General features: G+C 68.0%; 51 protein-coding genes, 1 tRNA gene and 1 other RNA gene. 22 read left to right on the top strand and 31 right to left on the bottom strand.

All coding sequences use genetic code 11. The features are described from left to right. Both F3H32_RS13440 and F3H32_RS13435 read right to left on the bottom strand, forming a co-directional pair. On the bottom strand, nt 1-240 hold a 240-nt coding region (locus F3H32_RS13440), incomplete at its 3' end, for an IS5 family transposase (protein ID WP_149765926.1). Nucleotides 241-310: 70 nt separating this feature from the next. Next, the gene (locus F3H32_RS13435) at nt 311-493 is read right to left on the bottom strand and encodes a hypothetical protein (RefSeq protein WP_149766304.1); all 183 of its coding nucleotides are present in this window, start codon (nt 491-493) and stop codon (nt 311-313) included. 295 nt (nt 494-788) lie between these two features. Between F3H32_RS13435 and F3H32_RS13430 the strand changes: the two genes are divergently transcribed. Beyond that, nucleotides 789-2,285, top strand: coding sequence for a hypothetical protein (locus F3H32_RS13430; protein ID WP_149766303.1), 1,497 nt, complete (start codon nt 789-791; stop codon nt 2,283-2,285). A gap of 125 nt (nt 2,286-2,410) precedes the next feature. Here F3H32_RS13430 and F3H32_RS13425 read toward each other — a convergent pair whose 3' ends face one another. The 4 genes from F3H32_RS13425 to F3H32_RS17740 all read right to left on the bottom strand — a co-directional run bounded on the left by F3H32_RS13425 (nt 2,411) and on the right by F3H32_RS17740 (nt 4,539). Beyond that, entirely contained in the window at nt 2,411-3,160 is a 750-nt protein-coding gene (locus tag F3H32_RS13425) for an RNA polymerase sigma factor (protein ID WP_149766302.1), read from the bottom strand. Between the two features lie 37 nt (nt 3,161-3,197). Then, nucleotides 3,198-3,452, bottom strand: a complete 255-nt coding sequence (locus F3H32_RS13420) for a hypothetical protein (RefSeq protein WP_149766301.1) — start codon at nt 3,450-3,452, stop codon at nt 3,198-3,200. 87 nt (nt 3,453-3,539) lie between these two features. Further along, nucleotides 3,540-4,151: a cysteine hydrolase family protein gene (locus F3H32_RS13415; protein WP_149766300.1), complete on the bottom strand. Its 612-nt coding sequence runs from the start codon at nt 4,149-4,151 to the stop codon at nt 3,540-3,542. 115 nt (nt 4,152-4,266) lie between these two features. Next, nucleotides 4,267-4,539, bottom strand: coding sequence for a hypothetical protein (locus F3H32_RS17740; RefSeq protein WP_223191452.1), 273 nt, complete (start codon nt 4,537-4,539; stop codon nt 4,267-4,269). Nucleotides 4,540-4,657: 118 nt separating this feature from the next. On the opposite strand from F3H32_RS17740, the gene F3H32_RS13405 reads away from it, so the two are divergent. After that, nucleotides 4,658-5,758, top strand: coding sequence for a sensor histidine kinase (locus tag F3H32_RS13405; RefSeq protein ID WP_223191451.1), 1,101 nt, complete (start codon nt 4,658-4,660; stop codon nt 5,756-5,758). Between the two features lie 27 nt (nt 5,759-5,785). On the opposite strand, the gene F3H32_RS13400 is transcribed toward F3H32_RS13405, so the two are convergent. Both F3H32_RS13400 and F3H32_RS13395 read right to left on the bottom strand, forming a co-directional pair. Continuing rightward, nucleotides 5,786-6,388 carry a superoxide dismutase family protein gene (locus F3H32_RS13400; RefSeq protein WP_223191450.1) on the bottom strand — a complete coding sequence of 201 codons (603 nt, stop codon included), beginning with the start codon at nt 6,386-6,388 and terminating at the stop codon, nt 5,786-5,788. Between the two features lie 69 nt (nt 6,389-6,457). Further along, nucleotides 6,458-7,591, bottom strand: coding sequence for a carboxylate-amine ligase (locus tag F3H32_RS13395; RefSeq protein ID WP_149766298.1), 1,134 nt, complete (start codon nt 7,589-7,591; stop codon nt 6,458-6,460). A 150-nt stretch (nt 7,592-7,741) separates the two neighbouring features. Here F3H32_RS13395 and F3H32_RS13390 point away from each other — a divergent pair, with 150 nt between their 5' ends. Both F3H32_RS13390 and F3H32_RS13385 read left to right on the top strand, forming a co-directional pair. Next, nucleotides 7,742-9,136: a cytochrome B6 gene (locus tag F3H32_RS13390; RefSeq protein WP_149766297.1), complete on the top strand. Its 1,395-nt coding sequence runs from the start codon at nt 7,742-7,744 to the stop codon at nt 9,134-9,136. 11 nt (nt 9,137-9,147) lie between these two features. Further along, on the top strand, nt 9,148-9,738 hold the full coding sequence (locus F3H32_RS13385; protein ID WP_149766296.1) for a DUF4142 domain-containing protein: 591 nt from the start codon (nt 9,148-9,150) through the stop codon (nt 9,736-9,738). A gap of 82 nt (nt 9,739-9,820) precedes the next feature. Here F3H32_RS13385 and F3H32_RS13380 read toward each other — a convergent pair whose 3' ends face one another. Beyond that, nucleotides 9,821-10,018 carry a hypothetical protein gene (locus F3H32_RS13380; RefSeq protein WP_149766295.1) on the bottom strand — a complete coding sequence of 66 codons (198 nt, stop codon included), beginning with the start codon at nt 10,016-10,018 and terminating at the stop codon, nt 9,821-9,823. Nucleotides 10,019-10,188: 170 nt separating this feature from the next. Here F3H32_RS13380 and F3H32_RS17940 point away from each other — a divergent pair, with 170 nt between their 5' ends. Next, nucleotides 10,189-10,326, top strand: a complete 138-nt coding sequence (locus F3H32_RS17940) for a hypothetical protein (protein ID WP_223191449.1) — start codon at nt 10,189-10,191, stop codon at nt 10,324-10,326. A gap of 87 nt (nt 10,327-10,413) precedes the next feature. On the opposite strand, the gene F3H32_RS13375 is transcribed toward F3H32_RS17940, so the two are convergent. From F3H32_RS13375 to dsbD, 5 genes are read right to left on the bottom strand one after another with little or no spacing between them, the layout of a single operon-like run. After that, the gene (locus tag F3H32_RS13375; RefSeq protein WP_149766294.1) at nt 10,414-11,061 is read right to left on the bottom strand and encodes a DsbA family protein; all 648 of its coding nucleotides are present in this window, start codon (nt 11,059-11,061) and stop codon (nt 10,414-10,416) included. A 33-nt stretch (nt 11,062-11,094) separates the two neighbouring features. Continuing rightward, on the bottom strand, nt 11,095-11,736 hold the full coding sequence (locus F3H32_RS13370; RefSeq protein ID WP_149766293.1) for a DsbA family protein: 642 nt from the start codon (nt 11,734-11,736) through the stop codon (nt 11,095-11,097). Further along, nucleotides 11,733-12,494, bottom strand: coding sequence for a L,D-transpeptidase (locus F3H32_RS13365; protein ID WP_149766292.1), 762 nt, complete (start codon nt 12,492-12,494; stop codon nt 11,733-11,735). The genes F3H32_RS13370 and F3H32_RS13365 overlap by 4 nt, the downstream gene beginning before the upstream one ends. Next, nucleotides 12,491-13,309, bottom strand: coding sequence for a TlpA disulfide reductase family protein (locus tag F3H32_RS13360; RefSeq protein WP_149766291.1), 819 nt, complete (start codon nt 13,307-13,309; stop codon nt 12,491-12,493). The genes F3H32_RS13365 and F3H32_RS13360 overlap by 4 nt, the downstream gene beginning before the upstream one ends. After that, entirely contained in the window at nt 13,306-15,120 is a 1,815-nt protein-coding gene (gene dsbD / locus F3H32_RS13355; RefSeq protein ID WP_149766290.1) for a protein-disulfide reductase DsbD, read from the bottom strand. Before dsbD ends, F3H32_RS13360 begins: the two co-directional genes overlap by 4 nt. Before the next feature lie 90 nt (nt 15,121-15,210). Here dsbD and F3H32_RS13350 point away from each other — a divergent pair, with 90 nt between their 5' ends. From F3H32_RS13350 to rpmG, 5 genes are all read left to right on the top strand, one after another. Continuing rightward, a complete protein-coding gene (locus F3H32_RS13350; RefSeq protein ID WP_149766289.1) occupies nt 15,211-15,891 on the top strand; it encodes a response regulator in 681 nt (226 codons plus the stop codon). After that, nucleotides 15,888-17,273, top strand: a complete 1,386-nt coding sequence (locus tag F3H32_RS13345) for an ATP-binding protein (RefSeq protein ID WP_149766288.1) — start codon at nt 15,888-15,890, stop codon at nt 17,271-17,273. The genes F3H32_RS13350 and F3H32_RS13345 overlap by 4 nt, the downstream gene beginning before the upstream one ends. A gap of 168 nt (nt 17,274-17,441) precedes the next feature. After that, nucleotides 17,442-19,835, top strand: coding sequence for an ATP-dependent helicase (locus F3H32_RS13340; RefSeq protein ID WP_149766287.1), 2,394 nt, complete (start codon nt 17,442-17,444; stop codon nt 19,833-19,835). A gap of 141 nt (nt 19,836-19,976) precedes the next feature. Continuing rightward, nucleotides 19,977-20,356, top strand: an RNA gene (gene rnpB / locus F3H32_RS13335) — RNase P RNA component class A. A gap of 186 nt (nt 20,357-20,542) precedes the next feature. Continuing rightward, nucleotides 20,543-20,710, top strand: coding sequence for a 50S ribosomal protein L33 (gene rpmG / locus F3H32_RS13330; protein WP_011750518.1), 168 nt, complete (start codon nt 20,543-20,545; stop codon nt 20,708-20,710). A 199-nt stretch (nt 20,711-20,909) separates the two neighbouring features. Here the strand turns inward: rpmG and F3H32_RS13325 are convergent, their stop codons facing one another. From F3H32_RS13325 to ssb, 6 genes are all read right to left on the bottom strand, one after another. Then, nucleotides 20,910-24,143: an error-prone DNA polymerase gene (locus F3H32_RS13325; RefSeq protein WP_149766286.1), complete on the bottom strand. Its 3,234-nt coding sequence runs from the start codon at nt 24,141-24,143 to the stop codon at nt 20,910-20,912. Further along, a complete protein-coding gene (locus tag F3H32_RS13320; protein ID WP_149766285.1) occupies nt 24,143-25,663 on the bottom strand; it encodes a Y-family DNA polymerase in 1,521 nt (506 codons plus the stop codon). Before F3H32_RS13320 ends, F3H32_RS13325 begins: the two co-directional genes overlap by 1 nt. Next, complete coding sequence (locus tag F3H32_RS13315) at nt 25,569-26,246, bottom strand: hypothetical protein (protein ID WP_149766284.1); 678 nt, start codon at nt 26,244-26,246, stop codon at nt 25,569-25,571. Before F3H32_RS13315 ends, F3H32_RS13320 begins: the two co-directional genes overlap by 95 nt. Nucleotides 26,247-26,321: 75 nt before the next feature. Continuing rightward, the gene (gene pdxR / locus F3H32_RS13310; protein ID WP_149766283.1) at nt 26,322-27,806 is read right to left on the bottom strand and encodes a MocR-like pyridoxine biosynthesis transcription factor PdxR; all 1,485 of its coding nucleotides are present in this window, start codon (nt 27,804-27,806) and stop codon (nt 26,322-26,324) included. 62 nt (nt 27,807-27,868) lie between these two features. Further along, nucleotides 27,869-29,245 (bottom strand): hypotaurine--pyruvate aminotransferase Tpa, encoded by a 1,377-nt coding sequence (tpa, locus tag F3H32_RS13305; protein WP_149766282.1) that lies wholly within the window; start codon nt 29,243-29,245, stop codon nt 27,869-27,871. A gap of 158 nt (nt 29,246-29,403) precedes the next feature. After that, complete coding sequence (ssb, locus tag F3H32_RS13300) at nt 29,404-29,910, bottom strand: single-stranded DNA-binding protein (RefSeq protein WP_149766281.1); 507 nt, start codon at nt 29,908-29,910, stop codon at nt 29,404-29,406. Nucleotides 29,911-30,119: 209 nt separating this feature from the next. Here ssb and F3H32_RS13295 point away from each other — a divergent pair, with 209 nt between their 5' ends. After that, entirely contained in the window at nt 30,120-30,767 is a 648-nt protein-coding gene (locus F3H32_RS13295; RefSeq protein ID WP_149766280.1) for a lytic transglycosylase domain-containing protein, read from the top strand. 44 nt (nt 30,768-30,811) lie between these two features. On the opposite strand, the gene F3H32_RS13290 is transcribed toward F3H32_RS13295, so the two are convergent. Both F3H32_RS13290 and hemB read right to left on the bottom strand, forming a co-directional pair. After that, nucleotides 30,812-31,384 carry a lipid-binding SYLF domain-containing protein gene (locus tag F3H32_RS13290; protein WP_115756857.1) on the bottom strand — a complete coding sequence of 191 codons (573 nt, stop codon included), beginning with the start codon at nt 31,382-31,384 and terminating at the stop codon, nt 30,812-30,814. A gap of 70 nt (nt 31,385-31,454) precedes the next feature. Next, nucleotides 31,455-32,453, bottom strand: coding sequence for a porphobilinogen synthase (gene hemB / locus F3H32_RS13285; protein ID WP_149766279.1), 999 nt, complete (start codon nt 32,451-32,453; stop codon nt 31,455-31,457). A 153-nt stretch (nt 32,454-32,606) separates the two neighbouring features. On the opposite strand from hemB, the gene F3H32_RS13280 reads away from it, so the two are divergent. Beyond that, nucleotides 32,607-33,173, top strand: coding sequence for a hypothetical protein (locus tag F3H32_RS13280; RefSeq protein ID WP_149766278.1), 567 nt, complete (start codon nt 32,607-32,609; stop codon nt 33,171-33,173). A gap of 42 nt (nt 33,174-33,215) precedes the next feature. Next, the gene (mfd, locus tag F3H32_RS13275) at nt 33,216-36,680 is read left to right on the top strand and encodes a transcription-repair coupling factor (protein WP_149766277.1); all 3,465 of its coding nucleotides are present in this window, start codon (nt 33,216-33,218) and stop codon (nt 36,678-36,680) included. A gap of 301 nt (nt 36,681-36,981) precedes the next feature. Here mfd and clpA read toward each other — a convergent pair whose 3' ends face one another. Together clpA and gloB are read right to left on the bottom strand one after the other, a co-directional pair. Beyond that, nucleotides 36,982-39,300 (bottom strand): ATP-dependent Clp protease ATP-binding subunit ClpA, encoded by a 2,319-nt coding sequence (gene clpA / locus F3H32_RS13270; RefSeq protein ID WP_115756890.1) that lies wholly within the window; start codon nt 39,298-39,300, stop codon nt 36,982-36,984. Nucleotides 39,301-39,519: 219 nt separating this feature from the next. Next, a complete protein-coding gene (gloB, locus tag F3H32_RS13265; RefSeq protein ID WP_149766276.1) occupies nt 39,520-40,266 on the bottom strand; it encodes a hydroxyacylglutathione hydrolase in 747 nt (248 codons plus the stop codon). A gap of 51 nt (nt 40,267-40,317) precedes the next feature. Between gloB and F3H32_RS13260 the strand changes: the two genes are divergently transcribed. The 7 genes from F3H32_RS13260 to F3H32_RS13230 all read left to right on the top strand — a co-directional run bounded on the left by F3H32_RS13260 (nt 40,318) and on the right by F3H32_RS13230 (nt 46,805). Next, nucleotides 40,318-41,100, top strand: a complete 783-nt coding sequence (locus tag F3H32_RS13260; RefSeq protein ID WP_149766275.1) for a class I SAM-dependent methyltransferase — start codon at nt 40,318-40,320, stop codon at nt 41,098-41,100. A 379-nt stretch (nt 41,101-41,479) separates the two neighbouring features. Then, nucleotides 41,480-42,040, top strand: a complete 561-nt coding sequence (locus F3H32_RS13255) for a F0F1 ATP synthase subunit delta (RefSeq protein WP_188128667.1) — start codon at nt 41,480-41,482, stop codon at nt 42,038-42,040. Then, entirely contained in the window at nt 42,040-43,575 is a 1,536-nt protein-coding gene (gene atpA / locus F3H32_RS13250; protein WP_149766273.1) for a F0F1 ATP synthase subunit alpha, read from the top strand. The genes F3H32_RS13255 and atpA overlap by 1 nt, the downstream gene beginning before the upstream one ends. Nucleotides 43,576-43,587: 12 nt before the next feature. Continuing rightward, nucleotides 43,588-44,460 carry a F0F1 ATP synthase subunit gamma gene (locus F3H32_RS13245; RefSeq protein ID WP_149766272.1) on the top strand — a complete coding sequence of 291 codons (873 nt, stop codon included), beginning with the start codon at nt 43,588-43,590 and terminating at the stop codon, nt 44,458-44,460. 17 nt (nt 44,461-44,477) lie between these two features. Further along, a complete protein-coding gene (atpD, locus tag F3H32_RS13240) occupies nt 44,478-45,902 on the top strand; it encodes a F0F1 ATP synthase subunit beta (protein WP_149766271.1) in 1,425 nt (474 codons plus the stop codon). 9 nt (nt 45,903-45,911) lie between these two features. After that, nucleotides 45,912-46,358: a F0F1 ATP synthase subunit epsilon gene (locus F3H32_RS13235; RefSeq protein ID WP_149766270.1), complete on the top strand. Its 447-nt coding sequence runs from the start codon at nt 45,912-45,914 to the stop codon at nt 46,356-46,358. Between the two features lie 96 nt (nt 46,359-46,454). Beyond that, nucleotides 46,455-46,805 (top strand): H-type lectin domain-containing protein, encoded by a 351-nt coding sequence (locus F3H32_RS13230; protein WP_149766269.1) that lies wholly within the window; start codon nt 46,455-46,457, stop codon nt 46,803-46,805. Nucleotides 46,806-46,813: 8 nt separating this feature from the next. Here the strand turns inward: F3H32_RS13230 and F3H32_RS13225 are convergent, their stop codons facing one another. Continuing rightward, the gene (locus F3H32_RS13225; RefSeq protein ID WP_149766268.1) at nt 46,814-47,584 is read right to left on the bottom strand and encodes an alpha/beta fold hydrolase; all 771 of its coding nucleotides are present in this window, start codon (nt 47,582-47,584) and stop codon (nt 46,814-46,816) included. Beyond that, on the bottom strand, nt 47,581-48,180 hold the full coding sequence (locus tag F3H32_RS13220) for a 2-hydroxychromene-2-carboxylate isomerase (protein WP_149766267.1): 600 nt from the start codon (nt 48,178-48,180) through the stop codon (nt 47,581-47,583). Before F3H32_RS13220 ends, F3H32_RS13225 begins: the two co-directional genes overlap by 4 nt. 81 nt (nt 48,181-48,261) lie before the next feature. Between F3H32_RS13220 and F3H32_RS13215 the strand changes: the two genes are divergently transcribed. Beyond that, nucleotides 48,262-49,281 carry a ribose-phosphate pyrophosphokinase gene (locus F3H32_RS13215; RefSeq protein ID WP_149766266.1) on the top strand — a complete coding sequence of 340 codons (1,020 nt, stop codon included), beginning with the start codon at nt 48,262-48,264 and terminating at the stop codon, nt 49,279-49,281. Nucleotides 49,282-49,348: 67 nt separating this feature from the next. On the opposite strand, the gene F3H32_RS13210 is transcribed toward F3H32_RS13215, so the two are convergent. The 3 genes from F3H32_RS13210 to rlmB form a co-directional block, all read right to left on the bottom strand. Continuing rightward, the gene (locus F3H32_RS13210; protein ID WP_149766265.1) at nt 49,349-49,801 is read right to left on the bottom strand and encodes a CoA-binding protein; all 453 of its coding nucleotides are present in this window, start codon (nt 49,799-49,801) and stop codon (nt 49,349-49,351) included. A gap of 183 nt (nt 49,802-49,984) precedes the next feature. Beyond that, complete coding sequence (locus tag F3H32_RS13205; RefSeq protein WP_149766264.1) at nt 49,985-50,398, bottom strand: YHS domain-containing (seleno)protein; 414 nt, start codon at nt 50,396-50,398, stop codon at nt 49,985-49,987. Nucleotides 50,399-50,495: 97 nt separating this feature from the next. Then, the gene (rlmB, locus tag F3H32_RS13200; RefSeq protein ID WP_149766263.1) at nt 50,496-51,293 is read right to left on the bottom strand and encodes a 23S rRNA (guanosine(2251)-2'-O)-methyltransferase RlmB; all 798 of its coding nucleotides are present in this window, start codon (nt 51,291-51,293) and stop codon (nt 50,496-50,498) included. 156 nt (nt 51,294-51,449) lie between these two features. Between rlmB and F3H32_RS13195 the strand changes: the two genes are divergently transcribed. After that, nucleotides 51,450-51,533 (top strand) — tRNA-Tyr (locus F3H32_RS13195). A 192-nt stretch (nt 51,534-51,725) separates the two neighbouring features. Here F3H32_RS13195 and F3H32_RS13190 read toward each other — a convergent pair. Then, nucleotides 51,726-53,708, bottom strand: a complete 1,983-nt coding sequence (locus tag F3H32_RS13190; protein WP_149766262.1) for a PhoX family protein — start codon at nt 53,706-53,708, stop codon at nt 51,726-51,728. 53 nt (nt 53,709-53,761) lie between these two features. Continuing rightward, on the bottom strand, nt 53,762-54,094 hold a 333-nt coding region (locus F3H32_RS13185), incomplete at its 5' end, for a transposase (protein WP_149764913.1).

The raw sequence follows: 54,094 nt of genomic DNA, 5'->3' as shown, positions 1-54,094 counted from the left end.
CAGAGCCTCGAACACCCGCAGCCAGACCCCGGATTTCGCCCATCGGTTGAACCGGTTGTAGATCGTGGTCGAAGGACCGTAGCGTTCCGGCAGGTCCCGCCAGGGCGAGCCGGTCCTGAGTACCCAGAAGATACCGTTCAGCACCCGCCGGTCATCCACCCGCGCCACCCCACGCGGCTTGTTCGGCAGAAGCGGGCGGATCAGTTCCCATTCAAAGTCCGTCAGATCGAAACGCGCCATCCTGAACCCTCCATAGGTCCAGTGAATCACGCCGGCCATCATAACGGAATCCCGTTTATGAGTTCACAGCCTAGCGCGGCTCGCCTGCCTTGTCGCGCTGGCGATGGCGCGCGTCATCCAGCGCGGTTTCCAGCCGCTTGGCCAGTTCGCGCAGCCGGGGCGAGATCGGCTCTCTTTCCGTCTGCGCCAGCAGCTCGGACAGGGCCTTGTCGAGCTCGGGATCGACAACCGGGCCGCTTTCGCTGTGGGCCATCAGGGACTCCTTGCTTCTTCATAAGTTGACATATCTTAATCGAACGCCGCCGGTTGGCGACCCCATGCAACCTGAATATTCCGACAGTGTTGCAGCAAGAAACCGCTTTGCACGGGCAAATCGGGGCGATTGCGCCGATTGCCGTCTGCGTTCAGCCACTTGCCGCCCGCTGTCGAAACACCTGCCGCCGGCCCGGTCGCAACCCCGCCCGCGCCTTGTCGCCGGGCCGGGCTGTGACGCTGGAACATTTCCCCCACGGGTTTGTTCAAGGCGCCCACAGCATGGAGGCGATCACATGGCGCGTGAAACAGAGTCATCCAGAAAGAAGACCGAGGAGGATCAGTCCGAGGACGCATCCCCCCAGACTGGGCAGCCCGCCACCCCGCTAGGCGGCCAGCAGCAGGGCCAGCAAGGCGGCCAGCAGCAGGGCCAGCAAGCCAGCCCGCAATCAGGCCAGCCAAGCGGCCAGGGCGGCCAGGGCGGGCAGGCCGGCGCCGCTGACGAAAACCGCCAGCAGTCCCAGTCCGACAGCCAGGGCGACGGCTTTGCGCAACTGCGCGAACATCACCGGACCCTGCGCGCCCTTTTGGGGGAATGCGCCAATATCACCGATGCCGACGACGCCGAAGGCGTGCTGCCGCGCCTGTCGGATGCCTGGGCAAAGCAGGCCGAGGCGTATCGGGTGCTTTACGACGCCTCGACCCAGGCGGGGTTGCAGGAATTTCCCCTGCTGACGGAAATCGCGGTCGAGACGGACCTGGTTTCCTTTCTGCTGGGCCGGGCGCGGCGCGACCTGGAAGGTCCACTGGAACTGGCCGGGCTGCGCGTCGCCGTGCGGCTGATCGGTGAAATCATGGAACGCGAGGAGAAGCCGCGCAACGGCCTTCTTGCCAAGGCCAAGGCGGCGGGTGTCGATTCCGCCGCCCTGGGCAGGCGCATCCGCGCCTGCATGACGGCGCTGTCCGACCGGGACGGCGAAATGAGGCCGCAACTGCGGCATCTTACGGCAAATCAGGAGGATATCATGCCAAGGAACTCGAACATGCCCGAGCGGGATGATCGCGGGCGTTTCGTCAGCGACGACGACAATGGCGGCCGGGGCGGATCCGGCGGCCGTGGGTCCAGCCGCAGTGACGACCGCGACCGCGACAGCCGCGGCCGCTTCATGAGCGATCGCGACGACGACCGTTATTCCTCGCGTGGGCGTTCCTCGCGCCGCGATGACGACGACCGCCGCAGCTATTCGTCGCGGGGCCGTGACGATGACGACCGCGGCTATTCCCGCGACCGTGGCCAGGGCGGCTGGTTCGGCGATTACGAAGGTCATTCCGAAGCCTCGCGCCGCGGCTGGGATCACCGCCGCGACGATGACGACGACCGCTATTCCTCGCGCGGGCGTTCCTCGCGCCGCGACGACGACGACCGCCGCAGCTATTCGTCGCGGGGCCGTGACGATGACGACCGCGGCTATTCGCGCGACCGTGGCCAGGGCGGCTGGTTCGGCGACTCGGAAGGTCATTCCGAAGCCTCGCGCCGCGGCTGGGATCACCGCCGCGACGATGACGACGACCGCTATTCCTCGCGCGGGCGTTCCTCGCGGCGCGACGACGACGACCGCCGCAGCTATTCGTCGCGCGGCCGTGATGATGACGACCGCGGCTATTCGCGCGACCGCGGCCAGGGCGGCTGGTTCGGGGACCCGGAAGGGCATTCCGAAGCCTCGCGCCGTGGCTGGGATCACCGTCGCGACGACGATGACGACGACCGCCGCTCCTCGCGCGGGCGGCGCTGACCGGCAAAAGAGGGGGCCGAAAGGCCCCCTTTTCCCGTCGCGGCTGGGTGGTCGCGACCCCATGAAGCAAGGCCGCCTCCTTGGGGAAGCGGCCTTGTCCCGTATCGGGCGGCAAGGGCAGCCGGTCAGTTCGGGCGCGACATCTTTTGCTGATGCCAGATCCGCTCGATCAGCGTCACCAGAAGGGCGCCGATCTCGCGGTCCGAGGCCAGGTGGGGCAACAGCCCCAGCGCCTGTTCCAGCGCGTCGGCCACCAGATCGTCGGCCAGCGCGCCATCCTGGACCAGATAGCGCGCCATGGCCCGCAGCCGCGGCATCATCTCCATCACCGTCATTTCGGGGGTGCATTGCAGCCCGGCCCCGTAAAGCGCGGTATGCAGCAGCACGGCCGAGGCCAGCGCCTCGGGGCCGTTATGGCTGGGGACATAGCAGGCATGGGCATAGTCCGCCAGCAAGGGCGAAAGCCCCTGGGTGAACATGACAAACGGAATGCCCGCCGATTGCAGGCTTGCCGCCAGCGGCGCCGGATCGCGCAGGTTCAGCACCGCCACGTCGACATGCAGCAGCTCGCGCGCATCGGCCACCACCCCCGCCAGCCCGGCACCGGGCAGGCGAATGCCGCTTTCCTCGGACCAGAACGGCGTCAGCCGATGGCGGGCGATCATCGGCGGCAGCGCCACCGGCCAGGCGCAATCCGCGCCGGGGATCAGCACCTCGACCGAGGCGCCGGCCTCTCGCAGGTAGTTGGCGACCGAGGGGGCGTCGGGGCCGTCATCCTCCCACAGCGCCAGGCGCAGCCCGTGCAGGTCGGCATTGCGATAGAAATGCCTTATCCCCGCCGGAGAAACGCATGAGGGGGGTTTGCGATGGGGCATCGTCTTGGATCCTTGGCCGGGGCAGGTCCGGCGCCCTTTACTGCGTCCCGGCCGGCGCGGTCGGCGCGCCGCCTGCGGGCGCATCGGCGGGCGGGGCAGGGGCAGGGGCCGTAGGCTCGGGCACCTCGCCCACCGGGCCGGGCACCTCGCCCGGCATTTCGGGATCGCTGGTTTCGTCGTCGAACCACCACAAAAAGCCCGCCAGGGCGATCAGCACCACGGCGATGATCCCGATGATCGGGCCAATGTGGCGGCGTCTTTGCTTGTCCAGATCGGTGCGTGGTGCGGACATTGGAACCTCCTTCGGGTTATGTCGAACGGCCGTCCTTGGTCTGCGGACAAGAAGGCAACTTGCCCGGTGGCCGGGTTGTTCCCTGCTCTATCCCGCGGGCCAGGCCTCCAGGATCTCGGCCAGGGGGGCGGTTTCGATCTGCTGCGAGAACCGTTCGCGATAAAGGGTCATGGCGGAATCGTGCCCCCGGTCGGTCGAGGAACAGATCGCATCGCTGACCAGCACCACCCGATAGCCCAGGTCCACCGCGCCCAGGACGGTTGCCAGGACGCAGACATCGGTCTCGCCCCCGGTCACGACCAGGGTCGTCACCCCCGCGCCGCGCAGCAGCCGGTGCAGGCTGCCGTCATGCCAGGGGGAATAGACCGCCTTGTCGATCACCTTGGCGGGCGGCACATGCCTGGCCAGTTCGGGCAGCAGTTCCAGCCATTCCCCGTCCAGCCGCTCGCGCAGCATCTGGGGCCATTGGGCGTAATAGCGCATCCAGGTGCCCGCCGCCGCGTCCAGCCGCGGCGGCGGGATGAAACGGGTGAACAGCGTCCGGTCGGGCCGGGCCGCGACCAGGGTCGCGACCATGGGGCGCACCTGTTCGATCCACGGCACCGCCCAGACCGAACCGGGGCCGAACAGCCTTTGCATGTCGATGCAAAGATGCAGCGTGTCGCGGCCCAGGGGGCCAAATCTTAGCGTCTGCGCCATGATGCCTGCTGAAACTTGCCGGTGGTTGCACAGAAAACCGGCCAGCCGGCGGAATCGTTCCGCGCTATCCTGCCGGCGGGTGGATTTTTCCGGGAACAACCCCGCCCCCACCCGGTTAGGAGCCGGCACCAGATCCGGTGCCAGGAGGAGAGCGATGAACCAGCAGAACCAGAACCAGCAAGGCGGCGGCCAGCAGGGCGGCGGCCAAGGTGGCGGCCAGGGCGGCGGTGGCGGCCAGGGCGGCGGCCAGCGCCAGGGCGATGACAACCGTCCGGGCCAAGGCGGCCAGCAGGGCGGCGGCGGCCAGCAAGGCGGCGGCGGCCAGCAAGGTGGCGGCCAGCAAGGACGCTGACGCCCGCGCTGCCATGCGATGACCGGCTTCGGTCATCGCAGCCAAAGGGCCGGCCGGCGACGCAAATCTTCCGGCCGGCGCGAAACCGAACTGATCCGTTCTGCGTTGCGACCGGGCAGCGCCGCGACTGGCGCGGCGCGGCGGAGGGGGCAGCGTGGACATAGCGACGGGCGGATCGGTGCATTTCCTGGATGGCGGCGGGGAAATGGCCCAGGCCATCCGCGCCCATGATTGGACCACCAGCGAGCTTGGCACCCCCGACACCTGGCCCTCGGCGCTCAAGATCGCGCTGGGCATGGCGCTGAATTCGAAATTCCCGAAATCCATCATCTGGGGGCCGGGGCTGACGACATTCTACAATGACGCCTTCCGGCCGATCCTGGGCGACAAGGGCCATGTGCTGGGCCGCTCCTTTGCCGAGATCTGGCACGAGGTCTGGGACCAGATCGGCCCCATCGCCGAGCGCGCCTATGCCGGCGAGGCCACCTTCATCGAGGATTTTCCGCTGGTGATCGACCGCTACGGCTATCCCGAGCAATGCCATTTCACCTTTTGCTACAGTCCGATCCGCGACGAGACCGGCGTGGTGCGCGGCATGATCGACACGGTGATCGAAACCACCGGCAAGGTCGAGGCGAGCCGCCAGTTGCAACTGGTCAACGGCGAGCTGGGCCACCGGATCAAGAACACGCTGACCGTGGTTTCGGCCATCGTGAACCAGACCATGCATCGCCATCCCGGCGCCGAGGCGCGCGACGTCCTGCGCCAGCGCATCGGCGCCCTTGCGCAGGCCCAGACGCTGCTGACCCAGTCGGGCGCGCTGGACGTCGAACTGAATCAGGTGGTCCAGCAGGCCCTGGCGCCCTTTCGCACCGGCGAGCGGCGGTTCCACATCGCGGGTCCGCCGATCAAGCTGTCGGCCAAGCAGGCATTGACCCTGGCGATGGCGATCAACGAACTGGCGACCAATGCGCTGAAATACGGCGCGCTGTCCGTGCCGCTGGGCCGGGTCGAACTGAACTGGACCGGCGGCGCGCCGGGCAGCCGCGACCCGTTCCGGCTATCCTGGGCCGAAATCGGCGGACCGCCGGTTGCGGCCGGCGCAACCAGGGGCTTCGGCTCATTGATCATCGAAGATGTGCTGGCGCAGGATTTCATGGGCGAAACCATCATCTCGCACGATCCCGCCGGGCTGCGCTGCGAGTTGCGCAGCACCATGGAGCGCCTGGGCGCGGGCCCCGGCATGCGGGGCTGACCGCGCCGCGGCGCGCCTGGGTGCGGCCTATTCGATCACCCCGCAGGCCAGCCTTTCGCCCGCATCGCCGCTGGGCTGGCTTTTATAGTCGTCGGCCTTGGCGTGGATCATCAGCGCCCGGCCGGTGATCGCGTTGTCGCCTTCGGCCAGCGAGACCAGCGGGTTGAAGACCTGGGCGCGGGCGGTCCCTTCGGCATCCACCCAGATATTGGGCATGTCGCCCGCATGCGGGCCGCCCTCGACCAGCACGCCATGTTCGGCGTCCGAGGGGTTGAAATGCCCGCCCGCCGATTCATGGCCGGTCTGCGGATCGCAGGTGCCGGTTTCGTGGATATGGAAAGCGACCCAACTGCTTGCCGGCAGGCCGGTCGCCTCGACCTGGATCAGCACCCCGGTGGGCGTGGCGGTCAGGCTGGCCGAACCTGCCTGCTGGCCCTTGGCGTCGACAAAGCTGGCTTGCGCGTCCTGGGCCGGGGCGGCCTCGGCCGGCGCGGTGTCGGCCGGCGCGTCCTGGGCCTGCGCCGCGGGGGCCTGGGCGTCGGGGGCCTGGGCGTCGGGGGCCTGTGCATCCTGGGCCTGCGCCCAGACCGGCATGGCGGCGAAACCCAGTGCCAGAAGATATGTCCGCATCGTCTCTCTCCCGTTTTCTGATGTCGGCGGCGCAACCCTTGGGGCGGGTCTTTGTTCCCGCGGGGCCGGTCAGAACCCCTGCCGGAACTCCTGGATCAGCCACATGACGATGCTGCGGAACGCTTCCTCGGGGGTGGCGCCGGCGGCGATGGCGGCCGCGAACAGCGCCCGCTGCCGCTCGGCCGCGCTGCCGCGGGCGACCATGTCGCGCAGCCCGGCCACCGCCGGCTGGCTGTCCAGCGCATCGGCATCCTCGGCGATGATGGCCAGCCAGTCCTCGGCGATCTGGTCAAAGGGGATCACGCGGCCGCTGCCAAAGTCGATCAACCCCTGGGTGATGCCATAGCGCGTGGCCCGCCAGCGGTTCTCGCCCAGCAGGAAGTTGTCGTATTGCCGCCAGCGCAGGTTCTGCCGCGACAGCCGCCACAGCATCCGCAAGGTCGCCTGGATCAGCGCGACCAGGGTCACGGTGTTGTCAAGCCGCGGGCAGGCGTCGCAAATGCGCGTCTCTAGCGTCGGGAACCGGGCCGAGGGGCGCAGATCCCACCAGATCTTGCTGGCATCGTCGATGATGCCGGTTTCGGTCAAGGCGCCGACCGAGCGTTCGTATTCGTCCCAGCTTCCCATGCGCGGCGGCAGGCCGGTGCGGGGATAGCCGGCAAAGACCGTGGTGCGATAGGATGCCAGCGCGGTATCCTCGCCCAGCCAGAACGGGCTGGAGGCAGAAAGCGCCAACAGATGCGGCAGGAACCAGGAAAACTGGTTCATCAGGTCGATGCGCTGCGCCTTTTGCGCGATGCCGACATGGACATGCATGCCGCAGATCAGCATGCGCCGCGACAGCCCGCCCATTTCCTGCGACAGCTTGTTGTAGCGGTCCTTGTCGGTGTGGTCCTGCCGGCGCCAGTCGGCCAGCGGGTGGCAAGCGACCGAGATCGGCGCCAGACCGAAGTCCGCGGAATGGCGGGCGATGCTTTCGCGCAGCCGGGCCAACTGGGCGCGGGCCTCGGTGACGTTCGCGGCCACGGGGCTGCCGATCTCGATCTGGCAGCGCAGGAATTCGGGGCTGACCTGGTCGGCCAGTTCGGCCTTGCAGGCCGCCATCAGCGCATCGGGCGCTTCGCGCAGCGCGCCGGTCTCGGCGTCGACCAGCAGGTATTCCTCTTCGATCCCCAGCGTGAAGCTGGGCTCTTGCTCGGCCATGGCCGTCCCCTTCCTTCTCGAACACGCGTCTGGGGCCGAACCCCCTTGGGGGCCGGGATGTTCCGCCGCAAGTCCTTGCAGGGGCGGCCGGAACATTTCCCGGCCCACCCGGTTACAGCCCGCGTCCGCCGCAAGCCAAGGAGAACGCCAATGCCGGGACGACGCGCATCCACATTTGCCTGTGTGGCGGGCTTGCTGCTGGCGGGGCCGGCCGGGGCCGATCCGCTGCCGCCGGATACGACCTATCGCCCGCTGCCCACCATGCCCCTTTCCAGGGTCAGGGCCATCGACGAGGCGCAAAAGCCCGAGGTGATGACCCGCCAGCGCACGCTTTTGGAAAGCCGCTACGACCTGGCCGACCGCCCGCGCGACGGCGCGATGATGTCGGGCGGCACCAAGCCGGTGCAGGACGGCGTTCGGGTCAAGCTGCCCCAGGGGGCAAGCTGGGAATCGCTGGGCGCGCTAAGCCCGGCCGAAATCCGCGACCAGGATCTTTTGCCCAAGGGGTTCCTGCCGCTGCCCCATGTCAAGCAGGCCACCGGCGGACAGGTGTTTCCGCAATTCGCCATCGACGAGATCAAGGCCCAGGAACAGCGCGACCTGACGCGTTTCGATGTCGATTTCGACCTGCCCGACCATCTGGTGTCGGAATTTCCGCCGCCGATCTTCCTGACCACGCAGCCGCAGCTTGGCGACGCGTCGCGCGGGGAACTGCTGACGATCTCGAACCACTACGAACTTTTCAACGGCCTGCTGACCCCGGTGCAGATGGAGGGGCTGCGCATCCTGCTGACGCCCTTTCCGCAAGAAGAGTTCAACCAGACCGAGGACCGCAAGACCGTCGAGCAGCACCGCGGCGTCGCCTGCCTGGATTGCCATTCGAATTTCCACGGCAATGCGGGCTTCCATCAAAGCCCCGACATCCGCCCGCAGGCCAACCGCTTCCGGCTGGACACGCCCAGCCTGCGGGGCATGTTCAACCAACAGATCCACGGCTCGAAACGCTCGCTGCGCTCGATCGAGGATTTCACCGAGTTCGAACAGCATACCGCCTATTTCAACGGCGACCATGTCAGCGCGGCCCGCAAGGGCGAACATATTCCCGACCGTTCCCACAAGGTCGCCTTCATGGCGCAGATGCAGAACATCATCGACTTTCCGCCCGCGCCCCAGCTGGACCCGTTCGGCCGGCTGGACCCGGCGCTGGCCAGCGAACAGGAACTGGCCGGCGAGGCGATTTTCCTGGGCAAGGGCCGCTGTGCGGACTGCCACGACCCGATGACCGCCTTCATGGACAACCAGATGCACGACCTGAAGCTGGAACGCTTCTACAAGCCCGGCGAGGTGGTGAACGACATGGTCACGCTGCCGGACGGGCCGATCAAGACCTTTACCCTGCGCGGCATCAAGGATTCGCCGCCCTATCTGCATGACGGCCGGCTGATGACGCTGGCCGACACGGTCGAGTTCTTCAACCTGGTGCTGGGAACCGGGCTGACCGGCGACGAAAAGGAAGACCTGCTCGCCTATCTGCTGACATTGTGATGGAGGACGCCATGATCCGCACCGCAGCCATCCTGCTTGTCGCCGGCCTGGCCACGGGTCCCGCAGCGGCCCAGATGGGCAATCCGGCCGGCATGGGGGCCGATACCCGCATGGCCGAGCCGGGCAAGCCCGCGCCGCATCAGACCAACAACACCGACCGGCTTTTCGCGCAGCTTGCCGCCGCGGGCGGCCTGGCCGAGGTCGATCTGGGCGAAATGGCCCGCGACCGGGCCGATGCCCAGGAGGTGCGCGATTTCGCCGAAATGATGGTCCGCGACCATGGCGATGCCAATGCCCGGCTGGCGGAACTGGCCGAGGCCGCGCATATCCCGCTGCCGCAAGAGCTTGACCCCGACCACCAGGCGCTGCGCGACCGGCTGGAGGGCACCGAGGGCGCGGCCTTCGACCTGGCCTATATCCGCGCGCAGATCGTCGAACACCAGAAGACCGCGCAACTGCTGGCCTGGGAGGTCAATGCGGGCCAGGACGGCGATATCCAGCGCCTTGCCGCGGATCTGCTGCCGGTGGTGCTGGGCCATCTGGAACGGGCGCAGGCGCTGAATGGGGAATTAAGCGGGGCGGGCGTGCGGATCCTGCCCTGACCCGCCCCCGTCGGGGGCTGATCCCGCCATGGCCCGCGCCCGGCTTGCGATGCGGGCCGGGCGGCGGCATGTCCGGCGGCGGCTACTTGTTTTCGCGCCCGCGCTGGTTGGGGTCTATGCCGCCCTGGGGCGTGGTGTCGTTCATCACGTCGCCTTCAAAGGTGTTTTCGCCGCCGATTTCGGGGTCCTTGCGATCGGCCCCCTTGGAACGGCCGATGCCCGGATCGTGGCGCAGGTCGGCATCCGAGGGCGGGCTGGGCTTGGGCTGCTTGTCGGTCATGTCCTTGTCCTTTGCTTTGGGTTGCGACGGATAACCGCCGGTTCCGCCCGATGTTCCCGAACGGCCCCGCGCAGCACCCGCCGCCGCAGGAACGGGCAGCGCAGCGGTTTTCCGCCGAGGGTTTTGCGCCCGCGCGTTGGTCCTTCAGCACAAGAGGGGGCCACCCTAGCATGAAAAAAGGTGAAGCCATGCCACATGAAACCGTTCTTGCATCCGCCCTGCTGTTGGGCGTCCTTGCAAGCGCCACTTTCGCGGCCGCGTCGGTCGTGACCATGCAATCCATGGGGATCTGGGTGAATCGGTCCTGATCCGGCCAGGGGATCGCTACCCAAGACTTAACCCGCCGCCCGGCCGACCGGACGGCGGGTTCTTGTTCTCAGGGACCGGCCGCGCTGCTAGCTGGCCATGTCCTGTCTGGCGCGCTGGACCAGTCCGCGCAGGTCTTCCAGGCTATATTGGCCGAATGCGCCCTCGTCCCCGGCGATGAAGCTTGGGGTGCCCATCAGGCCCATATGCTCGGCCAGCATGAAGCTCATGGAAATGTGGCGCTCGACCGGCTCGGCGGCCATGTCGCGCTCCAGCCGGGCGGTGTCCAGCCCGGTGTCGCGCGCCGCCCGCATCGCGGCATCCGCCGTCACCTTGCCCGGCGTGCGAAACAGCGCCGTGTGCATCTGCCAGTATTTCCCCTGTTGCAGCGAGGCAAGCGAGGCGCGGGCGGCGAAATCCGAATCCTCGCCGAAGACCGGCCATTCGCGGAACACCACCCGCAGCTTCTTGTCCGAAGAGATCAGCCGGTGCATCGGCTCGACCATCTCGCGGCAAAACGGACAGTTGTAGTCGAAGAACTCGGTCAGGGTGATGTCGCCTTGCGGATTGCCCAGCACCGGCGCGGTCGGGTCGCGCTCCAGCGCCTTGCGCAATTCGTCCGGCATCGGGTTGGCGCGGCCGGGGTCCGCCCCGGCGCCCTGGGCCTGGGCCATGCGGGCAAGGCCGGGCAGGGCCATGATGCTGGCTCCGGCAAGAATGAGGCGTCGACGTTGCATGTTCTCTCCTTCGTGTTCCGGGATCGCGGCCGGTCAGGCCCGGCGGGCCTGGTCGATGGCGCGGCGCAGCCGGGTTTCGTCCAGCGCGCCGGGATAGATCGTCGTGCCGATGATAAAGGCCGGGGTGCCCTGCAATCCCAGCGCCGCCGCCTGGGCAGAGTTGCGCGCCAGAAGCCCGTCCCATTTGTCGCGCTCGGCGCGATAGGCGTCCAGCGACTTTTCCGTGTCGATGCCGGCATCGGCAAGCACCTGCCGGATCTGGTCCTCGGAAAGCTTGGCCTGGGTGGCCATCAGGGCGGTATGCGCCGGCTCATAGCTGCCCGTCGACGCCGCGCCAAAGACAAGCTGGCTGGCCAGGACCGAGGGCGCGCCGAAGATCGGCCAGTCCTTCATCACCAGCCGGATGTCGCCGTCTTCCTCTGCCACGCGGGTCAGCATCGGGTGGCCCATCTTGCAATAGGGGCATTGGTAGTCGAAATATTCCACGATGGTCAGCGCACCGTCGGGATTGCCCAGGACCGGGTTGTCGGGGTCGCGCAGCACGTCGTCCATGCCGATCTGTTCGCCGCCGCCGGCGTCGCCCGCATCCCTGCCCAGCAGGATCGCCGCGCCGGCAATGCCGGTCAGGCCGGCCCCGGCGCCGAAGCCCAGGATGTCTCGTCGGGTAATGCTCATGTCGGCTCTCCTGTCTGGTCGGGAATGGCGGCCAGGTCATCGGGCGGCGGCGGCAGGGGCTGGCCCGGCGGCACCGTGCCCTTGCCCGATTCCGCCCTGGTCAGGACGATGACCTTGGTCATGCTGTCGGTCTGTTCGGCCAGGTGGATTATGTCCTGGTTGAACAGCCGGATGCAGCCGGCGGATGTCGCCTGCCCGATCGAGGCAGGGTCCATGGTGCCGTGGATGCGGTAATAGGTGTCGCCCTGGCCGTTGTGCAGGTAAAGCGCGCGGGCACCCATGGGATTGTCGATCCCGCCCTCCAGCCCCTTTTCCACGGGGCCGTAAAGCTCGGGCTGGGTCGCGACCATGTTGTCGGTGGGCTTCCAGCTTGGCCAGTCGCGCTGATAGGGGATATGCGCCTCACCGGTAAAGCCGTAGCCTGCGGCGCCCACGGCGACGGCATAGCGCATCGCCTTGCCGTCGGGCTGGACCTGATACAGGTAGCGGGCATGGGGATCGACGATGATCGTGCCGGGCGCCTCGTCGGTCCAGTAATCCACCAGTTGCCGTGCCTTGTCCTCGGTCAGCAGGGTGGGATCGACGGCGGGGATATGGTGGCCGCTGTCCTGGGTCGCGCCATACAGGGCGGCCAGTTCGGGGCGGACCGCCGGCGGCGGCGGTTCTGCGGCGGCCGGCGGTTCGGCCGGGGCGCAGGCCGACAGCGCCAGCAGGACCAGCAGGGCGGGCGCGGCAAGGCCGGCTCGGGTTCGGGTCATCTCGTCTCTCCTGTCGCTTGCGCGATCATCCGTGTCAGCGCCGCGCGCGAGACCTCGCCGGTCTGCGCCGCCACCAGCCGGCCCCTGGCGTCGAAGACCAGCGTCGAGGGCAGGCCGATCGCGTTCAGCGCCGCCATCAGCCGGCCTTGCGGATCGCGGACCATGCCATCCGGCGGCAGGTTTTCGGCGTCCAGAAAGGCGCGCACCTGCCGGGCCTCTTCGCCCTGGTTGGCGAAGACGAAATCGACGCCGGGCGTATTGGCGGCCAGGTCGGTCATCATCGGCATCTCGCGCCGGCAGGGCGGACACCAGGTCGCCCACAGGTTCAGCACCACCGGCCGGTCGCGCCCGGCCAGTTGCACCCTGCCGCCATCCAGCGCCATCAGCTGCATCTGCGGCAGGGTGACGGCCGGGCTTGGCTGCACCGCCAGCACGGCCAGATGCGCGGCCAGCGCCACCGCCCCGCCCAGGGCCAGCGGCGCCAGCGCCGCCCGCGCCCGGCGCAGCGCCGCCAGCAGAAAGACCGCCACGCCCCCGGCCCAGCCCGCGCCGGACAGGAAACCGCCCTGCCACAGCTTGAGCGCGTCCAAGGGATGCGCGGCAAAGTCGGACCAATGGGCCATGACAAAGCCCAGCCGGGCAGCGCCGATCCAGGCCAGCGCCGCGATCCCGGCCCAGCGTGCCGCATCTCCGGGCAGGTTGCGGCCTTGCAGCCTTGCCACGATCTCGGTCACCAGGAAGAACAGCAGCAGCGCCACGACCGCGGCGAAGCGTCCCCCGTCAAAGACCAGCGGCCCGATCGAGACCGCGTTCATGGGCTGACCTTTCCGATCGAGGCCAGCAGCGCCTGGGCGTCCAGATCGCCGACCAGCCGGCTGCCCGGCGCCTCGGCCCGGTTGGCGTCAAGAAAGACCATCGTGGGCGGGCCGGCAGCGGCCAGGTCCCGCATCAGCGCCTGCGCCTCGGCGTTGAAATCGCTTACGTCCAGCTTGATCGGCGCCAGGCCCGCCAGCGCGGCATGGACCGCCGGATCGGCCAGCGGCCCGCGCTCGATGGCGCGGCAGGTGACGCACCAGTCGGCGGTAACGTAAAGCAGCGCCGGCCTGTCGCCGCCCGAGGCCAGCGCCTGCTTGAGCCCCGCCCGCGTGGTGACGCTGGCGAACTGGGTCGGCGCCTGGGCCGCGGGCGCGGCCGTGCCGCCGGCCAGCGGCGCCAGGGGGCGCAGCGGATCATGCGCGCCAAGCGCCGCGCCAAACCCCTGGATCAGCCCGCCAAACAGCAGCAGGACGCCAAGCGCCGCGCCAAGACGGCGGTTGCGGGTCGCGTCGCCATCCAGCCGGTCCAGGGCGCCCAGGAAAACCGCCGTCCCGACCAGCAGCACCGCCCAAAGCGCCAGCGTCAGCGGCCCCGGCAGCACCCGCCCGGCCAGCCAGATCGCAAAGCCCAGGAAAACCACGCCGAAGGCAAGCTTCGCGCCCTCCATCCAGCCGCCGCCGCGCGGCAGGATGCGCGGGCCGAACAGGCCGATCGCCAGCAGCGGCAGCCCCTGGCCCAGCCCCAGCGCAAACAGCGCCGCCGCGCCCAGCACCACATCGCCGGTCTGGGCGATATAGATCAGCGCCCCGGCCAGCGGCGCGGTCACGCAGGGCCCGACGATCAGCGCCGAGGTAAAGCCAAGCGCCGCCGCCCCGCCGACCGAGCCGCGCCGGCCGGCCACGCGCCCCAGCCGGCTTTGCAGCGCTACCGGCATCTGCAAGTCGTAAAAGCCGAACATCGACAGCGCCAGCGCCACGAACAACACCGCCACCACGGCGATGGCCGCGGGCGATTGCAGCAGCATTTGCAGATTGGCCCCCGACCATGCGGCGGCGATGCCCAAAAGCCCAAAGGCCCCCGCCATCGCCACCACATAGGCGCCCGTCAGCAACAGCCCGCGCCGGGCGGTCAGGCTTTCGCCCTGCCGCGCCAGCATGCCGGCGACGATGGGAAACATCGGAAAGACGCAAGGGGTAAAGGCCAGAAGCAAGCCAAAGCCCAGGAAACCGGCAACCACCAGCACACCGCCGCCGCGCACGGCCAGGCCCTGGACCAGCCCCTGATCCTGCGCCAGGGTCAGCCCCGATCCGGTGGCCGCAGCCGTGTCGGGCGTCGCGGCGGGCGCGGCCTCCTGCGGGCTCCAGCCCGCTGCGGGCTCGGCCGCCGGCGGCAGGACGGTGCCCCCGGCGTCCAGCCGCACGCTTTGGGGCGCATAGCAGATGCCGTCCTGCTGGCAGCCCTGCCAATGCAGGGTGACGGGCTGGCCGGCCGTCTTCAGCCCGGCCGTGACTTCGTCGCGATAGATCTCGCCCTCGCCGAAATAGGGGTCCTCATAGGGTTCGCCCTTGGGCAGGGTCAGCGGCAGGCTTTCCCCCGCCGCGTTTTCGGCAGCAAGTTGGCTGCGATAAAGATAATAGCCCTGGGCGATGCGCCAGGTCAGGGCCAGTTCGCCATCGGCGTCCCGCGTGACGGTCAGCGCAAAGGCGTCCTGCGGTTGCAGGGGGCGGTCATGTGTCTGGGCCGTCGCCCATGTGGCCAGAAAGGCCAGCACCAGCGCCAGGGTCAGGGACAGGGGGAACAATCTTGTCATCATGCACGGCTAGCTAAAGACGACAGCTTAAGTCCAGCTTAAGCTTGAGCGACGAAAGCGTGATCAAGCGGATCAGGGAAAAAGGATGCCATGCGCTTGCTGATTGTCGAGGACGACCCGGTGCTTTCGGACGGGCTTGCCGTCGGGCTTGGCCTGTCGGGCTTTACCGTCGATGCCGTCGGCACCCTGGCCGATGCCCGCGCCGCGCTGGATGGCGGGGGCTTTGCCGGCGTGGTGCTGGATATCATGCTGCCCGACGGCTCGGGCCTGGATCTGCTGGCGGAATTGCGCGCGGCGGGGCAACGCCTGCCGGTCCTGCTGCTGACCGCCCGCGACCAGGTGCGCGACCGGGTCTGCGGCCTTGATGCCGGCGCGGATGACTACCTGGGCAAGCCCTTTGATCTTGACGAACTGGCCGCCCGGCTGCGCGCCATGCTGCGCCGGCAAGAGGGGCGGGCATCGGCCATGATCGAATGGAACGGGCTGGCGCTTGACCCGGCCCGGATGCGCGGCAGGATGGACGGGGCGGAAATCGCGTTCTCGCGCCGCGAATACACCATCCTGCAAGCCCTGATCGAACGCCCCGGCGTCATCCTGGCCAAGTCGGTCCTGGAAGAGCGGCTTTACGGCTGGCAGGAAGAGGTGGAAAGCAACACGGTCGAGGTCCATGTCCACAAGCTGCGCGCCAAGCTGGGCGCGGGCTTTATCGAAACCGTGCGCGGGGCGGGCTATCGGCTGGCCGTCCCGGCCGAGGGGGAAGGCGGGACATGAGTTCGATCCGCGGACGGTTGTTTGTCATCCTGCTGGCGGCGACCGGCCTGATCTGGCTGTCGGCGGTGGGGTGGATCCAGCATTCGACCCGGACCGAGGTCGGCCATGTGCTGGACCGGCGCTTGCAGGAATCGGCGCAGATGGTCGCCTCGCTGATCCGGCGCAGCGGCGGGATCGCCGGCCCCGATTCGGCCGGGCTGGTCGATGAGGCGCCGGCATTGCCCGGCACCGGTGGCCACGACCTGGCCCGCCAGCTTATCTGCCAGGTCTGGGGTTTCGACGGCCGGCTGAAAAGCGAATCCGACGGCGCGCCGTCGCAGCAACTGGCCGAAGCCGAGGGCTTTAGCGAGCGCGAGGTCGATGGCGAGGTCTGGCGCGTCTACAGCCATGTGGACCGGGAAATGGGCATCCGCGTCATGGTCGGCGATGCGCGCGCGGTGCGCGATCGGCTGGTGCATGGCGTGGTGATCGGGCTGCTGGCCCCGGCGTTGCTGATCTTGCCCTTGCTGGCGGCGCTGATCTGGCTGGCGGTGCGGCGCGGGCTTGAGCCATTGGACCGGCTGGCCCAGGCGCTGTCGCGCCGCCCCGCCACCGATCTGGGCGCCTTGCAGGCAAGGCGCGCGCCCGCGGAACTGCGCCCGATGATCGAGGCGCTGAACGGGCTGTTTCGCCGCGTCGAGGGCCTGCGCGAACGCGAGCGCAGCTTTACCGCCTTTGCCGCGCATGAGCTCAAGACCCCGCTGGCCGGGCTCAAGACCCAGGCGCAGGTCGCGGTGCTGGCACCCGACGGCGCGACGCGGGACCGCGCGCTGGCGCAGATCGCGCAGGGCGTCGACCGCACCGACCGCATGGTGCGCCAGCTTCTGGACATGACCGCGGCCGAGAACGCCATCGACGCGGCGCCTGCCTGTGCGCAGGATGGCGCGCGCATCCTGGCCGAAGTGGCCGACGACCTGGCCGGGCTGGCGCAGTTGCGCGCCGTCGCCCTGCAACTGGATACCGGGGGCGCGGCCTGGCGCACCACCCAGGCGGCGCTGCTGGCCCCGGCGCTGCGCAACCTGCTGGAAAACGCCATCCTCGCCTCGCCCGCCGGCGGCATCGTCGAGGCGCGGCTGATGCGCGATGGGGAAACGGTGCGCTTTTGCGTGCTGGACCGCGGCCCCGGCATCAGCAAGGCCGACCGCCCCCATGTCACCGAGCGGTTCTATCGCGGCATGGCGCATCCGTCGGGCGGCGGCAGCGGGCTTGGCCTTTCGATCGTCGCGGCGGCGGTCAAGGCGATGGGCGGCGAATTGCGCCTGTCGCCGCGCGCGCAGGGCGGAGAGCAGGCCGAAATCATCCTTCCCGCCGCCCCGCGCCCCGCGCCGTCGCCCGTCCGATAGGGCCGACATCTGCCGGGCCGGCGCTGTTTGGCGCCGCTAGGGCCATGCCCGACCTGGCCCCTGGCGGCACGGCTGGCCTTGTGCGGCTGGCCGGCCGATTGCCGCTTTCCAGAACGAAATGGGAACCATGGGCTTCCCAGGTCGCCCTGCCCGGACTATGTTCCTGGCATGAGCAATTTCGACGACTCGGATGCCTTCGAGGCCGCTTCCGCCCCCGTGCCGCTGAAAGGCCCGCTGTCGCAGCGTGCCGTGGCGGCGCGCCCGGCGCCCTATCTGGATGGGCTGAACCCCGCGCAGCGCGCGGCGGTCCAGGCGTTGGAGGGGCCGGTCCTGCTGCTGGCCGGCGCCGGCACCGGCAAGACCCGCGCCCTGACCACCCGCATCGCGCATCTGCTGAACCTGGGACTGGCGCGGCCGGGGCAGATCCTGGCCGTCACCTTTACCAACAAGGCCGCGCGCGAGATGAAGAACCGCATCGGCCGGCTTCTGGGCGAGATGGTCGAGGGCATGCCCTGGCTTGGCACCTTCCATTCGATCAGCGTCAAGATCCTGCGCCGGCATGCGGAACTGATCGGCGATGGGACCTTGCACCTGAAGCCCAGCTTCACCATCCTGGACACCGACGACCAGATCCGATTGCTCAAGCAATTGATCCAGGCCGAGAATATCGACGAAAAACGCTGGCCCGCGCGCCAGCTTGCGCATCTGATCGACGGCTGGAAGAACCGCTGCCTGTCCCCCGCCAAGCTGCCCAAGGGCGAGGAGCGCGCCTTTGACGGGCTGGGCGGGCGGCTTTACGCCGCCTATCAGCGCCGGCTGCTGGAACTGAACGCGGTCGATTTCGGCGACCTCTTGATGCATTGCGTGAACCTGTTCCAGGCGCATCCCGACGTGCTGAAAACCTGGCAGGACCGTTTCCGCTATATCCTGGTGGACGAATACCAGGACACCAACGTCGCGCAATACATGTGGCTGCGGCTTCTGGCGTCCGGGCATCGCAACATCTGCTGCGTGGGCGACGACGACCAGTCGATCTATGGCTGGCGCGGCGCCGAGGTCGGCAACATCCTGCGCTTCGAAAGCGATTTCCCCGGCGCGCAGGTGATCCGGCTGGAACAGAACTATCGCTCGACCCCGCATATCCTGGCCGCCGCTTCGGGGCTGATCGCGGCGAACAAGGGGCGGCTTGGCAAGACGCTGTGGACCGAGGCCGAGGGGGGCGAGCCCCTGCGCCTGATCGGCCATTGGGACAGCGAGGCCGAGGCGCGCTGGATCGGCGAGGAGATCGAGGCGTTCCAGGGCGGCCACCGCCACAGCATCGGCCGGCGCAGCCTGAACGACATCGCCATCCTGGTGCGGGCATCCCACCAGATGCGGGCCTTCGAGGACCGCTTCATGACCATCGGCCTGCCTTACCGGGTGATCGGCGGTCCGCGCTTTTACGAGCGGCAGGAAATCCGCGACGCCATGGCCTATTTCCGCCTGGCGGTCAGCCCCACCGACGACCTGGCCTTCGAGCGTATCGTGAACCTGCCCAAGCGGGGCCTGGGCGACAAGGCGGTGCAGAAGATCCAGGCCGAGGCGCGGGACCGCGGCCTGTCGCTGCTGGAGGGCGCGGCCTCGGCCGTCGCCACCGGCGTGCTGGGCGGCAAGGGGGCCGGCGCGCTGCGGCAATTCACCGAAGGCATGGGCCGCTGGCATGCCGATGCGCTGGACGACCGGGTGAACCATGTCGAGCTGGCCGAGCGGATCCTGGACGAATCCGGTTATACCGCCATGTGGCAGAACGACAAGAACCCCGACGCGCCGGGCCGGCTCGACAACCTCAAGGAACTGGTCAAGGCGCTGGAGGAATTCGACAACCTGCAAGGCTTCCTGGAACATGTCGCGCTGGTCATGGACAATGACAAGGGAGAGCAGTCCGAGGAAGTCAGCATCATGACCCTCCACGCCGCCAAGGGGCTGGAATATCCCATCGTCTTCCTGCCGGGATGGGAGGACGGGCTGTTCCCCAGCCAGCGCAGCATGGACGAAAGCGGCATGAAGGGGCTGGAGGAAGAGCGGCGGCTGGCCTATGTCGGCATCACCCGCGGCGAGGAACTGGTGACGATCAGCTTCGCCGGCAACCGCCGCATGTATGGGCAATGGCAGTCCAGCCTGCCCTCGCGCTTCGTCGACGAATTGCCCGAGGACCATGTCGAGGTGCTGACGCCGCCCGGCCTTTACGGCGGCGGCTATGGCGCGGCGGCGCAGCCTTTCGCGCAATCGGGCATGCATGAACGCGCGGCGCGGGCGGATGTCTACAATTCGCCGGGCTGGAAGCGCATGCAGGAACGCTCAGCCCAGCGGGCGCAGCCGGTGCATCGCACGCCGGTGGTGATCGACGCCGAACCGGCGGCGCGGTTTTCGGTGGGCGACCGGGTGTTCCACCAGAAATTCGGCAATGGCACGATCATGGGCATCGCCGAGGATACGCTGACCATCCAGTTCCCCACCGGCTTCAAGACCGTCAAGGCGGGCTATGTCCAGCCGGGCGGGACGATGGACGACGTGCCGTTCTGAAACCCGGCCGTCCTTTCGGCTGCATGGAACCTGTCCAAGCTTGCCGGGCGCCTGGGTTTCTCCGTTGCCCAAATACCCCCGCGGCGGCGCAATCGGTGCGGCGCTTGACCTTGCCCCCGGCCGCGCCTATCTGGGGCTTGCGCGGATGGCCGGATGACCGCGGCAGCAATGTCGAGGAAAGTCCGGACTCCATGAAGGCACGGTGCCGGGTAACGCCCGGCGGGGGCAACCCCAGGGAAAGCGCCACAGAGATGAGACCGCCCGCGGCCAAGAGATTGGCATGGCGGGCAAGGGTGAAACGGTGGGGTAAGAGCCCACCGCGGGGCTGGCAACAGTCCCGGCATGGCAAGCCCCACCGGGAGCAATGCCGAATAGGGACCGCGCGTCGCAAGACAGGGCCGCCTTTGCCCCAGCAGGTCCGGGTTGGCAGCTAGATCCCGTCAGCAATGGCGGGGCCAGAGGAATGGTCATCGAAGGGGGCGACCCCGGAACAAAATCCGGCTTACAGGCCATCCGCGCGTTTCCTTTTCGGCCCGGCCGATGCATTTCCCGCCGGCGGTTGCTGGCGGGTGGATTTTCGCCGGGACGCCGCCGATTTCGCGGCGATTCGCGGTTGACTTCGCCCGGTCTGCCGCTAAAAGGCGGGCTTCAAGAGAATTCCACGGGGTTGGCGAGACGCATTTTGCCCCGCAGCAGGAGCGAAGCAGATGGCGAAGCCGACGACGATCAAGATCCGTCTGAACTCGACGGCCGGGACCGGGCATTTCTATGTCACCAAGAAGAACGCCCGTACGATGACCGAAAAGATGACGGTCAACAAATACGACCCGGTTGTGCGCAAGCATGTCGAATACAAGGAAGGCAAGATCAAGTAAGATCTGCCGCTGACGGAAAGCGTTTGGAACCGCGCCCCCTACAGGCGCGGTTTTCGCATTTGCGGGATTGCGTCTTGCGGCCTGTCGCGCCGCCGGGGGCTGCTGTTTGCGCTTGCGCCTGTGGGACGGGCAGCGGCCTCCGGCGGGGATATTTGGACACGAAAGAATGCCCCGCAAGGGACGGGTTTTGCGCGGTCTTTTAGTGGAAATCGCGGGATTTCGGCAGCATCCTGATCTGGCGCGGATGGCTGGGCCGGGGTTGGGGCAGGTCGGCCGGCGCCTCTCGGGCCAAGCGCAGCAAGGCGTCGGAACGGTCGTCCAGCCAATGCGCGACGATATGGGTCACGCCTGCGGCGCGCTGGACCTGGCCCTGTATTTCGAGCAGGCGAGCGGACATGGCGACCTTGCGGAAACGGCTGAAGGTGTCTGGCCACAGCACCAGGTTTGCCACGCCGGTTTCGTCCTCGAGCGTGATGAAGCAGGTGCCCTTGGCGCTGCCGGGGCGTTGGCGGACCAGCACGATGCCGGCCATCCGCAGCGCCGCGCGGTCGGGCAAATGCGCAAGCTCTGCGGCGGCGACATAGCCCTGGGCCGCCAGGCTGCGGCGCAGGAAGCGCAGGGGGTGGGCCTTCAGCGACAGGCGCAGGGTCTGGTAATCGGCCGTGACCTGTTCGCCCAAGGCCATGGCGGGCAGGGCGACGGCGGGCTCGTTCCCTTCGTCGCGGCGCCCGAACAGCGGCAGGTCCGGCGCGTCGCGCAGCGCGCGCGCCTGCCACAGCCCCGCCCGCCGGTCGAGCCCCATCGAGCGCAGACCGTCAGCGGCCGCGATCAGCCGGATGGCGCGGGCGTCGAGCCCGGCGCGCGCCTTGAGATCGGCCAGGTCGGCATAGGGTCCGTCCCGTGCCGTCGTGATCCTGGCGGCCAGCGTCTTGGACAGCCCGTCGATCTGGCGCAGGCCCAGGCGCAGGGCGAAGGTGCCGTCGCAGGGTTCCAGAGTATTGTCCCATGCGCTGATGTTCACATCCACCGGCAGCACGGCGACGCCGTGGTCGCGCGCGTCGCGCACGATCTGGGCGGGCGCATAAAAGCCCATGGGCTGGCTGTTCAAGAGCGCCGCCGCGAAGGCCGCAGGGTGATGGCATTTCAGCCAGGCCGAAACATAGGCCAGATGCGCAAAGGCCGCCGCATGGCTTTCGGGAAAGCCGTAATCGCCGAAGCCCTTGATCTGGTTGAAGCAGCGCTCGGCGAAATCGCGGTCGTAGCCGCGTTGGACCATGCGGCCGACCATGCGTTCCTGTAACCGGCCGATGGTCCCGCGCGCGCGAAAGGTGGCCATGGCCTTGCGCAGGTCGTCCAGTTCGGCCGGGGTGAATTCGGCGGCGACCATGGCGATCTTCATCGCCTGTTCCTGAAAGATCGGCACGCCTTTGGTGCGAAACAGGATGTTCTTCAACTCGTCCGGGTCGCCATTCGCGGGGCCGGGAAGGTCGACCGCTTCCTGCCCGGCGCGGCGGCGCAGATAGGGATGGACCATATTGCCCTGGATCGGGCCGGGACGGACGATGGCGACCTGGATCACCAGGTCGTAGAACCTTTCGGGCTTCAGCCGCGGCAGCATGGCCATCTGCGCCCGGCTTTCGACCTGGAACGTGCCGATGCTGTCGCCCCTTTGCAGCATCGCATAGGTCGGCGGGTCGTCATGGTCGAAATCCGCAAGCGTCAGCGCCTTGCCGTAATGCGCCTTGACCAGCGCAAAGCATTTGCGGATGCAGGTCAGCATTCCCAGCGCCAGCACATCGACCTTGAGGATGCGCAATTCGTCGATATCGTCCTTGTCCCATTCGATGAAACTGCGCTCGGGCATGGCGGCATTGCCGATGGGCACGGTTTCGGGCAGCGGCCCTTGGGTCAGCACGAAGCCTCCGACATGCTGGGACAGGTGGCGGGGCATGCCGATCATCTCTTCTGCCAGGCGGACGGTGCGCTTGAACAGCGGGTCGTCCAGGTCCAGCCCGGCCTGGTCGGGATGGGCGGCGGACATGTCCTTGCCCCAACTGCCCCAGACCGTGTCGGCCAGTGCCGAGGTCACGTCTTCGGACAGGCCCATGACCTTGCCGACCTCGCGGATGGCGCTGCGCGGGCGGTAATGGATCACCGTGGCGCAAAGCCCGGCGCGGTGGCGGCCATAGGTTTCGTAGATATGCTGGATCACCTCTTCGCGCCGCTCATGTTCGAAATCCACGTCGATATCGGGCGGCTCTTTGCGGTTTTCGCTGATGAAGCGTTCGAACAGCAATTCATGCTTGGCGGGGTCGACCGGGGTGATGCCCAGGACATAGCAGACCGCCGAATTGGCCGCCGAGCCGCGGCCCTGGTGCAGGATCGCCGCATCCTGGGCAAAGCGCACGATCTCGTGGATGGTCAGAAAATATTGCGCATAGTCCTTGCGGGCGATCAGTCCAAGCTCTTTGCCGATGGTGGCTTGAACCTGTGGCGGGATGCCGTGGGGATAGCGCTCTTGGGCGCAGCGCCAGGTCAGGTTTTCCAGGTGCTGTTGCGGGGTCAGGCCGGCGGGCACGGTTTCGCGCGGATATTCGTATTGCAATTCGTCCAGCGAAAAGCGGCAGCTGTCGGCGATCTCGCGCGTGGCGCGGATGGCATGGGGCCAGTCGGCGAACAGGCGCGCCATCTCGGCCGGCGATTTCAGGTGGCGCTCGGCATTCTGCGCCAGCAAAAAGCCGGCCTGGGCAATGGTCGTGCCTTCGCGGATGCAGGTCATCACGTCTTGCAGCGGTCGGCGGTCGGGGGCGTGGTAATGCACGTCGTTCACCGCGACGATAGAGAGCCCCAAGGCCCGCGCCGCCCGGTCCAGCCGGTTGATCCGCGCCCGGTCGTCGCTGCGATAAAGCCGGCTTGCCGCCACATGGGACAGCCCCGGCAAGCGCGCGGAAAGGCCGGGCAGGGGCGACAGGTCGTCGCCGGGCAGCCAGATCAGCCGCAACCCCTGCGCATGGGCGGCCAGGTCATCCAGATCCAGGTCGCAACGGCCCTTTTTCTGCCAGTTCCCGTCCAGATCGTGCCGCCGCCCCTTGGTGATCAGCGCGGTAAGTCGGCCATAGGCGGCGCGGTTGGTCGGATAGGCCAGGAAGGCGGTGCCGTCCGCCAGCACGATCCGCGCCCCGATCACCGGGCGCAGGTACAGCTTTTTCGCCGTGGCATGGAACCGCACCACGCCCGCCAGGCTGTTCAGGTCGGCGATCCCCAGCGCGTCATGGCCCATCAGATGCGCCGCCAGCGCCAGTTCGCGCGGATGCGAGGCGCCGTGCAGAAAGCTGAAGGCGCTGGTCACGGCCAGTTCGACATATTCCGCGGGCGGGTTCGCGGCCTCGACCGGGGGCAGCAGGAACTGGGGGCGTTCGTGACGGTCGGGCATCAGGCGAAGATCCCGTGCAGGAACCAGCGCGGCGTGCCGCCGCGGCCGTCATGGACCAGTCCCTCGCGGTAGATCCACAGGCGCAGGCCGCTGTTGTCCTCGATGCGGAAATAGTCGCGCAGGCGGGTGCCGGGACGGTCGCGCCACCATTCCGGGGCGACGCGTTCCGGCCCGGCATGGCGGGCGACGCGCAGGGTCTGGCGGCGCCAGATGAATTGCGCCGGCGGCCCTTCGGGGATGGCGTAAAGGACGCGGATCTCTTCGGGCGGGTTCAGCAGGCGGATCGGCCGGTCGGGGCGCGCGGGCGGGGCCGGGTCGGCGGCCAGCGGCGGGCCGGGAGTTTCGGCGCGTTCGGGAACATGGCTTTCGCGCGGCAGCGGGCGGCTGATCGCCGCCGTGCCGAAGCGCGCCGCCAGCCGGTCCACCAGCCGCGCCAGCGCCAGCCCCTGGGGCGCGGCGCCGTCCAGGCTGGGCTGGGCTTGGGCCAAGGGCTCGACCGCCTCGGCCGCCAAGCGGATCAGGTCGAAACCATAGCCGGGGTCCAGCCGCCCGAGCCGGCCGTCGAACAGGCGCAGCAGATGGGCGGGATCGCGCGTGGGCGCGGCCATGGCGGCGCGGATGTCGCGGCGTTCGCCATCGACGCGAAAGACCGACAGGCACAGCCGCCGGCAGCCGCGATCCGCCGCCGCCATCTGCGCGCAAAGATCGTCCAGCAGTCCGGGCAGCCAGTCGGATGGGTCCATCACCGGCTCGGCCAGCCGGACCTGGGCTGCGTATTCGGGCGCAGGCTCGGGCGCGTCCAGCGGCTCGGCCGCGCGCCCCAGTGCCTGGTCCAGCCGGATCAGCGGATTGTCCCAGGGCTGGGCGCGGGCAAAGCGGCGCATCAGCGACAGGCGCGGAATCGCGGCCAGGTCGCCGATGGTCCTGAGCCCCAGCCGGCGCAAAAGCAGCAGGGTTTCCCCCGACAGCCGCAGCCCGGCGACCGGCAGCGGCGTCAGCGCGGGCAAGGGATCGGTGCAGATCGCGCGTTCGGGGCCAAGGCGAGCCAGCGCCCAGGCCGCGCCGCGCGTCGGCGCCAGGGCCAGCCCGGCCGTCAGCCCGGCGCGGGCAAAGCCGGCCTGGATCTGGGCCAGCATCGCCGCTTCGCCGCCGAACAGATGCGCGGCGCCGCTGGTGTCCAGGACGATGCCGTCATCGCCGTCCGGCGTGCTGTAGGGCCCCCAGCGCCGCGTCCAGAAGGCCAGCCGCGCCAGCCTTGCCGCATCCTGTTCCGGCTCGGCCGGCTCGATGCGCAGGACGGGACAGATGGCCCGGCTGTCCACGACGCGGGCGCCGATGCGGGTGCCGGCCGTTTCGGCGGCGCGGTTCGTGGCATGGATGACGGGCCCGTGCGGGCCGGGCGCGGCCAGCGCCAGGGGAATGTCTTCAGGCCAGGCGTCGCCCCGGTGCGCGGCGCGGCTCTGCCAGCTTTCGATCGCCAGCCGAGGCAGAGAAATCGAGACGATCCGCCGCCCGGTCATGGCGCGCCACCCAGGTCGAGGGCGGGCCGCCGCGCGCCCGGAACAGTTCCGCCAGCCAGCGCGGATCGCCCGGCGCCTGCGGGTCGTCGGGGTCGGGGGCCGAGGGCAGGGGGTCCAGCCGCCAGCGCATTCGCGCCGCGCTGGCTTCGGGCCGGGCGGCATGGCGGATCAGCCAGCAGGGCAGGCCCGCCGCCTCGGCCCGCAAGGCCAGCCGGCGCGTGGCGGTGAAGTTCAGCGCCGGCGAAAAGCCATGGATTTCGCCCACCACTGCCGCCAGCGCCTGGCCTTGCAGCCCGTCTTCCAGCGCCGCCAGCACATCGACGGGACGGGTCAGGTCCAGCCGCAGCAAGTCGCGGCCCATGCCGGGCAGGAAGGGGGCGCCGAACTCGGCCCGGCTCAGCCGGTCCTGTGCCCAAAGCACAAGCCCCGGCGGCAGGGCGGCCAGCACGAAGCCGGGCGCCGCCCCCGCAAGGGGCCGGGTGCCAAAAGCCTCGGACAGGGTGGGCGCGGCCGGTTCGGGGCGCGCGGGGACTGGCGCCCGTCCGAAAGGCGCCACCCCGATAGGGAAAGGGCGAGCGGACATGGTCTCAGCTATGTGTTCCTGATTTGTTCCTATGCCCCGGCCAGCGATTCGTCAATTGCCGGTTCAGTAGCCGGATCAGGGGCAGGCGGGGCCTGCCGCGGCGATTTCCCCCACCGCCTGGGCAATGCAGGCGATGCCTTGGGGAATGCGCTCGGCGGTGATCGAGGAATAGGCCAGGCGGAAGAACCCCCGCCCCTGCGCGGGATCGGCGAAAAACGCCGCGCCGGGTTCGATCAGCACCCCCCGCGGCCTGAGCCGCGCCGCCAGTTCCGCCGAATCGACCCCGTCGGGCGTGGCCAGCCACAAGCTGGACCCCCCGGATGCCTGCGGCGAGGCAAGCGTCAGCCGGTGATGCGCGATGGCGGCCAGCATCACCGCGCGCCGCCGGGCATAGGCATTGCGCATCCGGTTCGCCTGCGCGTCGTAATGGCCAAGCGAAAGGAAATGCGCCAGGGTGCGCTGCATATGGCCGGGGGGATGGCGCAGCATCATGCCGCGCAGCGCCCGCGCCTCGGCGATGAAGCGCGGATCGGCGACAAGATAGCCCAGCCGCACGCCGGGAAAGACCGATTTCGAAAACGAGCCGATATAGATCACCGCCCCCGCCCGGTCGATGGCCTTGAGCGCGGGCGAGGGGGCGCCGGCGAATGACATCTCGAATTCGTAATCGTCCTCGACCACGGCAAAGCCCTGGTCCTGGGCGCGGGCCAGCAATTCCTTGCGCCGGGGCAGCGGCATGGTGGAATTGGTGGGACATTGGTGGCTGGCGGTGGTGAAGACCGCCGCGACCCCTTGCGGGACGGCCTGGGGCGGCAGGCCGTGCCCATCGACCGCGACCGGCAGGATGCGGGCGCGGCTGGCCAGCAGGATCTCGCGCTGGCCGGGATAAGAGGGGTCTTCGATGGCGCAGGACGTGCCGGGACGCAGCAGCACCTGCGCCACCAGCCACAGCGCGTTCTGCGCCCCCATGGTCAGCACGATCTCGTCGCGCCCGGCGCTGATGCCGCGGCGGGGCAGGATGTGGCGGGCGATGTGATCGACCAGTTCCGGGTCGTCGGCGTCGTAAAGATCGCCGGTCAGGCTGTCGAATTCGCGCCGGCCAAGCGCGCGCATGGCGCAGTCGCGCCAGGCGGCGTGATCGACCAGCGCCGGATCGGCCTGGCCATAGACGAAGGGATAGGCGAAGCCGCGCCAGTCGCGTTCGCGATCCGTACGCTGCGCGCGCGCGAATCGGCCCTCTAACTGGCTGTCCCAGTCGAAGCGCGGCGTGTCGGGGGCCGGGGGGCCGGCCTCCAGCCGCCGCTCGATACTGTCCGAGATGTAATGGCCCGAACGGTCGCGGCTGGCCAGGTAATCGGTCGAGACGAGTTCCGCGAAGGCCTGCGCCACCGTCACCCGCGCCACGCCCAGGTGCCGGGCCAGCGCGCGGGTCGAGGGCAGCTTTTCGCCCGGCCGAAAGCGGCCGGCCGTGACCGCGGCGATGATCTGGCGCCGCAACTGGACCTGGAGCGGCAGGCCGGCGGCAGGGTCCAGGAAAAAGGCGTCGGGGGGAATCGGCATGGGGTGATCCGCGGCGGCTGGCGGGGTCCATCACTCCCCCGAATGCCGCCGCGGATCAAGGGTCAGGCAAAGACCCTGGTCAGCGCATTGTCGATGGCATCGGTGATGCGGTCGATATCGTCCGCCGTGGCGATCAGCGCCGGCGACAGGCAGAGCGTGTTGTTGAATCCCGGCACGGATCGGTTGGTCGCGCCGATGATGACGCCCTGCGCCAGGCAGTCGGCGACCACGGCCTGCACCCGCTTTTCGTCCATCGGCTCTTTGCTGGCGCGGTCGGCGACCAGTTCGGCGCCGCAGAACAGGCCCTTGCCGCGCACGTCGCCGATGACGGCGTGCTTGTCCATCAGCGCGCGCAGGTTCGCAAGCGTGCGCTCGCCCATGGCAAGGGTGTTTTCCAGCAGCCCCTCGTCCTCGATGATGCGCATGTTCTCGATCGCCGCCACCGGCCCCGAGGTGCAGCCGCCAAAGGTCGAGATGTCGCGGAAAAAGCTCATGCCATCCTCGGGTGCGTCCTTGAACATCTCGAAGACGCGCTCGGTGGTGACGGTGCAGGAAATCGCCGCATAGCCCGAGGCGACGCCCTTGGCCATGGTCACGAAATCCGGCTGAATCCCGTATTGCTGATAGCCGAACCAGGTGCCGGTGCGGCCAAGCCCGCAGACCACCTCGTCGATATGCAGCAAGATATCGTATTTGCGGCAGATCTCTTGCACGCGCTGCCAATAGCCCTCGGGCGGGGTGATGACGCCGCCGCCGGCCGTCACGGGTTCCAGCACGATGGCGCCCACGGTATCGGGGCCTTCGCGCAGGATCACCTCTTCGATGGCGTCGGCGGCGCGCTCGCCATAGTTTTCCACGTCCCATTGCTTGCGGTATTCCAGGCAATGCGGCACCCGCACGAAACCGTCGGGGAAGGGGCCATAGGCCGCGGCGCGCTGGTCCTGGCCGCTGGTCGCCAGCGTGGCGATGGTGGTGCCGTGATAATCGCGGTCGCGATACAGGATCTTCCACTTGCGCCCATGGTGGCGCGCCGCGATCTGGCGCACCATCTTGTAGACCTTTTCGTTCGCTTCCGAGCCCGAGTTCGAGTAATAGACCCGGCTCATGCCCGGCATCTTCTCGATCAGCTTCTGGGCGAAGATCGCGCCCGGCACGGTGCCGGCGGCGCCGGCGTAATAGTTCAGCTTGACCAGTTGGTCGCGGATCGCGTCAGCGATGCTTTCGCGGCCATAGCCCACGTTCACGGTCCAGACCCCGCCCGAAACCGCGTCCAGGAATTCGCGCCCGGTGGCATCCCAGAGCTTCATCCCCTTGCCCTCGACATAGACGCGCGGGTCGATGGTCTCGTATTGCTTGTGCTGGCTTAGATGATGCCAGACATGGGCGCGGTCGGCCTCGACCACATGCGACATGTCATTCGGGTTCAGATCAAGCGTCATGGCCGGACTCCTGCGGACAAGGGTGTTCCCCCTGACTGCGCCGGATCGCGGTAAAGGGATAGAGCCAGATCGCACGAATAGATGGGGCCAGTTTGGCGCCGGCCGGAAGATGCGGTCCCTGGAACGAAAAATCCCGGCCGCGGGGGCCGGGATCGGGATCAGAACGGGATGTCGTCGTCGAAATCGGGCCGGTTCTGGCTTTGGCTTTGCGACTGTCCGCCGCCCGAGCCATAGCCGCCGCCCGACGAACTGCCGCCGCCATAGCCGCCGCCGCCATAGCTGTCGTCCCGGCCGCCGCCGCCGCCCGCGCCGCCGCGGCCGTCCAGCATGTGCAATTCGCTGCGAAAGGGGCGCAGCGCGACTTCGGTCGTGTAGCGGTCATTGCCGCTTTGATCCTGCCATTTGCGGGTCTCCAACTGGCCTTCGACATAGACCTTGGAGCCTTTTTTCAGATATTGCTCGGCCACGCGGACCAGCGGCTCGGAATAGATCGCGACCGAGTGCCATTCGGTGCGCTCCTTGCGCTCGCCGGTATTGCGGTCCTTCCAGGATTCAGAGGTGGCGATGCGCAGGTTGGCGACCTTGCCGCCGCTGGGAAAGGTGCGGACTTCGGGGTCTTGGCCCAGGTTGCCGACCAGGATCACCTTGTTCACGCTGCCTGCCATGCTGCGTTCCTTTTTGCCAGAATGCGTCTTGCGGGGGTTTAGCGCGTCCTGCACCAAGGGGGCAAGCGGAATGCGGAACGGGCCCGGCCCGGCGGAACTTCGCCTATGGCCGGCGCGCGGGGCGCGGGCCGAAATCCTCTTGCGGCGCGGGTCGGGCTTTGCGCTATAGTGTCGCCAAAAAGATCGACGAGATGCATGAGGGACCAGCGATGCTTTCACGTGATCGGGCGATGCTGCGCCGGCTTGGCCGGGCCGTGACGGCCTTGGCCGTTTCGGCGGCGCTGACCGCGCCGGCGGCGGCCGAGGGGCTGCGGCTTCAGGTCAAAAGCGGCAAGACGCGCCAGGCGCAATTCGAACGCCAGACCCGGCTGATGGACAGCCGCCTGGCCGGGCAATACCAGCAATCGGCCCGGCTGCGCCCTGGCGGCACCTCGACCAAAAGCGTGGTCGACCTGGACCTGGGCGGCGCGATTCCCGCCTATCGTGGCAACCAGCGCAGCCAATACCTGCCCCATGCCCGCGCCATGGCCCGCAAGCACGGCGTCCCCGAGGACCTGTTCCTGCGCCTTGTGCAGCAGGAATCGGGCTGGAACCCCTCGGCGCGTTCGCACAAGGGGGCACGGGGGCTGGCGCAGCTTATGCCGGGCACGGCCGCCAAGCTGGGCGTCGATCCCAACGACCCGATCCAGAACCTGGAAGGCGGCGCGCGCTATCTGCGCATGATGTACAACACCTTCGGCAATTGGCGGCTGGCGCTGGCCGCCTATAACGCCGGGCCGGCGGCGGTCGCGAAATATCAGGGCGTCCCCCCCTATCGCGAGACGCGCAACTATGTGCGAATCGTCCACGGCAGCTAGGCCCGGCGGCGGGGCCGGGGATGCCCCGGCGTCCGCGCCCGCAGCTAGAAGGTCGAAGGGATGATGCGCGAGTATTTCGTCCCGGCGATCGAGGCGCCGGCCATCAACCCCGACTGGCCAAAGACCATGGCCACCACCGGCTGCTGGGCGGTGATGGTGTCGGTGCCCATCGAGACGCCGCCCGCGGGCAGCGCGTAATAGGCCCCGGCCTCGGCCACCCAGCCGGGCGCGCGGCGGAAATCGGCCAGCGCCGCATCGGTCTGGAAGATCAGCACATGCGCATATTGCTGCGCGCCGATCTGGAACCCGACGCTGGCCTGGGCCGCCGAATAGTAATCCACCGTCACGTCGTTGATGCGCAGCGCGCCCTGGCCATAGGCGCCGCCGACGCCGAAGCCGGCTTCGGTCATCAGCGGCATGTAGAGCACGCCCTTGGCCCCCTGCACCATGGGCGCGACATCGGGATAGCTGCGCAGCAGGTAGTCCCGCGTCGCATCGACCCGCGCGTCCAGCCGCGACGGCGCGTCCTGGCCCACCGCGTTCGAACAACCCGCAAGCCCCAGCGCCGCGCCGCCCAGCAGCACCAGCCGCCGGCTCATCCCCTTGGAATCCATCATCTTCGCCCTCGTTCCATCATCGGCGGTTGCCCCGCCTGTCTGGGCCGCGATGATAAAGGACCCGGCCGGCTCATGCCAGTCTTTCGGCGACCTGGGGCGCGTAATAGGTCAGGATGCCGTCGCATCCGGCGCGGCGGAATGCCAGCAGGCTTTCCACCACCACCTCGGGCGACAGCCAGCCGTTGCGGATCGCGCCCTCGATCATCGCATATTCGCCGCTGACCTGATAGGCAAAGGTCGGGGCGGCGAACTGGTCGCGGACCATGCGGCAGATGTCCAGATAGGGCATTCCCGGCTTGACCATCACCATGTCGGCGCCCTCGGCCAGGTCGCGGGCGACGCAGCGCATCGCCTCTTCGCGGTTGGCCGGGTTCACCTGATAGGTCTTCTTGTCGCCCACCAGCCGACCCGAAGCGCCGACCGCGTCGCGGAACGGCCCATAGAAGCCGCTGGCGAATTTCGCCGCATAGGACAGGATCGCCACGTCCTTGTGGCCGTTATCCTCAAGCAACCCGCGCAAAGCGCCGATGCGCCCGTCCATCATGTCCGAGGGGCCCAGGATGTCCGCCCCCGCCTGGGCCTGGACCAGCGCCATGCGGCCAAGCGCCTCGACCGTTTCGTCGTTCAGGATCACACCGTCGCGCACCAGCCCGTCATGGCCGTTGGCGTTATAGGGGTCCAGCGCGATGTCGGTCATCACCGCCAGTTCCGGCGCGACCTGCTTGATGGCGCGGATGGCGCGGTTGCCGATATTGTCGGGGTCCCAGGCGCGCTCGCAGTTTTCGGTTTTCAGGTCCGGGTCGGAATGCGGGAAGATGCAGATCGCCGGGATGCCCAGCCGCATCGCGGTTTCCGCCGCGCGCTTGGCGCCCTCCAGCGTCAGCCGCTCGACGCCGGGCATCGAAGGGATCTCGCCCTCGCCGCCGGCGATCTCGGTCACGAAGATCGGCCAGATCAGGTTGGCGGGGGTCAGGGTGGTTTCCGTCACCATGGCGCGCAGCGCCGGCGTGCGGCGCAGCCGGCGCAGGCGGCTGGCGGGGAAGGGGGCGGTGATCGGGGTCGGGGACATGGGCGGGGCCTGTGGCTTGCAAAGGGTCTGGCCCGAACCTGCACCCAAGCCCCCGCCCGCGCAACCCCCGACGCCCATCCCTGAAAATCAAGGTTTTCCTTTGCACCCGGCGCGGTTAGTTTGCGACCCGCGCCATTGCCGCAAGGAGAAGACGTGCCCGCAACCGAGCCAATCCTTGCCCTGCTGGACAGCCGGTCATTCGGCTCGATCTGGTTTTGGGTGATCGTGACGGCGGCCTGGACCATGGCCGGGCGGCGCATCCTGGGCGTGCCCGCCGACGTGATCGCCGGCGCGGTCTTCGTCGAGCCGGAGCCCGACGGCGATCCGGCGGCGCTGATGCTGCTTGACTGGCTGTCGCTGACCCTGCCGCGCTGGCGCATGGAGCGGCGCGAAGGCGCGCTTCTGCTGGGGCTGGGCTCGTTCCTGCTGACGGTGCTGGCGGTGCTGGGCTTTGCCTACCGGCTGGAAATGGCGCAGGCGCTGGTGCTGCTGGTGGCGCCCTTCGTGCTGCTTTTCGCACTGGACTTGCGGCTGGCCGGGCGGCTGCGCCCGCTGCTGGCCCAGGCCGGGCGCGACATGCCCGCCAACCTGGCCGCGGCCCAGGCGGCGCGGCTGATGCGCCGTCATCGGCTGGCGGGGATGGCCCTGTCGATCCTGGCCGTGGCGCTGACGGCCGCCTATGGGGCGGTCTGGATGATCCTGCATCCCTTTGGCTATTGAGCGGGCCTTGACTTCGCCGGTGCCGGCTTTACCTCGGGGCGCATGGCAGCGCATCCCGAACACCTGATCCTTTCCGGCGCCCCCGAAGGCATGGACGCCGCGCTGGTCGCGCGCGAACTGTCCCGCGGCCAGCCCGTCATCCACATCGCCCGCGACGACCGGCGCATGGCCGCGATGCGGGCGGCGCTGGGGTTCTTTGCCCCCGCTGCCGTGGTGCTGGAGTTTCCGGCCTGGGACACCACGCCCTATGACCGCGTCTCGCCCGCGCCAGGCGTGATGGCCGCGCGCATGGCAATGCTGGCGGCGCTGGCGCATGGTGCGCTGAAGGGACCCTTCGTGGTGCTGACCACGCTTTCGGCCGCCATGCAGCGCCTGCCGGCGCGCGACGTGCTGCGCGACGCGGGGTTTTCCGCCGCCGTGGGCGATCGCATGGACGAGGGCGCCTTGCGCGCATTCCTGGCCAGGATGGGCTTTTCGCAGGCCCCTACCGTGACCGAGCCCGGCGATTTCGCCGTCCGGGGCGGCATCATCGACATCTTCCCGCCCGGCGAATCCGGGCCGATCCGGCTGGACATGTTTGGCGACGTTCTGGATGGCGCGCGCAGATTCGATGCAGAAACACAGCGTTCCGTCGAAAAGCTCGACCGGATCGAGCTTGCGCCCATGTCCGAGGTGATCCTGGACGAAGCCGCCATCACCCGCTTTCGCCAGAACTATCGCGCCGAATATGGTGCCGCCGCCAATGATCCGCTTTACGAAGGCATCAGCGCCGGCCGCAAGATGGCGGGGATGGAACATTGGCTGCCCTGGTTCCACGACCGGCTGGAAAGCCTGTTCGACTATCTGCCCGGCGCCTCGGTCGTCGCGGATGACCACCTGGACCAGGTCCGCGACGCGCGCTGGCACACCATTGCCGAGCAGTTCGCGGCCCGGCGCGAGGCGCTGGCCCGCAAGGGGGGCACCGACACGGTCTATCGCCCGGTTCCCCCCGCAGCGATGTTCCCGGATGAGGCGGAATGGGCGCGCTGGCTGGCGGCGCATCGGCTGCTGCGCCTGTCGGTGCTGCCGCAGCCGCCCGGTCCGGGGGTGCTGGATGCCGGGGGCCGCGTCGGGCGCAATTTCGCCCCCGAGCGGCAGGCCGAAAAGGGAAATCTTTTCAAATCACTCTCTGATCATATTCGAAATCTTCAAGCTTCGCGCCGCGTGGTGATCGCCAGCTTCTCGGACGGGGCGCGCGAACGGCTGGCCGGGCTGATCGCGGACGAAGGGATCAAGGGCGCCAAGCCCATCGCCGATCTGCGCGAGCTGCCCGACCAGCCCGGCGCGCTGGGTCTGGCGGTCTGGCCGCTGGAGGAAGGCTTCACCTCGGACGGGTCGGCCACCGGGGCGCTGGCGGTGATCTCGGAACAGGACGTGCTGGGCGACCGGCTGATCCGGGGCGCCAAGCGCCGCCGCAAGGCCGAGAATTTCCTGCGCGACACCACGACGCTAAGCCCCGGCGACCTTGTGGTGCATGTCGAACACGGCATCGGCCGCTATACGGGCTTGGAAACCGTCAAGGCGCTTGGCGTGCCGCATGATTGCGTGGCGCTGGAATATGCCGGCGGCGACCGGCTTTTCCTGCCGGTGGAAAACATCGAACTGCTCAGTCGCTACGGGCACGAGCAGGGGTTGCTGGACAAGCTGGGCGGCGGCGCCTGGCAGGCGCGGAAAGCGCGCCTCAAGGAACGCATCAAGCTGATCGCCGACCGGCTGATGCGCGTCGCGGCCGAACGGCTGCTGCGCCCCGCCCCGGTGCTGGAGCCCGAGCATCACGAGACCGAAAGCTTTGCCGCCCGTTTCCCCTATGCCGAGACCGAGGACCAGGCCGCCGCCATCGCCGACGTGGCCGAGGATCTGGCCGCCGGCCGGCCCATGGACCGGCTGGTCGTGGGCGACGTGGGCTTCGGCAAGACCGAGGTCGCCATGCGCGCGGCCTTCATCGCCGCGAGCCAAGGCCGGCAGGTCGCGGTGGTGGCGCCGACCACGCTGCTGGCGCGCCAGCATTTCCGCACCTTTGCCGAGCGGTTCCGCGGCACCGCGATCAACGTGCGGCCGCTGTCGCGCTTCGTCTCGGCCAGGGACGCGACCGAGACCCGCAAGGGCCTGGCCGAGGGGACGGTGGACATCGTCGTCGGCACCCATGCGGTGCTGGCCAAGCAGGTCCGCTTCAAGAACCTGGGCCTGCTGATCGTGGACGAGGAACAGCATTTCGGCGTCGCCCACAAGGAGCGGCTGAAGGAGTTGCGCAGCGATATCCACGTGCTGACCCTGACCGCGACGCCGATCCCGCGCACCTTGCAACTGTCGCTGACGGGCGTGCGGGACCTGTCGATCATCGGCACCCCGCCGGTGGACCGGCTGGCGATCCGCACCTATGTGTCCGAGTTCGACAGCGTCACCATCCGCGAGGCGCTGCTGCGCGAGAAATATCGCGGCGGGCAGAGCTTCTTCGTCGTCCCCCGCCTGTCGGACCTGCCCGAGGTCGAGGAATGGCTGCGCGAGCATGTGCCCGAAGTCAGCACCATCGTCGCCCATGGCCAATTGGCGGCGGGCGACCTGGACCAGCGAATGAACGCCTTTTACGACCGCGGCGCCGATGTCCTGCTGGCGACCAGCATCGTCGAATCGGGGCTGGATATCCCGACCGCCAATACCATGGTGGTTTGGCGCGCCGACATGTTCGGCCTGGCGCAGCTTTACCAGATCCGCGGCCGGGTCGGGCGGTCCAAGATCCGCGCCTATTGCTATCTGACCACCAAGCCGCGGGTGCCCTTGACCCCGCAGGCGCTGCGGCGGCTGAAGTTCCTGGGCACGCTGGACAGCCTCGGCGCCGGCTTCAACCTGGCCTCGCAGGACCTGGACCTGCGGGGTGCGGGCAACCTGCTGGGCGAGGAGCAGTCGGGCCATATCAAGGAGGTTGGCTTCGAGCTTTACCAGCAGATGCTGGAGGAGACGATCGCCAAGCTGAAATCCGGCGAGATCGAGGGCACGCCCGAGGACGAATGGGCGCCGCAGCTGAACCTGGGCGTGCCGGTGACGATCCCGGAAAGCTATGTGCCGGACCTGGACGTGCGGCTGGGGCTTTACCGCCGCCTGGCCGAGTTGACCAGCAAGGTCGATCTTGAAGGCTTTGCCGCCGAGCTGATCGACCGGTTCGGGCCCCTGCCGCGCGAGGTGAACACGCTTTTGCTGGTCATCCGCATCAAGGCCATGGCCAAGCGCGCCAATATCGCCAAGCTGGACGCCGGACCCAAGGGTGCAACCATCCAGTTCCACGGCGACAAGTTCCCGAACCCGGCCGGGCTGGTCGAGTTCATCCACGAGCAGCGCGGCCAGGCCAAGGTGACGGATAACCGTATCGTCATCCTGCGCGACTGGCCGGGCGAGGCCGATCGCATCAAGGGCAGCTTCGCCATCGCCAAGGACCTGGCGGCGAAGATCAAGGCGGGCAAGGCCAAAGGCTAGGGCCGGGCCAGGCCGGCGGGGCCGGGCCGGGGGCGCTGCCCCCGGACCCCCGGGATATTTGGACACGAAAGAAATGCCGGGCGAAGGCCGTGGACGGGCTGGCCGGCACGGGGCGCGTGCCCCGTGGCAGGCGGTTGCCATCGCCGTCCTGCGCGTGCTGGCATGGAGGGACCGGGTGCCGCCCGCGGGGGAGGAGCCTTGGTCGGGTGCAGGGTGTGTCGCCGGGGCGGGTGCTAGTCGGGGCGGACCGCCGCAGCGGAAAAAAGGCGGCGCGAGGGGCGCCGCCTTTGCGAGCAAAGGATCAGTCGGCCGTCAGCAGCGGCGGCTTGGAATTGCTGATCCTGGGCGTCTCGGGGCCGGTGATGTCGAAGACGGGCTTGTCGTCTTCGATCCGCACCCGGACGACGCCGCCCTTGGTCAGCCGGCCGAACAACAGTTCTTCGGCCAGGGGCTTCTTGATGGATTCCTGGATCACCCGGCCCAGGGGGCGCGCGCCCATCTTGTCGTCATAGCCGCGTTCGGCCAGCCAGTCGGCCGCCTCGGCGGTCAGTTCGATATGGACGCCGCGGTCGATCAGCTGCGCTTCGAGTTGCAGCACGAATTTCTCGACCACCTGGACGATCACCTCGCGCGAGAGCGGCGCGAAGCTGATGACCGCATCCAGCCGGTTGCGGAATTCCGGCGTGAAGGTGCGCTCGATGGCGGCGGTATCCTCGCCCTCGCGGCGTTCGCGGCCGAAGCCGAAGGCGGCCTTGGCCTGGTCCGCCGCGCCGGCGTTCGAGGTCATGATCAGGATCACGTTGCGGAAATCCACCTGCCGGCCGTTATGGTCGGTCAGCTTGCCGTGGTCCATGACCTGAAGCAGGATGTTGTAGACATCCGGGTGTGCCTTTTCGATCTCGTCCAGCAGCAGCACGCAATGCGGATGCTGGTCCACCCCGTCGGTCAGAAGCCCGCCCTGGTCGAAGCCGACATAGCCCGGCGGCGCGCCGATCAGCCGGCTGACCGCGTGCTTTTCCATGTATTCCGACATGTCGAAGCGCAGCAGTTCCACCCCCAGGCTGGCGGCCAGTTGCTTGGCGACCTCGGTCTTGCCGACGCCGGTGGGGCCGGCGAACAGGTAGTTGCCGATCGGCTTTTCCGGTTCGCGCAAGCCCGCCCGCGCCAGCTTGATCGACGAGGCCAGCGCGCTGATCGCCGCATCCTGGCCGAAGACCAGCCGCTTCAGCGTCGCCTCCAGGTCTTTCAGCACCGCGGCATCGTCCTTGGAGACGCTTTTGGGCGGAATGCGGGCGATCTTGGCCACCACCGCCTCGATCTCCTTGGGGCCGATGGTCTTGCGGCGCTTGCTTTCCGCGACCAGGTGCTGGGCCGCGCCGGCTTCGTCGATCACGTCGATGGCCTTGTCGGGCAGCTTGCGGTCGTGGATGTAGCGCGCCGAAAGTTCCACCGCCATCTTGATCGCGTCGTTGGTATAGCGCAGGTCGTGGTGCTTTTCGAAGCTGGGCTTCAGCCCCATCAGGATCTTGACGGTATCGGGAACGTTGGGCTCGTTCACGTCGATCTTCTGGAAGCGGCGCGACAGCGCGCGGTCCTTTTCGAAATGCTGGCGGAACTCCTTGTAGGTGGTCGAGCCCATGCAGCGCAGCTTGCCGCCGGCCAGCGCCGGTTTCAGCAGGTTCGACGCGTCCATGGCACCGCCCGAGGTGGCGCCGGCGCCGATCACCGTATGGATTTCGTCGATGAAGAGGATGGCGTCGGGATGGTCTTCAAGTTCCTTGACGACCGCCTTCAGCCGTTCCTCGAAATCGCCGCGATAGCGCGTGCCGGCCAGCAGCGCGCCCATGTCGAGCGAGAAGATGGTCGAGCCGGCCAGCACGTCCGGGGTTTCGCCGCGGGTGATCTTCAGCGCCAGCCCCTCGGCGATGGCGGTCTTGCCGACGCCGGGGTCGCCGACCAGCAGCGGGTTGTTCTTGCGCCGCCGGCACAGCACCTGGATGCAGCGCTCGACCTCGTCGGCGCGGCCGATCAGCGGGTCCACGTCGCCCTTGGCGGCTTTCTTGTTCAGGTCCACGCAATATTTCGCCAGGGCGGATTCGTCCTTGGGCTGGGCGGTTTCGGCCTGAGCCTGTTCGGGCTGGTCCGAGCCCTGGACTGGCCGGTTTTCCGAGAACGACGGATTCTTGGCCACGCCATGGGCGATGAAATTCACCGCGTCATAGCGGGTCATGTCCAGTTCTTGCAGGAAGAAGGCGGCGTTCGATTCCCGCTCGGCGAAGATGGCGACCAGGACATTCGCCCCCGTCACCTCGGTCCGGCCCGAGCTTTGCACATGGATGGCAGCGCGCTGGATCACGCGCTGGAAGGCGGCGGTGGGGACGGCCTCGGAACCCTCGACATCGGTGATGAGGGTGGAAAGGTCGTCTTCGATGAACTCGACCAGCATCCGGCGCAATTCGTCCAGATCGACATTGCAGGCCCGCATCACCTTCACGGCTTCGGGCTCTTCCGTCAGCGCGAGCAGCAGATGCTCGAGCGTGGCAAGCTCATGGCGGTGTTCGTTGGCCAGCGCAAGCGCAGCATGGATGGCCTGTTCCAACGAGGTCGAAAAGGACGGCACTTCAAGCTCCTGTCAGTCGGCTGGCGGTATGGGCCGCCAGATTTAGCGGTCCACCTGACCAGACTGTCACGATACAGTTAAGATTTGGTGGATTGGCGCGCAATTCAAGCGGTATTTGCGTCCAGCCCCGCGGAATCCCCGCGATTGAGGCAGATGTGATGTTCCCCAGGGCGGATTTCAAGCGCCCCTGGGCACGCGCCGCCGGGTTGGCCGGGGCGGTCAGAACCGATCCTTCCTGGCGCGCAGCTCGGCAAAGACGTCGGCATCGGCGGCGCCGGCCATGCCCAAGCCATCCGCCAGTTCGCGGACCCGCAGAAACGGATTGGTCGCCCGCTCATCGGCCAGGGTCGAGGGGGCGCAGGGGCGCTTGCCTGCCGCGGTTTCCTCCAGCCGCCGGCGCAGGGCGGCATTGCCGGGATCGACCGAAAGGGCAAAGGCGCCGTTGCCGCGGCAGTAATCGTGCCCCGAACAGACCAGCGTCCCAGCCGGTAGCGCGTTCAGCCGCGAGAGGCTGGCCCACATCGCCTGGGCGTCGCCTTCGAACAGCCGGCCGCAGCCAAGCGCCATCAGGCTGTCGGCGGTAAAGACCATGGCCGAGCCCGGCAGGTGAAAGGCCAGATGGCCGATGGTATGGCCGGGCACGTCGATCGCCTGGGCCTGCTCGCCGCAAAGGTCGAAATGCGCGCCGGGGCGGACCGGCTGGTCCAGGGGCGGCAGCCGCGCCGCGTCAAGCGCATTGCCGATGACCGCGGCGCCGGTCCTGTCCGCCAGTTCGGGCACGGCCTGGATGTGGTCGGCGTGGTGATGGGTCAGCGCGATCTGGTCCAGCGTCCAGCCGCGCGCCGCCAGTTCCGCAAGGATGGGCGCGGCCTCGGGCGCATCGACCAGCGCCGTCCGGCCGTTGCCGTGCAAAAGCCAGGCATAGTTGTCGGTCAGGCAGCGAATGGGAACCAGATCCAGCGGCATTGGCAAATTCCTTTCTTTGCCGCAGTCTGGCCCCGCCAGGCGGGAGGCGCAATGCATCACGACGTATTCGATCTGCGGAAGTTCTATTACACCCGCGCGCTGGGCCGGGTGGTGCAGCGCGTGCTGCGCGACCGGCTGACGGCGCTGTGGCCGCCCGACCAGGCGCAGGGCATGACCTTTGCCGGGTTCGGCTTTGCGGCGCCGCTGCTGCGGCCCTGGCTGGCGCGGGCGCGGCGCGTCGTGTCGCTGATGCCGGGGCCGCAAGGGGTGATGGCCTGGCCGGCGGGCCTGCCCAACTGCTCGGTCCTGTGCGAAGAGACGGCCTGGCCGCTGGATACCGGCAGCGTCGACCGGATGGTGCTGCTGCATGCGCTGGAGACCGCCGACCACCCGGCGGCGCTGATGGCGGAAGCCTGGCGCGTGCTGGGGCCGGGGGGGCGGATGCTGGTCATGGTGCCCAACCGGGCCGGGCTTTGGGCGCGCTCGGACACGACGCCTTTCGGCCTGGGACGCAGCTATACGGCGGGCCAGCTAGAGGCGCAGGCCCGCGCGGCCGGCTTTGTCACCGAGCGGGCGGGGGCGGCGCTTTACATCCCGCCCTCGGATCGCAGGTTCTGGCTGAAAAGCGCGCAGATGTGGGAACAGGCCGGCCTGCGCATCAGCCAGGTGCTGGTCGCGGGCGTGCTGCTGACCGAGTTCAGCAAGCAGGTGCAGGCCCCGGTCGGCCCGGCGCGGCGCGTCAGCGTGCCAAGCCCGCTTGACGTGCTGGGCGGCATCGCCCGGCCGCGCCCGGCCGGACAGGGCGCGGGCAGGACGGCCGGCGATCAGGGCTAAGGCGCGGGGCCGCGCCGAGGGACGGGGCCGATGGGAAAGGGCGGGGGCCGTCAACGGCGGCGGCGACCCAGGCACGAATCCCCCCCGCTGATCGCCGCGCGCGCGGGCGTTCCTTGCGCGCGCGAAGGGCGTGGCTGGGCCGCGCCGGGCCGGGTGTTTGCGCAATCGGCCGCGGCCTGGCCTGCAACAAGGGTCGCAAACCCTCGTTTTTCCGTGTTCAAGGCGGTTGCGGCAGCGAAAATCACCTGCTAGAGACGCCGCAGATTTCGGGAAGGTTCCAGCCGGATTATGCTTGGGCCCGCCCTTGACCCGCGCTCCGCGACAGACCGGCCCGCCCGCCGGCCCGCCAGCGGAGCTTGCGCTAACCGGAAGGATGACCGTGGCCAATTCCGCTTCGATTTCCGCTGATATCGCCGGGCGTTATGCGCAGGCCCTGTTCGATCTGGCCAGGGATTCGGGCGGCATCGACGCCCTGTCCGGCCAGCTCGACGACCTGGCCTTGGCCTATGACGCCAGCCAGGATCTGCGCGACCTGACCCTGTCGCCGCTTTACGACCGCCAGCAGCAGGAAACGGCGGTCGGTGCGCTGGCCAGCCGCATGGGGCTTGCGCCCGAACTGGCCAATACGCTGCGGCTGATGGCCCGCAACCGGCGGCTGTTCACCCTGCCGCAATTCCTGGCCCGGCTGCGCGACCTCATCGCCGAGGCGAAGGGCGAAACCACCGCCGACGTGGTCAGCGCGCAGGCGCTGACGGACGAACAAAAGGCCCGGCTTGGCGATACGCTGGCGGCGAAATCGGGCAAGACGGTGAAACTGAACGCGCGTGTCGATGAAAGCCTCATCGGCGGCATGATCGTCAAACTGGGCTCGCAGATGATCGACAGCTCGATCCGCTCGAAGCTCGCCTCCCTCCAGAATGCTATGAAAGAGGTCGGATAATGGGAATCCAGGCAGCCGAAATCTCGGCCATCCTCAAGGATCAGATCAAGAATTTCGGTCAGGACGCCGAGGTGGCCGAGGTCGGGCAGGTGCTGTCCGTCGGTGACGGCATCGCCCGCGTCTATGGCCTGGACAAGGTTCAGGCCGGCGAGATGGTCGAGTTCCCCGGCGGCATCCGCGGCATGGTGCTGAACCTTGAAACCGACAACGTCGGCGTCGTGATCTTCGGCGACGACCGCTCGATCAAGGAAGGCGACACCGTCAAGCGCACCGGCGCCATCGTGGAAGTCCCGGCCGGCAAGGAATTGCTGGGCCGCGTGGTCGACGCGCTGGGCAACCCGATCGACGGCAAGGGCCCGATCAACGCATCCGAGCGTCGCGTCGCCGACGTCAAGGCCCCCGGCATCATGCCGCGCAAATCGGTGCACGAGCCGATGGCGACCGGCCTGAAATCGGTGGACGCCATGATCCCCGTGGGCCGCGGCCAGCGCGAGCTGATCATCGGCGACCGCCAGACCGGCAAGACCGCCATCGCGCTGGACACCATCCTGAACCAGCAGAACTACAACGGCCGCGAGGCCGATGGCATGAAGACCCTGCACTGCATCTATGTCGCGGTGGGTCAGAAGCGCTCGACCGTGGCCCAGTTGGTCAAGAAGCTGGAAGAGACCGGCGCCATGGCCTACACCACCGTCGTGGCCGCGACCGCCTCAGACCCGGCGCCGATGCAATACCTGGCGCCCTATTCGGCGACCGCCATGGGCGAATATTTCCGCGACAACGGCATGGATGCGCTGATCATCTATGACGACCTGTCCAAGCAGGCCGTGGCTTACCGCCAGATGTCGCTGCTGCTGCGCCGTCCGCCGGGGCGCGAAGCCTATCCGGGCGACGTGTTCTACCTGCATTCGCGCCTGCTGGAGCGTTCGGCCAAGCTGAACGAGGCCAACGGCGCCGGCTCGCTGACCGCGCTGCCGATCATCGAAACCCAGGCGGGCGACGTGTCGGCCTATATCCCGACCAACGTGATCTCGATCACCGACGGCCAGATCTTCCTGGAAACCGAACTGTTCTTCCAGGGCATCCGCCCGGCCGTGAACACCGGCCTTTCGGTCAGCCGCGTCGGCTCGGCCGCGCAGACCAAGGCGATGAAATCGGTCGCCGGCCCGGTCAAGCTGGAACTGGCGCAGTATCGCGAGATGGCGGCATTCGCTCAGTTCGGCTCGGACCTTGACGCCGCGACGCAGAAGCTTCTGAACCGCGGCGCGCGCCTGACCGAACTGATGAAGCAGCCGCAATATTCGCCGCTGACCAACGCCGAGATCGTCATCGTGATCTATGCCGGCACCAAGGGCTATCTGGACAATATCCCGGTCCGGGACGTGACCAAATGGGAACAGGGGCTGCTTCAGTATCTGCGCAACCAAAAGGCCGATCTGCTTGACGACATGACCAGGAACGACCGCAAGATCGCGGGCGAACTGGAAGATGCGATCAAGGCAGCGCTGGACGGTTACGCCAAGACCTACGCCTGAGAGGAGGGATAGATGCCCAGCCTCAAGGATCTCAAGAACCGGATCGGCAGCGTCAAGAACACGCGCAAGATCACCAAGGCGATGCAAATGGTCGCCGCCGCGAAACTGCGCCGTGCGCAGGAGGCGGCGGAGGCCGCGCGGCCCTATGCGGACCGGATGGCCTCGGTGATGGCCGGGCTGACCGCTGCGGCGGCCGGCTCGGACATGGCGCCGCGCCTGTTGGCGGGAACCGGCGACGACCGCCGGCATCTGCTGGTGGTGATGACCTCGGAACGCGGGCTTGCGGGCGGGTTCAACTCGACCATCGTCAAGCTGGCCCGCTTGCGCCTGCAAGAGTTGCAGGCCCAGGGCAAGCAGGTGGCCATCCTGACCGTCGGCAAGAAGGGCCGCGAGCAGCTCAAGCGCGAATACGGCGATCTTTTCGTCCATCACGTCGACATGAGCGAGGTCAAGCGCATCGGCTATGAGAATGCGCGCCAGATCGCGGATGATATCCTGGACCGCTTCGGCGCCGGCGAATTCGACGTGGCGACGCTGTTCTACAACCGTTTCGAATCGGTGATCAGCCAGGTTCCGACCGCAAGGCAGATCATCCCCGCCGTGGTCGAAGAGGGCGAGGCCGGTGCCTCGGCGCTTTACGACTACGAGCCGGACGAGAACGCGATCCTGAACGACCTTCTGCCGCGTTCGGTCGCGACGCAGGTCTTTGCGGCGCTGCTGGAGAACGCGGCGTCCGAACAGGGCGCGCGGATGACCGCCATGGACAACGCCACGCGCAATGCCGGCGACATGATCGACAGGCTGACGACGGAATATAACCGCTCGCGTCAGGCCGCGATCACCAAGGAACTGATTGAAATCATCTCGGGCGCAGAGGCGCTCTGACACGTAGAGGTAGAGACATGGCAGAGGCCAATGGAAAAATCACGCAGGTGATCGGCGCCGTCGTCGACGTGCAGTTCGACGGCCAGCTTCCTGCGATTCTGAACGCTCTGGAAACCGAGAACAACGGCAAGCGCCTGGTGCTGGAAGTGGCCCAGCACCTGGGCGAAAACACCGTCCGCACCATCGCCATGGATGCGACCGAGGGCCTGGTTCGCGGCCTGCCGGTGCGCGATACCGGCGGCCCGATCATGGTTCCGGTCGGCGACGTGACGCTGGGCCGGATCCTGAACGTCGTCGGCGAGCCGGTGGACGAGGGCGAGCCGCTGGCCGCCGCGGAAAAGCGCGCCATCCACCAGCCGGCCCCGGACTTCGCCGCCCAGGCGACCGCGTCGGAAATCCTGGTCACCGGCATCAAGGTCATCGACCTGCTGGCCCCCTATTCCAAGGGCGGCAAGATCGGCCTGTTCGGCGGCGCGGGCGTCGGCAAGACGGTTCTGATCATGGAACTGATCAACAACATCGCCAAGGTGCATTCGGGCTATTCCGTGTTCGCGGGCGTCGGCGAGCGCACCCGCGAGGGCAACGACCTTTACCACGAGATGGTGGAATCGGGCGTCATCAAGCCCGACAACCTGTCGGAAAGCCAGGTGGCCCTGGTCTATGGCCAGATGAACGAGCCCCCGGGGGCGCGGATGCGCGTGGCGCTGACCGGCCTGACCGTGGCCGAACAGTTCCGCGACGCCACCGGCACCGACGTTCTGTTCTTTGTCGACAACATCTTCCGCTTTACCCAGGCGGGTTCGGAAGTGTCGGCGCTGCTGGGCCGCATCCCGTCCGCCGTGGGCTACCAGCCGACGCTGGCGACCGACATGGGCGCGATGCAGGAACGCATCACCTCGACCAAGAACGGCTCGATCACCTCGATCCAGGCCGTCTACGTTCCCGCGGACGACCTGACCGACCCGGCGCCCGCCACGACCTTTGCCCACCTGGACGCCACGACGGTTCTGTCGCGCGCGATTTCGGAACTGGGCATCTATCCGGCCGTGGACCCGCTCGATTCGAACAGCCGGATCCTTGACCCGGCGATCGTCGGCGAAGAGCATTACCAGGTGGCGCGCGACGTCCAGGGCATCTTGCAGAAATACAAGTCGCTTCAGGATATCATCGCCATTCTGGGCATGGACGAACTGTCCGAAGAGGACAAGCTGACCGTGGCCCGCGCCCGCAAGATCCAGCGTTTCCTGTCGCAGCCCTTCGACGTGGCCAAGGTGTTCACCGGCTCGGACGGGGTGCAGGTGCCGCTGGAAGACACGATCAAGTCCTTCAAGGCGGTCGTGGCCGGTGAATACGACCACCTGCCGGAAGCGGCCTTCTACATGGTCGGCGGCATCGAGGATGTGAAAGCCAAGGCTCAGCGTCTCGCCGCTGACGCGGCATAAGGGGGCGACATGGCCGACACGATGCAGTTCGACCTCGTCTCGCCGGAACGGAACCTGCTTTCCGTTCCGGTGCGCGAGGTGCGCCTGCCCGGCGCCGAGGGCGACCTGACCGCGATGCCCGGCCATGCGCCGGCCATCGTCAACCTGCGCCCCGGTCTGGTGACCGTGGTGGCGGGGGACGGGTCCGAGACGGAGTTCGCAGTGACCGGCGGCTTTGCCGAGATCAACGGCGAATCCGTGACCCTGCTGGCGGAACGGGGCCATCCCCGCGCCGAGATGACGCAGGAGGTCTTTAACGAGATGATGGCCCAGGCCCGTCGTCGCGTCGAGACCGCCAGAGAGCGCGATACCGCCGGCGAGGAACTTGTCGCCGCCGGGGTCAAGCTTCTGGCCGACATGGAGGCGCTTGGCACGCATATCGGGCTTGACCCGAACCAGGCGAATTTTCCGCATTAGCCGCGGGACTGACCAAAAGAACAGGAAGCCCCGGTCAGCCGGGGCTTTATTTGTTTCGCGCCCTGCTTTCTCATGGCGCGTGGGGAGGAGCGCGGGTTGCGTCGAATCGAACATTCTGCCGTTGGCGTCGCCAATGGCTCGACCGAGATGTTCTCGGCCTTCGAAAGCGGGGGGCCGATGTGGACAGGGCAGGGGCCGCGGGTCGAAACCAGGTCGGTGCGCTTTGACGAGGAATTCGTCGAGCCGCCGGTGGTCCATGTCGGGCTAAGCATGTGGGATATCGCCTGCCATGCCAACCAGCGCGCCGATATCCGGGCGGTGAACATCACCCGCCAGGGGTTCGACCTGCAATTCCGCACCTGGGAGGATACCCGCGTCGCGCGGGTGCGGGCCGACTGGATGGCAATCGGTCCGCTGCGCCATGCCGAGGACTGGGATATCGACTGACCGCCGGGTCAGGCGCGTTCCAGGTTCAGCCCGATCAGTTCCGCGACCTGCCGCGGGTGGGTGATGGGCAGCATGTGGCCCGCCCCCGGCACGCTGGCGCGTCCGACATCGGGCAGCCGCGCCGCCAGCGCCTTGGCGATTGCGGGGATCACCGGCGGCGATTCCTGGCCCAGGACGATCATCACCGGCGCGTCGATGGATTCCAGCCCGCCGGGGCGCAGGATATGCGCGGCATCGTCGCGTAGCGTTTCGTTGCTGGCCTGGACCAGATGGATCTGCCGCGCCAGCCGGGCCTGGGTCGCCGGGGCCTGCGCTTGCCAGTCAAGCCCGCCCCAGACGCCCAGAAAGGTGCGCGCCGCCTCGGCGTCCTCTCCGGCGGCGAGCCGGGCTGCGACATCCTCCAGCAGCGCGTCGTTTTGCGCCTCGGGCGCGGCGGCGAACAGCACCGGCTCGATCAGGGTCAGGCTGCGCACCGCCTCGGGGGCGGCGACGGCGATGCGCAGCGCCACGGTCGCGCCCATGCTGTGGCCGATCAGGTCCAGCGGCCGGTCGATCAGAGCCGCGGCCGCGCGGGTGACGGCGGTGTGATAGTCCGGCGGCCCGCCCGCCCAGTCGGGGCTTTGCCCATGGCCCGGCAGGTCCGGCGCGCTGATCCGCACCTGGTCGCGCAGCGCCTGGGCGATCGGTCCCCAATAGACCGCATTGCCCATCATGCAATGCAGCGCCAGGGCCGGGCGGTCCTCGTTGCCCGGCCAGCGCCTTAGGTGCAGCGCGCTCACAGGCCGGCCAGGTGCCGGTCAAGGAAATCCAGCCGGTCCTGGCCCCAGAACCGCTCTCCCGTCTCGGGCACGGTGTAGAAGGGCGCGCCGAAGGCCCCGGCCTCGACCGCCTGTTCCAGGTTGCTGCCGAAGGTCTCGGCGCCGACGAACAGGCCCTTGTCGGCCAGGTCCGGGTCGAAGCCCGCGGCGGCCAGTTTCCCGCGGATCACCGCGTCGTCGGCGATGTCGGCATCCTCGGCCCAGACGGCGCGCAGGAAGCCTTGCACCAGCCCGGCCAGGTCGCCGCCCCCTGCCTGCTGCGCGGCAATGATGGCATAGGACGAAGGCGCGGGGTTCACCGGCCAGAAGGCGGGCTTCAGGTTCAGCGCCATGCCCAGATGCTGCGACCAGCGGCGCAGCTCTTGCGCGCGGTGTTCCATGCGCGAGGGGTGGCGGTCGGCCGGGCGCACCCCGCCGGTGCGGTCGAACAATTGCAGCAGATCGACGGGCTTGTAGGTGATCGTCGCGCCATGGCGGGCGGCGATCTCTTCTAGCCGGTTGCCGGCGAGATAGCTCCAGGGGCTGGGTGTGCCGAAGTAATAGTCGATATGCGCCATGGTTTCGTCCTCGGGGTTTGCGGGCAGGCTAGCCCGGTGCTAAGCGGGGTGCAATCGCACGAATCCAGACAGGGAAAGCCCATGCCGGCCATGACCGAACCCAAGCTCATTGCGGGAAATGCGAACCGGCCCTTGGCCAGCGCCATCGCCCGGCGCATGTCGATGCATCGCGGCATGAACGTCGCCCCGGTCGAGGCGCGGGTCGAACGGTTCAACGACCAGGAAATCTTTGTCGAGGTTTATGAAAACGTCCGCGGCGAGGATATGTTCATCATCCAGCCGACCTCGAACCCGGCCAATGACAACCTGATGGAACTGCTGATCATGAGCGACGCGCTCAAGCGGTCCTCGGCGGCGCGCATCACCGCGGTGATCCCCTATTTCGGCTATGCCCGCCAGGATCGCCGGGCCAAGGCCCGCACCCCGATCAGCGCCAAGCTGGTGGCGAACCTTTTGACCGAGGCGGGGGTGGACCGGGTTCTGACGCTGGACCTGCACGCGGCGCAGATCCAGGGCTTTTTCGACATTCCGGTGGACAACCTTTATGCCGCGCCGGTCTTTGCGCTGGACATCAAGCATCATTTCCGCGACCGGCAGTCGGACCTGCTGGTCATCTCGCCCGATGTGGGCGGCGTGGCGCGGGCGCGGGAACTGGCGCAGCGCATCGGCGCGCCCCTGGCCATCGTCGACAAGCGCCGCGAAAAGCCCGGCGAAGTGGCCGAGATGACGGTGATCGGCGAGGTGGCGGGCAAGACCTGCATCATCGTGGACGATATTTGCGACACCGCCGGAACGCTGTGCAAGGCGGCGCAGGTGCTGACCGAGCATGGCGCGACCGAGGTGCATGCCTATATCACCCATGGCGTCCTGTCGGGCCCGGCGGTCGAGCGGGTACAGGCTTCGGTGATGAAGTCCCTGGTCATCACCGATTCGATCGAGCCGAGCGACAAGGTCAAATCCGCCTCGAACATCCGCATCGTGCCGACCGCGCCGATGTTTGCCCAGGCGATCCTGAACATCTGGAACGGCACCTCGGTCAGTTCGCTGTTCGAGGTGGACACGCTGGGTCCGATCTACGAGGGGCTTTATTCCGGCACCTGATCCGCCCCGCCGTAAAAAAGGCCCCGCTCGGACAGGGCGGGGCCTTTTTCATGCGGCGCGCGCGGTTTTACAGAAAGCGCGGGAACTCGATCTTGGGGCAGCGGTCCTCGACCACGGCCAGGCCGCGGGCACGGGCGCGGGCTGCCGCCTGCGGGTGGCGTACGCCAAGCTGCATCCAGATCGTGGCCAGGTTCGGCAGATGGGCCAGGGCGTCGTCGACGATGCCGGGCACCGCCTCGGGGCGGCGAAAGATATCGACCATGTCCACCGCCAGTTCGGCGGGGATTTCCCGCAGGTCGGCATAGACGCGCTCGTCCAGGATGGTGCTGCCGGCATGGCCCGGATTGACCGGAACGATGCGGTAGCCTTGCGATTTCAGATAGCGCGCAACGCCCCAGGACGGGCGGGCCTCGTTCGGCGACAGGCCGACGATGGCGATGCAGCGCGTGGTGCGGGCGATGCGCGCGATGTCGTCATCGATCGGCGATGGGCCGGTGTCGCGAAGTACTGCCAAGTTCATATGATCCTCCCCAGATCCGGGTAGAAAGTGGCATGGAAAAAGCGCCCGGTCCAGAGGTCTGGCCGGGCGCAAGTCGCGGAACGAGGGACAGTGATCTGAACATGACCGTTCCGAGGCCATGTTCGATAAATAAATGGGAACCGTGGCCAAATGGTTCCACCCCGTTCGCAAGAATGTGAAGATTCAGGGTTTCAACCGCGTCCAGGCGGTCTTGGCGCGGGTCAAAACGCCCTGCGGATCGGCAAGGAACCGCCGCCGCGCCTCGGCCGAGCGCAGAAGATAGGTGCGCTGCCCGATGACGACGAAATGGCGCGGATTGCCCGGTTCGGACCGGCCTTCGGACAGGGCGACCACGCAAAGCCCGCCCATGCCGGGGGTGTAGACCCTTGGATTGGCTTCGAAAAGATTGCGGTTCTGTTCGCTGGCGAAATGCCAGGCCTGGCCGCGCCAGACCGTGACCAGATCGGTCCGGCCCGGAACGGCCGCATTGTCCGCGCCATAGGATACCGGGTCCATCCCGTCCAGCGCCCAATCCTGGGCCAGAGACCCGACGGGGGACAGGGCAAGAAGCAGACTGGCAAGAAGGGGACGAATCATGATGCAGCACGGGCCTTGGTTTCGATCCGATCTGGCAAATCATCCGCGGATTCTCAACGGGGACGCGCGGCTTCTAGCGGCGATGTGAAGGCCCGGCCTAACTCTGTGAAGCGGAATAAAGCGCCACGGCCGCCGCGTTCGAGACATTGAGCGAGCCGAAATCGGCGGCAAAGGGGATGCGCAGGATGCGGTCGCAGGTTTCGCGGGTGCGCTCGCGCAGGCCGGGACCCTCGGCGCCCAGGACCAGGCAGATCGCCCGGCCCGACAGCTCGGCAAGCGCCTGAGGCAGGGTCTCGTCGCCGGTGCCGTCAAGGCCCAGGACGGTATAGCCCATGGATTGCAGCTCGATCAGCGTGTCGGCCAGGTTCGTGACCCGCAGATAAGGCTGCCGCTCCAGCGCGCCAGAGGCGGTCTTGGCCAGCGCGCCGGTTTCGGGGGCGGAATGGCGCGCCGGCGCGATGACGGCGCGCGCGCCGAAAACCTCGGCCGAGCGCAGGATGGCGCCGACGTTATGCGGGTCGCTGACCCGGTCCAGCGCCACCAGCAGCGGCCGCCCCGGCCCCGACAGCGCCAGGTCGGCAAGGCTGCCCCATGTCAGCGGCCGGACCTCGAGCGCGGCGCCCTGGTGCACGCTTTCGGCGGGCAGCGGCACGGTGCGGTCGAACAGGCGCGCGTCCACGATTTCGTGGGCCAGGTCCGCCGGCAGGGGGCCAAGCCGGTCCAGCGCGTTGCGGGTGACGACCAGTCGCAGCTTTTCGCGCCTGGGATTGGCCAGCGCATCGCGCACGGCATGCAGGCCGAACAGCCAGATGGTTTCAGCGGCCGCGGCGCGGCGCGCGCGTTCCTTGTCGATGACCCAGGCGGGTTTCTTGGTCTTTTGCTGTTTCTCGGCCATGTCGCATCCCCGGAGGTATCATCGACTGCGCAGAAAATACGGCGGAATGCAACCTCTGGCGAGGGCTGCGCGGGCGGTGCGATTTTTTCGGCCGATCCCTGCTTGACGCCCCCCGCCCGCCGGGCTAATCACCGCCCCACGCCGAAAGCGTTCGGCGGGCGACGTGCTGCAAGGTGCGGCAGCGGACTGTAACTCCGCCGGGGAGACCCATGCCTGGTTCGATTCCAGGGTCGCCCACCATCTCTCCCCTAAACCAAGCAGACAGCGACAGGCCGATATGCCCGCTGACCTGGCGGGGCCCGGCCATCGCGCCAAGCCGTCCGCCGTCCTTGATATCAATAGGCGATTTTCACCGGCCCGTCTTGCCCCTTTCCCAACCGCCCCCCCGGATTGCGGCGGGCCTGTGCGACCCGCCGCCGTGCTGGCTGCCTGTCAGCCGATGCGCCCGCCGCCTTGCCGGGTGATCGCAACCACGGCGGGGCGGACCGGCATGTCCTCGCTGAAATCCGGCCAGCGGGTCGAGAGGTCCTCGTAATACGAGGGGCGGCCATGCCCCTCCCAGTCGTCGCCGCCGTCGCCCGGATGCTGGATGGCCACGAACATGGTGGTCATGTCGGGGCTGGGGCAGGGGCCGCAAAGCTCGGCCCCCACGGGGACGCGGTAGAACAGCCGCGATGTGCCGCGCGCGGCGCCCTCGGTGTCGACCGCCCAAAGCCCGTCGGTGCGCCCGGTATCCGAGAGGTTGTTGCCGTCGGTCGAAACCCATAGCCGGCCGTCAGCGTCGATGGCCGCGTTGTCGGGCATGCCGAACCAGCCGTTGCGGGTGGTTTCGGTCGAGAAGGTGGCGCCGACCTCGGCCACGGCAGGGTCGCCGCATTGCAGCAGGATTTCCCAGCGCCCGGTGGTGGCGGTAAAGTCCTGGCCGTCCTCCAGAATCTCGATGATATGGCCAAAGGCGTTGTTGGCGCGGGGGTTTGCGGCATCGGCCTCGTCGCGCTTGGTGTTATTGGTCAGCATCACATAGGCGCGGCCGGTTTCGGGATTGGGCTGGATGTCCTCGGGGCGGTCCATCGGCGTCGCGCCCATCAGGTCGGCGGCGCGGCGAGTCTCGATCAGCACGTCGGCCTGCGTCTCAAAGCCGTTCTCGGCGGTCAGCGGCCCCTGGCCATGGACCAGCGCCAGCCATTCCATCGCGCCGTCTTCGTCAAAGCGGGCGACGTAAAGCGTGCCGTCGTCCAGCAGGTCCATGTTCGCCGCGCGGTTATCCGGGTCGAACGTGCCGGCGGTCACGAATTTGTAGACGTAATCGAACCGCTCGTCATCGCCCAGGTAGAACACGACGCGGCCGTCCCTGGCCACCACGCTTTCGGCGCCCTCATGCTTGAAGCGGCCAAGCGCGGTGCGCTTCCTGGGGACCGAGCCGGGATCGTGCACATCGACCTCGACCACCCAGCCGAAGCGGTTGGGCTCGTTCGGTTCCTGCGCGACATCGAAGCGGCGGTGGAACCTGCCCCATTGATAGTCGCCGGCCGGGATGCCCATGCGCTTGTAGTTCCCCGCCTCGGGGTGGTCGCCGGGCAGTTCGCCCTGGAAATAGCCGTGGATGTTCTCTTCGGCCATGATGTAGGTGCCCCAGGGCGTCACGCCGCCGGCGCAGTTGTTGATGGTGCCAAGGACGGTGGTGCCGTCGGGATCGTCCATGGTCTTGACGCGGTCATGGCCGGCGACCGGGCCGGACAGCCGCATTTCGGTCGTGGCGGTGATGCGGCGGTTCAGGACCCCGTCCAGGACCGGCTGCCATTTTCCGTCGATCTTGCGGATCTCGACGATGGTGCCGCCATGGGCGGCCATTTCGATATCGACCCGCTCCGGCGTGGCGTCGGCGACGCTGATCTTGCCGTCGGCGACGGTGACGATGCCGGGGAACATCAGGTGTTCGTTGGTGTATTCGTGGTTCACCACCAGAAGGCCGCGATCGGTGGCGCCGTCCAGCGGGATGAAGCCGACGAAATCGTTGTTATAGCCGAACTGGCGTTCCTGCGCGGCTTGCGACTGGTTGGCGGGGTCGAAATCGGGGGCGTCGGGGAACAGCTTGTCGCCCCAGCGCAGCAGCACGTCGGCGTCATAGCCGTCGGCGACATGGTGGTCGGCATCGACGCCGGCCTCGACCTCGGGGAAGTCGAAGACCGAGGCGCCGCCCGCCGCGCGCGCCCGGTCCGCGGCCAGGATGGCCACGGGCGAGACGGTGGCGGCGATGGCGGCCGATGCCATCGAGCCCTTCAGGAAGTTGCGCCGCGAAAACCGGGCGGCGATGATGTCGCCCATCGTCGGATTGCTGGTCGGGTTCAGGCCCGGCCCGTCCGCCTCCTCCAGCTTGGAGGTGCGGAAGATCTGGCTTTGGCGAAGGTCGGTCATTGCTGACTCCATGGCTGGTTCGGTCCAGCCTGCTGACTAGGGTCTGTTGAGATTCATCGTGAGTTGATCAGGGCTGCCACAGCGTAGATCATGGCCTCAAAGGATGTATCGGTCTTTTCGGACCGCATGGCGATACGCTTGAACTCCTTGAGTTTGCAGAAGAAGTTCTCGATGAGGTGGCGGCGCTTGTAGAGTTCGGGATCGATGATCAACGGCGCGCGGCGCTGTGGACGCTGCGAGATGCAGATCAGCGCGCCGCGTGCGTTCATCTCGGCGATGATCCAGTTGCTGTCGAAGGCCTTGTCGGCCAGCATCGCATTGAAGGCGAGCCCCTCGATCAGCGGCGCGACCCCAACCGTGTCAAAGCGGTGCCCCGGTATCAGGAC

The organism is Paracoccus thiocyanatus (assembly GCF_900156255.1).
In the GTDB taxonomy this organism is placed as follows: Bacteria; Pseudomonadota; Alphaproteobacteria; order Rhodobacterales; family Rhodobacteraceae; genus Paracoccus; species Paracoccus thiocyanatus.
This window is presented reverse-complemented; position numbering and strand designations above follow the sequence as displayed.

Excerpts from the sequence above, each read along its gene's own strand:
- F3H32_RS13435 (WP_149766304.1), bottom strand. The coding sequence starts at position 493 with ATGGCCCACAGCGAAAGCGGCCCGGTTGTCGATCCCGAGCTCGACAAG.
- F3H32_RS13430 (WP_149766303.1), top strand. The coding sequence starts at position 789 with ATGGCGCGTGAAACAGAGTCATCCAGAAAGAAGACCGAGGAGGATCAG.
- F3H32_RS13425 (WP_149766302.1), bottom strand. The coding sequence starts at position 3,160 with ATGCCCCATCGCAAACCCCCCTCATGCGTTTCTCCGGCGGGGATAAGG.
- F3H32_RS13420 (WP_149766301.1), bottom strand. The coding sequence starts at position 3,452 with ATGTCCGCACCACGCACCGATCTGGACAAGCAAAGACGCCGCCACATT.
- F3H32_RS13415 (WP_149766300.1), bottom strand. The coding sequence starts at position 4,151 with ATGGCGCAGACGCTAAGATTTGGCCCCCTGGGCCGCGACACGCTGCAT.
- F3H32_RS17740 (WP_223191452.1), bottom strand. The coding sequence starts at position 4,539 with ATGACCGAAGCCGGTCATCGCATGGCAGCGCGGGCGTCAGCGTCCTTG.
- F3H32_RS13400 (WP_223191450.1), bottom strand. The coding sequence starts at position 6,388 with ATGCGGACATATCTTCTGGCACTGGGTTTCGCCGCCATGCCGGTCTGG.
- F3H32_RS13395 (WP_149766298.1), bottom strand. The coding sequence starts at position 7,591 with ATGGCCGAGCAAGAGCCCAGCTTCACGCTGGGGATCGAAGAGGAATAC.
- F3H32_RS13390 (WP_149766297.1), top strand. The coding sequence starts at position 7,742 with ATGCCGGGACGACGCGCATCCACATTTGCCTGTGTGGCGGGCTTGCTG.
- F3H32_RS13385 (WP_149766296.1), top strand. The coding sequence starts at position 9,148 with ATGATCCGCACCGCAGCCATCCTGCTTGTCGCCGGCCTGGCCACGGGT.
- F3H32_RS13380 (WP_149766295.1), bottom strand. The coding sequence starts at position 10,018 with ATGACCGACAAGCAGCCCAAGCCCAGCCCGCCCTCGGATGCCGACCTG.
- F3H32_RS17940 (WP_223191449.1), top strand. The coding sequence starts at position 10,189 with ATGAAAAAAGGTGAAGCCATGCCACATGAAACCGTTCTTGCATCCGCC.
- F3H32_RS13375 (WP_149766294.1), bottom strand. The coding sequence starts at position 11,061 with ATGCAACGTCGACGCCTCATTCTTGCCGGAGCCAGCATCATGGCCCTG.
- F3H32_RS13370 (WP_149766293.1), bottom strand. The coding sequence starts at position 11,736 with ATGAGCATTACCCGACGAGACATCCTGGGCTTCGGCGCCGGGGCCGGC.
- F3H32_RS13365 (WP_149766292.1), bottom strand. The coding sequence starts at position 12,494 with ATGACCCGAACCCGAGCCGGCCTTGCCGCGCCCGCCCTGCTGGTCCTG.
- F3H32_RS13360 (WP_149766291.1), bottom strand. The coding sequence starts at position 13,309 with ATGAACGCGGTCTCGATCGGGCCGCTGGTCTTTGACGGGGGACGCTTC.
- dsbD (WP_149766290.1), bottom strand. The coding sequence starts at position 15,120 with ATGACAAGATTGTTCCCCCTGTCCCTGACCCTGGCGCTGGTGCTGGCC.
- F3H32_RS13350 (WP_149766289.1), top strand. The coding sequence starts at position 15,211 with ATGCGCTTGCTGATTGTCGAGGACGACCCGGTGCTTTCGGACGGGCTT.
- F3H32_RS13345 (WP_149766288.1), top strand. The coding sequence starts at position 15,888 with ATGAGTTCGATCCGCGGACGGTTGTTTGTCATCCTGCTGGCGGCGACC.
- F3H32_RS13340 (WP_149766287.1), top strand. The coding sequence starts at position 17,442 with ATGAGCAATTTCGACGACTCGGATGCCTTCGAGGCCGCTTCCGCCCCC.
- rpmG (WP_011750518.1), top strand. The coding sequence starts at position 20,543 with ATGGCGAAGCCGACGACGATCAAGATCCGTCTGAACTCGACGGCCGGG.
- F3H32_RS13325 (WP_149766286.1), bottom strand. The coding sequence starts at position 24,143 with ATGCCCGACCGTCACGAACGCCCCCAGTTCCTGCTGCCCCCGGTCGAG.
- F3H32_RS13320 (WP_149766285.1), bottom strand. The coding sequence starts at position 25,663 with ATGACCGGGCGGCGGATCGTCTCGATTTCTCTGCCTCGGCTGGCGATC.
- F3H32_RS13315 (WP_149766284.1), bottom strand. The coding sequence starts at position 26,246 with ATGTCCGCTCGCCCTTTCCCTATCGGGGTGGCGCCTTTCGGACGGGCG.
- pdxR (WP_149766283.1), bottom strand. The coding sequence starts at position 27,806 with ATGCCGATTCCCCCCGACGCCTTTTTCCTGGACCCTGCCGCCGGCCTG.
- tpa (WP_149766282.1), bottom strand. The coding sequence starts at position 29,245 with ATGACGCTTGATCTGAACCCGAATGACATGTCGCATGTGGTCGAGGCC.
- ssb (WP_149766281.1), bottom strand. The coding sequence starts at position 29,910 with ATGGCAGGCAGCGTGAACAAGGTGATCCTGGTCGGCAACCTGGGCCAA.
- F3H32_RS13295 (WP_149766280.1), top strand. The coding sequence starts at position 30,120 with ATGCTTTCACGTGATCGGGCGATGCTGCGCCGGCTTGGCCGGGCCGTG.
- F3H32_RS13290 (WP_115756857.1), bottom strand. The coding sequence starts at position 31,384 with ATGATGGATTCCAAGGGGATGAGCCGGCGGCTGGTGCTGCTGGGCGGC.
- hemB (WP_149766279.1), bottom strand. The coding sequence starts at position 32,453 with ATGTCCCCGACCCCGATCACCGCCCCCTTCCCCGCCAGCCGCCTGCGC.
- mfd (WP_149766277.1), top strand. The coding sequence starts at position 33,216 with ATGGCAGCGCATCCCGAACACCTGATCCTTTCCGGCGCCCCCGAAGGC.
- gloB (WP_149766276.1), bottom strand. The coding sequence starts at position 40,266 with ATGCCGCTGGATCTGGTTCCCATTCGCTGCCTGACCGACAACTATGCC.
- F3H32_RS13260 (WP_149766275.1), top strand. The coding sequence starts at position 40,318 with ATGCATCACGACGTATTCGATCTGCGGAAGTTCTATTACACCCGCGCG.
- atpA (WP_149766273.1), top strand. The coding sequence starts at position 42,040 with ATGGGAATCCAGGCAGCCGAAATCTCGGCCATCCTCAAGGATCAGATC.
- F3H32_RS13245 (WP_149766272.1), top strand. The coding sequence starts at position 43,588 with ATGCCCAGCCTCAAGGATCTCAAGAACCGGATCGGCAGCGTCAAGAAC.
- atpD (WP_149766271.1), top strand. The coding sequence starts at position 44,478 with ATGGCAGAGGCCAATGGAAAAATCACGCAGGTGATCGGCGCCGTCGTC.
- F3H32_RS13235 (WP_149766270.1), top strand. The coding sequence starts at position 45,912 with ATGGCCGACACGATGCAGTTCGACCTCGTCTCGCCGGAACGGAACCTG.
- F3H32_RS13220 (WP_149766267.1), bottom strand. The coding sequence starts at position 48,180 with ATGGCGCATATCGACTATTACTTCGGCACACCCAGCCCCTGGAGCTAT.
- F3H32_RS13215 (WP_149766266.1), top strand. The coding sequence starts at position 48,262 with ATGCCGGCCATGACCGAACCCAAGCTCATTGCGGGAAATGCGAACCGG.
- F3H32_RS13210 (WP_149766265.1), bottom strand. The coding sequence starts at position 49,801 with ATGAACTTGGCAGTACTTCGCGACACCGGCCCATCGCCGATCGATGAC.
- F3H32_RS13205 (WP_149766264.1), bottom strand. The coding sequence starts at position 50,398 with ATGATTCGTCCCCTTCTTGCCAGTCTGCTTCTTGCCCTGTCCCCCGTC.
- rlmB (WP_149766263.1), bottom strand. The coding sequence starts at position 51,293 with ATGGCCGAGAAACAGCAAAAGACCAAGAAACCCGCCTGGGTCATCGAC.
- F3H32_RS13190 (WP_149766262.1), bottom strand. The coding sequence starts at position 53,708 with ATGACCGACCTTCGCCAAAGCCAGATCTTCCGCACCTCCAAGCTGGAG.